Origin of the sequence: Methanosarcina sp. Kolksee (genome assembly GCF_000969945.1) — an archaeon.
GTDB classification, from domain to species: domain Archaea; phylum Halobacteriota; class Methanosarcinia; order Methanosarcinales; family Methanosarcinaceae; genus Methanosarcina; species Methanosarcina vacuolata.
Window position 1 is genome coordinate 2,191,516 of sequence record NZ_CP009524.1, and the last position, 57,671, is coordinate 2,249,186.

A 57,671-nucleotide genomic window follows, 5' to 3' on the forward strand; every position below is an offset into this window, starting at 1 on the left:
TTTCCCTGAACCCGGTGCAGAAAAATGCCTGGGATGGGAAGGAAACTGCGCTTGTTAGGGTGCATAAGTGCGAAGAGAAGCTGAAGGAATTTGAAAAAATCCTGGAAATAAATCCTGATGATGCAGGCATCTGGTTCGAGAAAGGCAAATTGCATTTAAAGCTTGGAGAAATTGAGGAATCCAGAAAAGCTTTTGGAAAAGCCCTTGAGGAGAAACTTGAGAATGCAGAGGCCTGGCACCTCAGAGGAAAAGTACTTTTTGAAACCGGCTCTGAAAAAGAAGCCCTGCACGCTTTTGAAATGGCAACCCGGAAGAAACCAGACTTTCCTGAAGCCTGGTATGAAAAAGGCAGGGTTTTCCTGAAGCTTGGAAACCCGAAAGGAGCAGAAAATGCTTTTAAAATCGCGGCTGATCTATGGAAAAGCAAGGGTCTCGAGGCAAATGCTGAAACTGCCCTTGCAAGGGTTAAAAGCCTGGTTCTGGAGAAAAATGAATTTTCAGGGAATTAAAAAACTGATGGCCCATCCTTATTTGATTGATGTTTTAAAACACCTGAATGTCAGCAGTTCCTTTAAAGTCCATATTGAGCCCACAATTCTTGCTTTTTTGCAGGTGTAGTGCCGTATGCGCCTGGAATATTTTTGTCCTCTTGAAACGGTTGAGTTTTATAGGTTTGCTACTTCTTTACAGGAATTTTAGTTCTAGAATTATTGTAACTACTTAGCCTAGGAAAAACAACATCATTAGCCTGATTTAACAGAATTCAATTGGCAAATTTCAGAAAATGTATTTTAGTTAATTGTTGGCTATTGATTGCGTTTTTTCAATCCTCACTGGTCAGAATTCAGACATACCGATTTCATCAAAATCGATAACGATAAATAGATTCTGGCCTGAATAGTTACACTTTTACTTTATGGGGCTGTAAAATGAAAAAAGATCTGGATTTAGGGTGGTTTGACTTAAAAAAGGCTCTACAAGACACAGATAAAAAAGAACTTATTAATATTATTCAGGATCTTTACAGGTATTCTGAGGAAAATAGAAGGTATCTGCTTGCCAGATCCATAGATACAAATGCTGAGCCCGGAATTCTGGAAGCTTACAGGGAAGTAATAAAAAATGAGTTTTTTCCGGAAAAATGGCATGGGACGCTCAGGTACTCGGTTGCAAAAAAAGCAATTCGCGATTATTCAAAGGCTTCAGGGGATTTTGCAGGGACGATGGAGTTGATGCTTTTTTACGTCGAAAATGGGGTGGAATTTACCAGTGAATACGGGGATATAGGCGAGGAGTTTTATCAAGAGATATACAGCGCCTTTGAAGAATTCTGCACCAGGTTAGAGACACCTGAAGGCAAAACCCTTTATGCCGGTTTCAGGGAAAGGCTTTTGAAGATCCGCAGGAAAACAAAAGGAATGGCATGGGGATTTGGAGACGGAATAAAACTGCGTGTGAAAGAAATTGAAATTTTTTTTGAAGACGCGCAAAGTGATTCATAACACAAAAAATGGAGGTGGGTTTTCATGGAAAAAGCAGATTCTGTAAAATGGGCACAGGTGAAGAAAATCCTGCAGAAAGCCGAAAAAACAGAACTCATCGATCTTATTCGTGAACTTTATGGACATTCGGTTGGAGACCGCATGCTCATAAATTCCAGATACCTTGGAGAGAGCGTAAAGAATAAAATGAATAAGATGCTGGAGCAGTATCGGGAAATCATTAAAGAAGAGTTTTCAACGGAGAATGTATCAGGAAAAATCCGTTACTCTACAGCAGAAAGAGCTATCAGTGATTATTCAAATTCTTCGGGAGACCTTATGGGGACTCTGGACCTGATGCTTACATACGTTGAAGGAGGGGTTCAATTTGCCCGTGTTTATGGAGTCATAGACGATGAATTCTATGACAACATTGAAGGGATGCTGGAGAGGTTTTGTGAACAATTAATAACTGAGGAAGGACAGAAATACTATCATTTTTTCAGGGAAAGACTGCTTAAGGTCGATGTGGGTCTAGAAAATGTTGGATGGGGTTTTGAGGAGGCAATTTACGACCTCGTATCAGATATTAAAGATTTCTTTGAGGAAGAGCAAAGTGACTCGTGAATCAAAAAACTCAGGTGAGTTTTAATGGCAGAAGAAGCAACTTTAAAATGGTCTGAATTGAAAAAATCGTTACAAGAATCAGACAAGAAAGAACTTATCAACCTGCTGCACGATTTGTACAAAAAATCCGCTGACAACCGCAGGTACATCACTGCCAGGTATGCAAAAACAGAAGACGAGAGCAAAATTCTTGAGGCATACCGGAAAAAGGTTATAAATGCATATTATACTCCACGGGGGGCAGCTAGTAGGCCCCAATATTTGGTAGCAAAGCAGGCTATCGACGACTATTCAAAGGCTTCCGGAAACATAAAAGGGACAATGGATCTGGCTCTTACACTTGTGGAAAACGTTATGAAGTATATTCATGAATTTTCAGGCATTGACGAAGCATCTCGCGTTGGTGGATCTGATATGATGGAAAAGTTTTGTGAGCTGGTCAGGACTGAAGAAGGGCAAAATTTTTACCCGTACTTCAGAGATAGGCTTCATAAACTATACCGGAAATCGGAAAATAGCCCTTACGTACTAGGGAACAATTTACAGTATTATATCTCTAATCTGGTTGATGATATCGCGGAACCGGATGACGATTTTTTTGAAGAAGACGTGCAGGACAACTGATGTTTAGTCCTTTCCGTTTTATTCTGATTTGTGAGAAGGGAAGTTTCCCTGTGGGAATTAATAATAAATGAATCAATTTTTAAACATGCAAAAAAATTTAAATAAGATAACTCGATTAAATAAGTACATGGAACTACAGTTAAAAAAAGATTTAATTTCAGCCATTGGTTGGCTTGTCCTCTGGATTATTATCAGAAGCTACATAAATGCCTGTACCTCTTAATTTTGGGACTCTAACAAAGAAACTTAAATAATTTTCAAAGGGAATTCAAAATTACTGAAAGCTGCATAAAATAATTTATGGTTTAACCTTCAGATTTGAAGGCACTGCAGGGAGATTACAAGAAACAATTTTTTATATTTAAAATCCAATTTATTCCCAATGGCTGCTTCCTGGTCTCGATCAAAAACCCTTGGGACAAAGCAGAAGGTCTTTTCCTGGCGGATAGACAGTCGAGGAAACCTTTTCATAAAAAGGAAGTTCAGAAAGAATCGTTTTCCCCGAATCGATAAGATTAGCTGCCGCCATCTTGACAAGCTCTGTGAATTCATGGAAGATAGGGAATGGAAGACCCTTGCAAACAATGCTGCAAAACTGTGCATGGGCACGGAAAAGGACGGCATCGGGAAATCCCTTTATAAACTCCGTCCCGAAGTCTCTTATGCTCAACTTTCAAGCCAGTTAGGAGCTATTTTTTACCAGGCTGGAGTGTGGGAATGGAACGAGCAAAAAAGAGGGATGAAGTTCTTGCTGCTTTCGGAAAACTGGCAGGAAAAAACAACAGAGTATTATAGAGATTCGCTAAGTCCAGAAGATGAAGTCGCTTTTTTTGATAACATTCTTGAGCCTGTTTTTGAGCCCGGACTTGAGCTTGGAGAAATAGTAAAATCTAAGAAACAACAAAATCAAGAAGGTCAAAGTAAATCAATCCAGAACATCGAGCAGATGAAACTTTCGGCTTTTTTCCGGGATTAAAAAAGAATAAAAATTCAGAAATTGGGGACTCATTGAATAATCTAAAAAAGAAAAACCGGAAAAAAAAGAGTTTAGAATAAAAGAATTTTTTTTGACGAGTTTCTCTATCATATCAGATAGTTTCAGTCTCTATTTCGATGCCTCCAACCTGTTTTGCAACAATATTATATATTGTGCCAATAAGAAATCCCGCTATTGCTCCCGCAATCCCATAAAAAACAATAAGGAATACAGCTATGAATATACCTTCAGTAAGACCTGTCCCATCCATACTTACCATGAAAAGAATAAGCGGCGAAAATACAATTGCAAAGCAGAGATACATAAGACTCAGGACTTTTGCCAGAGACATGCTATTTAAAGCTGTGATACGCATCATATTAAATCCCCTAAAAAATAAAAAGATTACTTAGTATAAAAATTTACTCTGTTTAACGGGGGAGAAGGTAACCTTTTGCTTGTGGGGATATTTTTCCACATATTTTAAACTCGAAACTCAGTTTTACAGCGAAAGTGCCTGAACATCAAAGTTTAAGACCAGCCTGGAACAAATACTGAGTTAAAATTATCTCAAGACTATGCCTTTTCTTAAACTATCTTTTTGCTTTCTGGGGGCTGGCTTTAACGGAATTATCGGGTGTTAATGTACTTGAGATCCTTACAGGAATAGATCAGTTAATCTGGGGACCACCACTTCTGGTTTTACTTGTAGGGACCGGGATTTTCCTTACCTTGAAACTCGGAATGATTCAGGTCTTCAGGCTGCCTCTTGCTCTCAGGTATGTGCTTAATTCTAGAAAAACCGAAACTGGAGTACAGGGAGACGTTTCGAGTTTTGGAGCTCTCACCACTGCACTGTCCTCAACTATCGGGACAGGGAATATAGTTGGGGTTGCAACTGCAATAAAAATGGGAGGTCCAGGCGCTCTTTTCTGGATGCTTCTTGCAGGCTTTTTTGGGATGGCAACCATGTATTCCGAGTCCCTGCTTGCAGTCAAATACAGGGTCGTGGACGCAAAAGGGCAGATGTCAGGAGGGCCCATGTATTATATCAAAAATGGGCTTGGGCAGATGAAGTACAGCCGCGTTCTTGCAGCCGTTTTTGCTTTTTTTGGGATGAATGTAGCCCTATGTGGAATAGGAACATTTCCGCAGATGAATGCCATTGTCGATTCGGCAAGGATTGCCTTTAATATCCCTGAAAACCTGAGCGCTTTTGTAATAAGCCTGCTTGTGGCGTTTGTAACGCTTGGCGGGATCAGGAGGATTGCAGCAGTAGCCCAGCTGCTTGTGCCTTTCATGGCAATAAGCTATGTATCGGGCTGCCTGATAATTCTTGGGTTAAACCTTGAGAAAATTCCTGAAATCCTTTCTTTGATAATAAACACTGCATTCACAGGAACTGCTGCACGGGGAGGTTTTCTTGGTGCAGGGGTGATGCTTGCTATCAGAATGGGAATTGCGCGTGGAATTTTCTCAAACGAGTCTGGCCTTGGAAGTGCTCCAATAGCCGCTGCGGCTGCAAAGGTAAAAGAACCGGCCAGGCAGGGGCTTATTTCCATGACAGGAACTTTCTTTGACACCATCATTATCTGTTTCATGACCGGAATCGTCCTGATCGCGACGGACTCCTGGACAGGCAACCTTGCAGGTGCCTATATGACAAGCTACGCTTTTTCCACCATACTTGCAGAGGCCGGAAATTACATCGTAACAGTCGGGCTCATTTTGTTCGCCTTTACAACTATTCTGGGTTGGAATTACTATGGTGAGCGATGTGCGGAATATCTCTTTGGCGTAAAAGGAATTCTCCCTTACAAAATAATTTACATCCTGATTGTTGCCTCAGGTGCTTTCCTGACTATAGATATTATCTGGGTACTTGCTGATATCGTAAACGGGCTCATGGCTATCCCAAACCTTATTGCCCTGCTGGCTCTGCGAAAAGTTGTTACGGCCGAGACCAGGCAGTATTTTGAGAAACTTAAGTCTGAAGCCTCAAAATCGGGAGAGATAGCGAAATGACCGCGCAGTTAAACGTTTTCGCTCAAGCCTTTTTTGAAAAGGCTTGGAATACAACATATTATAGGTTGCAAATAAAGTGCAACCGTTATAAACTAGGCACGAGGACTGTTATATATGAAGCCCACCTGTCCAGAAAAGCGTTCCTGCATCGGAAAAAATAAGCAGAAGTTAATAGATAGAATGTCTGCAGACCGAATATTGATGAATAAAATATCGGGAGATCGGAGTTCAGTAGACAATTCAGTAGACAAAACATTGGAAGATAAAAGAGCAGTAAGTAAAACATTTGTAAATCGAAAAGCAGTAAGTAAAACACTGGGAAATCGACAAGAAGTAAGTAAAATACAGGGAAATCGAAGAGTGGTAGATAAAATACCGGGAAATCAAAAATCGATAAACAGAACACTAACAGATAGAAGCTCGGTATTGTCTCTTCGTTTTGTACTTGCCTTATTGATGATAACTGTCTTTTTGACAGGCCCGGCTTCTGCAGTTGTAGTGTCAGGAAACACTCACCTTGGAGTCGAGGTCTCGGAAATCAACCCCAATCCTGCCAGGCCGGGTGAAGACCTACTCATAAAGATCAATATTCAGAATGCCGGAGACGAGCCTGCAGAGAACGTAATAGTAGGAATTGAGGAGATTCATCCTTTCATTTTTAAGTATAGCACGTCAGAACTTTACGGTTCCGGGACGAACACGGAGCGAACTTTCCGGATTGAACAGATACGGCAGCGTTCTAAGGTAGAACTGAACTTCTATTTGAGGGTAGATCCTGAGGCTGAGTCAGGGATCTATCAGATCGAGTTTACTATCAAAGACAAGAGCGGAACAAGTTTTTCTAAAAGAATTCCTGTTCGGGTGGAAGGAAATCCTGACCTTGTACTCAGCGGCACTGAAATTCTTCCTGTAAATGAGGGTAATTCCTCTTCAGGAGCCATAGTTCCTGGACAGGAGTTCTACCTGAGGACAACAGTTAAGAATGCAGGAAACGGGAACGCAAAAAATGTCAGGGTAATGCTTAACCTCAACAACTCGTCACCTTTAATCCCGCTGGAAGATAATGTTCGTTTCTTTGAGAATCTGAGTGCAGGCAGTTCCGAAAACCTTTCTTTCAAACTTCTCCTGGGCAGCAACGCCGATGTGAAGCCTTACAGGATTCCACTGCGGATAACAGCCTCGAATAATACGGAGACCTTCAAGATAGACAAGGTCCAGGAAATTGGAATTAACGTACTTAATCGGGCGCAAATTGATATTTCAAGCCTGAAATTTGACCCGGAGATTCCTGTGAAAGGACAGCAGGCATCCCTTACTTTAAGGCTCGAAAATGTTGGGGAAGGAGAAGCTCGCTCAGTTAAAGCCAGGCTTGAAGGACTTGAGGGCAGCGGGAGTACGGGTGCTTTTCTCGGGCGGCTGGATAAAGACGATGATGCTCCTGCAGTTTTTACATTCACTCCTAAAAAGACAGGTGATCAGAATGTGACCCTGCTGGTAGAGTATGAGGATGATTTTGGCGAGCACCAGATTAGCGAGCACCTCACTTTTAATGTGCAGAGGCAGGAGGGAAGCGTTCTTCCAATTGTGCTCGGAGCCGTTCTGGTTCTTGCAGCTGTCAGTTTCTATATGAAAAAGAAAGGCAAGATCTAATATCCGGAAACAAGAATTTTGGAAACAAGAATTTCGGAAACAAGAATTTCGGAAACAAAAATTTCGGAAACAAAAATTTCGGAAACAAGCCCGAAAATGGAATTAACCAGAAAGGATGGCCTATTATGCTCGAAAAAGCGAGAGTTTCCTTATTCCTTGCCAGCCGCTCCATAACCAGAGGTAATAAAGGGATTACAATCTTTACGGTTTTTGTCCTGACCCTTATCTTTATACAGCTTGTGCTTTTTTCAAGCATGCTGGCCGGGGTTACGCTCAAGTTCAATGAACTTATGGTGAACTTTCAGACCGGAAACGTCGTGGTCGAACCGAAGGAAGAAGAACGCTATATAGAGGACGCATCAGCTCTCCAGAAGAAGATAGAAAGTCTCCCGCAGGTAGTAGGGACTTCGGCTCGCTTGAAAACTACTGGAAACTTCCGCTATAAAGAGAAGGAAATAGGAGCTACGGTTTATGGGATAGATCCTGCGGATGAGATTTTTGTAACAGGCCTTGAAGACGCTATAATAAGTGGGGAATTTCTGAGCAGGCCTGATAAAGGAGAAATAATTCTGGGCAGGGAGGTCTCGGGAGGTTTCGGAGCCCTTATGGAATCAAGGTCTTTAGGTGGTGTGGAAGTAGGAGACATCGTTGAACTCACAATCGGAGGCGTAACCCGAGAGTTCAGGGTAAAAGGAATTTATACAACGCGCTATTTCATGGCTGATGCCTCGGCTTATCTTACCAGATCTGACCTTGAAGATATGCTGGGTATTGAGGGCAGGGACCTTGCTCAGGAAATAGCCGTTAAAACCGCAGATGGCACACCTGAGGACGATACCAGGACTGCGCTCCTTTCTCTTGGCATCAGTGAGAATATACGTACCTGGCATGAATTTGCAGGTATCCTCCGGCTGATCGAAAGCACACTTGGGCTGGTCCGGAATATTATGAATGCTATCGGCTTGCTAATTGCTTTTGTGATCATCTTTGTGGTTATTTACGTAAATATTGTGAACAAAAAAAGACAGATAGGGGTTCAGAAAGCAATAGGGATAGAACAAAACGTGATAGTTGCATCCTTTGTGCTCCAGGCCATGCTTTACGCAGGCGCAGGCGTTATACTTGGCTACTTGTTTATGCGCTTTGGGCTTGTGCCTTATACGGTTTCCCACCCTGTAGAAGTCCCGCTTGGAGACATGAGCCTCAAGCTGGACAATGCAGAAGCCTTAAACCGGGCAGTCCTACTGTTTCTTTCTTCTGTAGTTGGCTCGGTAATTCCTGCGTACAAACTGGCTCAGAAAGATCTTCTTGACCTGATATGGGGCAAATAAATGAGGTAAATAAATGGGGCAAATAAAAGGTGAAACTATGAAAATAATCCAAAAGCAGGCTGAGGAAGCAGTAATAAGTGTGGATAAAATCCGAAAGCAGAATGGGGATGCAGTAAAAAGGATAGATGAAATCCAAAAACCAATAGATAATACTATTGTAGATACTATTATAGAAGGTATCGATATCGTGCGAACCTTTAAGATGGGAGAAGTAGAGGTTCGGGCCCTGCGCAGCGTAAATGTGAGAATCCGGCGTGGGGAGTTTATTGCAATCATGGGCCCGAGCGGTTCAGGCAAGACCACGCTTTTGAACCAGCTCGGCCTGCTTGATACTCCAAACTCGGGAAAGATCATTATAGACGGTACGGATACCTCCAGACTGTCGGACAGCGAAAAAGGCAAATTCAGGCTTCATAACCTTGGTTATGTCTTTCAGGACTATGCTTTACTTCCAGAACTCAATGCTATGGAAAATGTCTATATCTCTCTTATGATGCAGGGCAAACGTAAAACCGAATGCGAATCCGCAGCCGCCGAAATTCTTTCTGCAGTTGGGCTTGGCGACCGCCTGCAGCAGCTCCCGTCCAAAATGAGTGGCGGCCAGCAGCAAAGAGTCTCAATAGCAAGAGCTCTTGCCCATTCCCCAGAAGTCCTTTTTGCAGACGAGCCTTGTGCCAACCTTGATTCCGAGACCTCAAAGGAAGTCCTTGACCTTTTCGAGAAATTCAATCAGGAAAAAGGGCAGACGATTGTAATGGTTACACATGAAGAATGGCATGCCGAATACGCAGACAGAGTAATAAGGTTGAAGGATGGAATCGTTCAGGAGTGAAACTTCTGTGCAGGATTCTATTTTTCAAAAATTACCTTAGCCAAAATCAATGCTTCTTTTCAAAAACTTAGCGAGTTCATCCCTAAATTCAACCTTGGTTCTCTGAATCTCGAATTTTAAAAGATCAATCGAGTTTCTTGTCGTGGAATATAGCTCTGAAATTTTTATTGGTTTAAAAATAAATTTAGTAAGATGAATTCAGTGAGGATGAACTCAGTGTTATCTGAACTGGATTTTCAGAGGTTCTCATATTGTCCCAGAAGCTTTGAACCCCATCATTAATGGCGCACATTATGTTAGGGTTACCCCAAATGGAAAGGGTGTATTAAAGCAATTCAGGACATGATTTTATTTAATAGCAAGATTTCAAAAATTATAAAAAATTAGTCTACGTTTTAGAGGAAAATAGTATTTTTGTTCAAATAGATATATCCAAAATTAAAATAAAAACTGTAATTTTATTTAATTACATAAATTAATTGGAACCTATTATAATTATTGTAAAACAAAATATATAAGAAAAGTCATACTGAATAATAAGAGTATAAAATACAGGAATTATTATGTGAAGAGAATTCTATGAAATCCTCTCTGGAGGACAGGAAAGTAAAATATTAAAATTTTATAAAGGGATGTAAAAATATATGATTTTTCGGATATCCTTACCCGATTAATTTTAATAGGTTTATAACCTTTACAAAGAAAGAGAGTGAAATATAAGAAAAAACCTAAAAATCAATAGCATTGGCCCTCTCAGATTCATCCAGGAGCGAATAATATGGAATACAGCTATGACCTTAAAGGAAATAATCTCTACATTGGGGATAACCAAATAAATGCTTATAGCCTGGAAGAAAATGAGATTGGTAACTGCACCAGATGCGACTCCATTCTTATGAGCCTTAGTTATCACACGGCAGGAGAAAGAAACGTAGTAGTAACAAAATGCATCTCTTGCGGGGCTTTTTATGCAAACATCTATGATTCTGAATGGAACTGGGTAGATGAGGTCCAGGTATCTTTGCTTCCTATTCCAGTTCCTATAAGCAGTCAGAGGATTGATGACTGGAAAGGGCTTGAGTCAATTCCCATAAAAAAGCTTGAAGCTGTATTCTCTAAAGGGGAAATAGAAGCTCTTTTTGCCAGGGCAAAAGATGAAACTCCCATCCGTCAGTACCTATACAGGGCCCGCAAAAAATACAAACTTTTTGAAGAAATATTTGACCTTGAGCTGGCATTATAATTTAATTATATATTTTTAGATTTCTCTTATTTTTTGAAGAGTACGGTGCTTTAATTTGTATTTTAAATTGTAATTATATAATAATACATAAAAATTTGTTAAATGATCTATATAATAATTATTAAATTTATCTATTATTTTATAAAAATATGTATGAAATCAATATATTATTAAAGTTAAATACTAATTTTTTAAACTATATTTTTTAATATATTTATATATTATCTTTAAATAGTATATTGATATTTATGTAATCTCTCAAAATTTAAAGAGTAAAACTAATTTTTATATGTTATTTAAGATCTCTATATATTTTAATCGATAAATCTTAAAGCACGTTCTTGGAGAAAATTGAGTGAATTGTTGGTATGTTTTTTTATTAATTTTTCGCATAGTAAGTCTACACCAATTGAGTTAAAAAGTATTATATAAATATAGGAGCATAATAAGTGAACGTTTATTTCTATATTGTGCGTAATATATATTTGCTATAAAAATAAAAGTTGGATTGAAAAAGCTTAAGAGAAATTTACAGAAATATACAAAAAAACTAACTTATTCAGACAGACTTCGAGGCTATCCCAAAACCAATTTTATTCTCAAATCGATAGGTTTTTTAGAATTGTTTTCGTGATCCGAAGTTCAATTAATTATTCCAAGTTTGATATTCAGAGATGTAATTTTGAGTTTTGGGATTAGCTCTTCGTCTATTTTTCCATGTATTCCTTATATTCCTTTATAATTATCTGGAAACTCTTACTGAAACTCTTACTGAGTGAACAAAGCTCGGTTTTTGTAATAAATTGTATATCTGTTTATATTGGATATGCATAACAAGAATATTATTTCATGCTGTTTGTTTTATGAAAATTTTCTGCAGGTTCAGACAGCTAAATAAAAGAATCTATTCCTATATATTATAAGCATGTGATTGAAAATTTTCATAAAATCGTTTTTAGACCCCAATTTTGTAAACTCATCTGTTACAAAGACTATAAGAATAGGGTGTATTTGGCCGACAACCGTATCAGTAAATGCATAAAATAATAAAAGAAAAAAGACAAAGAACTTAACAGAATTCATACTCATATACCATAAGAATGCTTACATTTTTTTCATGCAGAATATAAAAAGGTCTTTATGTTGAAATATCATTATACTTGTCCATCTGTCAACATACTAGATATATTATAAGATTATTTGTTCCTTTTATCAATATGTGTATTAGTCAAAATTTAAACTGATTAGTGTACACTAATTAGTTGAAAAAGCATATTATAAATATAGTGTTATATTAATAACGTTTTGTAAAAATAATTAAAAATCAAAAAATACATATATATATATTTCAAATGTTTCTTTGAATCAGATTAATATGTTGAGTATATATGTTTGTTTTAATGAGTAACTATATTTAATGATACATTCTAATATCGTTTTTATTTATCAATCAAAATAATGATTACTATTCGTAATAACTAGAAAGCAATGATACTAAAATATATAAAATACACTACATATCTTAAAATGATGTATCTAATTTACAAAGTCTTGTCAAAATGCATATTCAAAAATGTGTATATTAAGTGTATCATTCTATAGATATACATAGCAGATATAATAAAACATATATTCTAAAATATCTTTACTTATGCCAGATTAAAATGTTACAAAATAAAACAGTTTATTAATAATCTATATCATAGTGGATATTTTTAACTATGTGTATTATTTTATGTATTCTTATCATACAAATTACAGATCATTAAAAACATACTTTAAAATATATATATAGTTGTAAAATGTCATAATATAAATTTAAGTATGCTATATAATCTATATTGAACTGTATTGTTTTCTTGCATATTAATAGTTTATTAATCCTACATATAATTGACTGCTAACTATATTATTTATGGTGACTAAATATAAGATATATACTTAATACCTAATAATTATTAAGCTATATTTATAAAATGGTTTTTTGCCCTGTTTGTGTAGACTCTTATGGATAAATATTGAGCGAAACGAATACTTTGTTCCATAAGTAGGAATTTTCATTATTTTCTATAACATGGTCTAAATATTATCAATTTATGGAATCAGACAATTGATATATATGTTAATTGAAAATAAGTTAACATCTGCAAAAAGACGAAACTAAATTAAATGCAGGTTACGTATCATATTTATTCAGAAAGCTATTATATCCAATTAACCAAATCTTATAAACTTATATCAAAATATATTTATACTGAGATTAATTTTAATTCAAAGAAATAAGCAGGGCCATTTATGCTTGAAAAAATAGATATCTCCAAGACAATAACAACTGCCGAGTACAAAAAAAATCAAAAAGCATTTAAAGCCATCCTCGGAGAACTACAGCGCAAAGCCTGGGATTTGAAGATACCTGTTATCCTCGTTTTCGAAGGCTGGCACGTGTCCGGAATGGCAGAGGATATCAACCGTTTTATTCTTTCTCTTGACCCCCGAGGATACGATTTTCATACCATGACCAGGCCCTGCTATGAAGAACTCCTTAAACCTTTCATTGTACGCTACTGGTCTAGAGTTCCTGTGAAGGGAAAGATTGGAATTTTTGATAGAAGCTGGTACAGCAGGGCAATTATAGAGTGTCTGGAAAAGAACAAATCTGAAGAAGAACTGGGGAAATACCTGGAAGAAATAAACTATTTTGAGCGACAACTTGCCGATGATGGGTATCTTTTAATAAAAGTTTTCCTTCACATCAGTGAAAAAGAACATAAAGAACGTTTTAAAGATCTTAAAAAAATTGATATTCCAATATTTGACGAGTATGAGGATGAAGCAAGATCGGACCTTGATTTCATCCATAAATACAATGAGTATATGCCGCTTGTCGAGAAGATCTTAGAGAAGACCGATATGCCTTATGCCCCCTGGACAATAGTGGAAGCTAATGACCGAAACTTTGCAACTTTAAAAATTATGACGACGGTCATCCATGCGATTGAAGACTCTATTGAACAGGCAACTAGAACACCGGCTGAACAGACCCTCAAATATCTTGATACGGAAACCCCAGAGGTCCCCCAGCTTAACAATTCCATTCTAGAAAAGGTTGAGCTTTCCAAAAAGATGGATACCGATGAATATAAAAAATCAAAAAAGATATACCAGCAAAAACTTGCAGACCTCCAGTATGAGCTTTTTGAGAAAAAACGTCCCCTGATTCTGGTCTTTGAAGGCTGGGACGCGGCTGGCAAAGGAGGAAACATTTACCGCTTTGTAGAAAATCTAAATCCCAGGCTTTACAGGGTAGTTCCTGTGGGTTCGCCAAATGACATCGAAAAAGCCCATCATTACCTCTGGCGTTTCTGTGAAGGAATCCCTCGAGCCGGCCATATAACAATTTTTGATCGGAGCTGGTACGGTCGCGTCATGGTAGAAAGAATTGAAAGCTTTTGCAGCGAGGAAGAATGGAAAAGGGCTTACAGGGAGATCAATGAATTTGAAGAAATCCTGACACAGGCCGGATCAATTGTAGTTAAGTTCTGGCTTCACATTGATCAAGAAACTCAACTGGAACGTTTTAACAGTCGGCAACATGACCCTGAGAAAAAATGGAAAATTACAGACGAAGACTGGCGGAACAGAAGCAGATGGGAAGATTATAAAATCGCAGTCGATGAGATGCTTCAGAAAACAAGCACAACAAATGCCCAGTGGATTATTGTAGAATCAAACGACAAACGGTACTCCAGAATCAAAGTACTGAGAAGTGTTGTTGAAGCCATTGAAAAAGGGCTGAAAAAATAACATTATTCCAATAGATAATTTTAATAAAATTTTTTCAATAAATATTTTTAATAAAATTCTTTCAATAAATATTTTTAATAAAATTATATTTTTGTTTTATTCTGAAATAATTTCACTTTAAACTTTTTTCATTTTTCCATATTTCACAACCCAAACAATATCATTCCTGTTCTGAATTAAATTCAAAAATATTCTCCGAAACTCTTTTATATATTTTTAGATAATAAGAACTTATGATAAATTTTTATTCTGTACCATATTACAACTAATCACTATATAATTTCCTTTAATTTACTCTAATTTACTCTAATTTACTCTAATTTACTCTAATTTACTCTAATTTACTTTAATTTACTCTATGCTTGGTATCGTATCTTATTTGCCTGTAAATGTCGGGATTTCAGGAGCCTTAAAGATGATTGAAGTCAGAAATCTTTCTAAGTCCTATGGAAGTACAAAGGCAGTAAATGACATTTCCCTGTCGATTGGAAAAGGTGAGCTTTTCGGGCTTCTGGGTCCTAATGGGTCAGGAAAAACAACCATAATCAAAATGCTTACCGGTCAAATAAAGCCAACTTCAGGTTCAATCAGGGTACTGGGAGTAGATGTTCTCGAAGACCCTGTTCGGGTTCGGAAACTTGCAGGTATTGTTCCTGAACAGGAAACCCCCCCGAGTTTTTTGACGGCAGAAGAATACCTCTATTTTGTTGCAAATATCCGGAAAATGGAAAACTATGAGAAAGCCTGCGAAAAATGGTTCGAATTTCTGGATTTTGGTGACCAGAAAAATTCACTGTGCAAAGACCTCTCAAGAGGCACAAGGCAGAAACTGATGTTTGCCCAGGCTTTCCTGCACGAGCCGGAACTAGCAATTATTGATGAGCCTCTAATCAATCTGGACCCTGTAATGCAGAGAAAAGTAAAGGATTTTCTCGCAGGCTATGTGAAAAGCGGGGGAACAGTTTTTATTTCAACACATATCCTCGAAATTGCAAAACAGATCTGTACCAGCATTGGGATCATTTACAAAGGAAAACTGGTATATACAGGCCGCCTGGACGATCTTACCCTTCAGGAAAGAAACTTTGAAGAATTCTTTCTGGAACTGGTAGGCCAACAAAGGAATTCGGCATTGGTTTGATTATGTCTGCACAGTATGCATAAAAACATTTCAGGATGTAAGACTCTTTTATCACGCAGGAATTCGCAAATTAACACAAAAATAAGATCAAAAATCGCCTGAAATAAAGAAGAAATTGCCTGAAAATAAGATCAAAAATTGCCTGAAATAAAGAAGAAATTGCCTGAAAATAAAAGCAAAAATTGCCTGAAATAAGAGCAGATATCACAAAAACAAGCGTCAAATGGCGCGAAATCAAGACTGAAACTCGGACTATAGATAGAAGGGATTTTATGTTTGAGATTTTCAAAAGCATGCTCAAAGAAGAGTGGCGAATGCATTCAAATCTTTTCGGGAACAATGGGTTTTCCCTATTTCCGGTTTTTATTTTCCTGTTTACTTTCTGCGTAAGTCTGGTTCTGCCGGTTTTCAGCGAAATCTTTACGTATGCCCAGATCGCACTCGGAATGCATTATCTTTTCTTACTTCTGGGAGGCATGGTAGGCGCCTTCGGGCTTATGAGCAGAGAGTTTATGAACCGGCGTTTCGGGCAAGCAAGTCTGATAGCATATTCTGCAAGGACGCTTCCTGTTTCAGAGAGATTGATTTTTGCAAACTTTCTTATAAAAGATATCGTATACTATTTTGTCCTCTATGTGATGCCTTTCATTGTAGGTTTTGCGCTTGCTGTAGCCTTTATCCCGGCAGGAAACTTCCATTTTCCTGTTATCCTTCTCCTTCTCCTGACACTTTCTCTTTCTTTTATGATCGGACTTTCCCTAGTGTTTTTCTTATCTACTATCTATGCCTATTCCGGAAAACTGTTGACCTGGGGTTTACTGGCAGGCTGCATTTTCCTGCTTTTTATTTCCGGAAATCTGGATTCAAGAATCTTTTATAGCTTACCTGGCCTTTCTCTTTTCCTGCTTCCTTCAAAAAGCTGTTTTCTGCTTTCCTCTGGGCTTATAATCATTCCTTCAGCTTTATCCCTGCTTTTCCTGAAGGTGGATTTTCCCCAGGCAAGAAAGAACTTTTCAAACTCATTTTCCAGGCTCTGCAAAGAATTTGGTTCTTACAGGTATGCAGCTTTTGTCGCAAAGGATTTTCTTGACCTTAAAAGAAGTGAGGGAGGACTCGGAAAGTTAATTTTTTCATTCCTGCTGCCTGCAGCTCTTATCTGGATGCTTCTTTCAGCCCTGGAAAAGGTTCTCCCAGCTTTAAATATTTTAATCCTGTTTTCCCTTGTTCTGGGAGTACTTTCCTCTTCAATGTACAACTGGCTTACAGAATACGATATCTTTTCCTCATATGCTTTCTTTCCCCTGAAAGTTTCGGATATGATAAGGAGCAAACTCAACAGTTACCTTTTCTTGAATCTGGTTCCGCTTATACTTCTTATCCTGCTCATCCTTAAAAAAGACCCTGCATTTCTACTACCAGCCCTGCTGCTTTTTCTTTCAATGTCGTTTTACATGGTTTCGATACTTATTTACCTGACAGGGCTTTCCCCTTCGATAAACCTCTATAACGGCAGGACTTTCGCAGTATATACACTCTCAGTCATGCCTCTTTTGCTGGTTAACATCATCCTGTCAATGTTTGGCCCGTACTATGTGCTTGTAAACTTCCTGCTGGTGCCTCCTTCCCTCTATCTGCTTGGACAAAGCTTCAGAAAGTGGGACCGGATTGAAAGCCCGCGCTTCTAATAGTCGTATAATATCTCAGTCATCTCCCAGTTACGTCAGAATTTACAGCTTGAACATACCTTTTTTTAATCTCAGATTGAAAATATGTTTGGAGAGAAAGATAATGATTCCTTTTCTTTACACATTCTGGACATTTCTGAAAACACTAAAAACGCTGCTTAAAGATCCGAAGTTCAGGTCCCTCCTATATCTAACTGTGATAACTCTCGCAGGAGGCACTGTCTTTTATCATAAAGTCGAAGGCTGGAGGTGGCTCGACTCTTTCTATTTTTCGGTTATAACCCTGGTAACGGTGGGATATGGAGACTTTGCCCCTAAAACGGACCTGGGAAAAATTTTTACTGTAGTTTATATTTTTATAGGGCTCGGAATCCTGATTGGTTTTATCAATCCGATTGGAGAATATATTATAGATAAAAGGTTCGAAGTAGTGGAGAATAAAAACGAAGTCAAAAATTCTGAAAACAAATTTTATTTCTTAGGATACCTGGGAAAGATCAGGAAGAAAAAATAGCATTTATAACAGGAAAAAGCTATGCTGAGAAACTGAACTGTTCGACTTACTTATTATGATCACCTTCTCAGTACTGTAAATGTGCGCATGGCTATACATAACTTGTCCTTTAACCTGTTTCAATCTTATCTCGATAACTTTTCAGAGTATTGTCTCTGACTCATATGTCGTCTCTTACTCATGTATTATCTCTGACTCATATGTCGTTTCTGACTCATGTGTTATCTCTGACTCATGTATCGGAATATAATCATCTCAATTTCCATAAAATCTTTTTAGAGATGTGTTACCTTAATGCAGATGATTATCCCTAAGAGACTTACTGCCATTGCAATAGCAGTTATGAAAATAATCAACGCGAAACTGTCCTTCTCAATTAGATCATTGTTCTTATATTCCATATTATTATATATGTAATCTCTACATAAAAGCATTACAATTTTCATTTAATTATTGGGCAGAAACATATTGAACAATCCTTTAATTTATTTATGAAGGCTGCAAAACTCAGCCAGGAAGTCTTTTTATTTTTATTTATATCCGGAAACTCTTTTATTTCATTATATTTTTCGGAAGCTCAAATGCCTGAGCTCAAATGCCTGCTTTTTTCAGAGCTTTTTGGAATTTCTCAAGTCCAGAGTCGAGTTCTTCATCTGTAATAACCAGCGGTGGAGAAAAACGAATTACCGAATCCCCGCAGGGGAGGAGCAGAATTCCTTCTTTAAAGGCTTCCCTCAGAATCCTATCCCTTCGTATCGGGTCTATTGATTTATCAGGTTTTACAATCTCGACTCCGACCATCAGGCCGAGGCCGCGTACATCCCCCATGCATGGAAAGTTTTCCTGAAGCTCCCCCAGGCGTTGCTTCATCTGGGAACCAAGCTCCTTTACTCGGTCCTCAATATTTTCCTTTTCCAGAAACTCAAGAGATGCAAGAGATGCGGCTGAAGCCAGAAGATTTCCTCCAAAGGTGTTTGAATGAACGCCCTGTGGCCAGTCCATAAGCTCGCGGTCTGCAAGCATTGCTCCCAGTGGAAGCCCTCCTCCAAGAGCTTTTGCAAAGCATGAGATTTCAGCTCTGACCCCAAAATTTTCCATTGCAAGGAAAGGACCTGTCCTGAAGCAGCCTGCCTGGACTTCATCCGCTACAAGGAGGACATCATTATCAGTGCAGATTTGCCTTACTTCCCTATGAAACTCAGGAGGAGGGACGATATATCCACCTTCTCCCTGGACCGGTTCCACAAAAACTGCAGCAGTGTCCATTGGGCTCAATTCCCGCCTGAAAATCAGGTTTTCAAGCTCTTTTGCACACTCGATCCCGCAGGAAGGATATTCAAGTTTAAAGGGACAGCGGTAACAGTAAGCATAATGGGAATGAGCTGTGCGAAACGCAGGAAAATGTTCCTTTTGCCTGGCTTTTGAGCAGGTAAGAGAGAGGGAGCCCAGAGTCCGGCCGTGAAATGAGTTATAAAAAGAGATAAGACCCTGCCGTTTTGTATTCCAGAAGGCAAGTTTGATTGCAGCTTCCACGGCTTCAGTCCCGCTGTTACAGTAAAATACCTTTGAATAACCTGAAAGCTCTGATAACTTTTTTGCAAGCTTCACAGGAGGCTCGGCAAAGAAATCCCCGTATCCGCAGTGAGTCATTTTTTCAAGCTGGGCTGAGATTGCAGCTTTAACCTCAGGATTGGAGTAGCCTGCGTTCATAACAGCAATTCCTGCAACCAGGTCAATGTATTCTCTTCCGTCAATATCCCTGATTACGGAACCCTTTGCGCTGTCCACAACCAGAGGATAGGGACGGGCTGTACAGGCTGATATTATTTTACAGTCCTGTTCGATTATCTCCCTGGCTTTCGGGCCAATGGTATTGAACATTCCTGCTTCATGCTCAAAAAAATCAAAATACTGTCCTGTCTCCATTGCTTTATTTTTTCCCGGCTTTTTCACTCCCTGCACCTTTTCAAATTCTTCGGTTTTCTCCTGAGCCAAAATGCACTCCCCCCAGTTTTTCCACATTCTTGAACTTTGATCCTGTGAATTTTATTCCGTTGAATCAATCTGGGCTTTTTGCAGCCTGCCGCTGTAGTCTATATACACAGCTTTTACTTCGGAAAACTCCTTGACGGCCTCAGTGCCGGCTTCCCGAAAACCGTTTCCTGTCCCTTTCACGCCTCCAAAGGGGAGATGGACTTCAGCCCCTATTGTAGGAGCATTAACATATGTGATTCCGGCTTCGATTTTCTCGATTGCCCTGAAAGCGTTTCCTATATTCTCGGTGTAGATTGCCGAAGAAAGCCCGTATCTGGTATTATTGGCAAGCGTTATTGCCTCTTCAAGGTCTGAAACCGTAAAAACCCCGAGGACTGGCCCGAAGATCTCTTCCTGTGCAATCCGCATGTCTGGCCTGACATCCGTAAATATTGTGGGCTCGAAGAAATAGCCAGGAAGCCCGGGATCGATTCTGTTTCCCCCATAGAGAAGAGTTGCTCCTTCTTCTTTTCCTATTTTCACGTATCTCTCGATCTTCTCAAGCTGCGCTTTGTTGATTACAGGCCCGATGTCTGTCTCAGGAAAGAGTCCGCTACCTATCCTGAGAGCTTTTGCTTTTGCAAGCAGCCTTTTCATGAATTCGTCCTTTATTTTCTCATGCAGAATCAACCTGCTCGTAGCAGTACAGCGCTGCCCTGTAGTCCCAAAAGCTCCCCACAGCACGCCCTCAAGGGCCAGTTCAAGGTCGGCATCATCCATAACAATTACCGGGTTTTTGCCTCCGAGTTCCAGAGAGACTCTTTTCATGGTTTTTGAACACTCTTCCATTATCCATTTCCCGGTATCAAGGCTGCCTGTAAAGGAAATAGCCTTTATGTGAGGGTGCTGGACTACAGCTTTACCGACAGTTACTCCGGGTCCTGTTACCAGATTTATCACTCCGGGAGGCAAGCCTGCTTCACTAAGCACCTCTATCAGCTTGAAGGCAAGCAGAGGCGTGTCACTTGCAGGCTTGAAAACAATCGCGTTTCCAGCTACAAGGGCTGGCATAATCTTCCACGCGGGAATAGCAATAGGAAAGTTCCAGGGCGTTATTAAGCCAACTACCCCTATCGGCCTGAGCACGGTCATGCAGAATTTTTCCTTGAGTTCGGAAGTCGTCGTCTCTCCAAGCATCCGCCTTCCTTCCCCTGCGGCATAATTTGTGATATCAATGGCTTCCTGTACATCTCCCCTTGTCTCAGGCAGCACCTTTCCCATCTCTTCCGTCATGAGGACAGCAAGTTCTTCCTTCCTTTCCTGCAAAATCCGGGCTGCCCTGAAGAGTACCGCAGCTCTTTTTGCAGCCGGGATATCGCTCCAGAGCCTGAACCCTGTTTCAGCAGCTTCAACTGCCCTGTCCACGTCCTCTGCTCCAGCGACCTGTATTGCTGCCAGGCTTTCCAGAGTAGCCGGATTTATGTCCTCAAAAGTCTCTCCGGTTGAAGAGTCTTTAAATTCTCCCCCTATAAACAGCTTGTACTCCTGAACCATAAAATCCCCCCATAAAAGCATGAATATACAAGGAAATAAATATATTCCAGAAATCTTTTGTAGCAGATAAAAATAAAATTATTAAAGGTTAAATAGATCTTAAATAAGATAAAAAAGGCTAAATAATGATATTAAATGCCAAATAAAGTTATTAAATGCCAAATAAAGATCTTCAAGGCTAAATAACATATTGTATTTTACATTCCAACCCCTATCTAATTTTCTCACCTTAACTCTGCCATACATAGGGAGTAATTTGTCCCACGCCCAATGTATTTCTGTGTTAATTAGTTGTTATCTGGTATTCGCTGCAGATAGAAAGGTCATACCCTTTGATCTTGTTTTTTAACAAAAAGTTCAAAATATATTCCTTATGTTCCCTGTCAATTTCACGCGAGAGCCAAATCCCTGACCACTGATTTTTGATTAGTCCTCCACCAATTTCCCTGACCACTAATTTTTGATTAGTCATCTACCAATTCTGATTTACAGCAGATCTAAGTATTAAAAAATATTGATTTTTATAGTATCTTCTTAATATATTTGTATAAAGATCTATTATAGAAACCCTTATATTATCACAAAAACAAATATTATTTATGTTATGTTATAAAAAAGTAAGTTTAAGCTCCCATTTTTGCTTAATCGATTATGCACACCGATTTCAAATTTTTGCAGTTTTGTTAATTTTTCTTCTAATTTTATTTAAAAATAGCCCAATATAGACAAGGATACTGAGTTGAATCCCCTTGATAAAATAAAGGTTTTGATTTTGTATAAAACACCTATATTTTTATTCAGTTCAAAAGATAATGTATAGGGATATGTAAAAGTAACTGATTTGTGACTGAGCGCCTAGTTCACAACTGAGTGACAAATTAATTGATAAGTAATAACTGAACTGGTATTAGCAAATTCATGAACTTGAACTGATAAAAACCCTCTCAGTTTAAAAAAAGTCTTTGTTGATCAGCTGTACCAACCTGACTTTTCTGTATAATAAAATGCCATGGATACACGGTTCTGAATTATGGTCCAGAAACTCTCAGAAATTATAACTTTCAAGTTATATGTAAAACATATTAAAAACTGATTGACGTAATCATTAACATTCAACATAAAACACAGATATATGGAGTCACCAATTATGCGAATCGGAGTCTACATTTGCCACTGCGGGCTAAATATTGCTGGAGTAATAGATGTATTAGCTCTGCAGGAAATGGCGGCTAAACTGGAAGATGTGGTGCTCGCCCGGGAAGTACAGTTTCTATGTTCCGATTCCGGACAGGAAGGCATCATTAAGGATATAAAAGAAAATAAAATCGACAGGGTTGTAATAGCTGCCTGCTCCCCAAGGCTGCATGAAAAGACCTTCAGGCATGTAATGGAAAAAGCCGGGTTGAACCCTTACCTTATGGAAATGGTAAATATAAGGGAGCAGTGCTCCTGGGTACACGCCGATGACCCCCAGATGGCGACCCAGAAGGCTTTTGACCTTATAAGGATGGGAGTTGCGAAGGCAAAGTTCCTCAAGGAACTCAGTGCAACAAGTTCAAAAGCCAGCAGAAATGTCCTGATCATAGGAGGAGGGGTCGCCGGAATCGAAGCAGCCCTGAACCTTGCAGAAGCTGGTTTTCCAGTCACAATGGTAGAAAAGGAATCCACAATCGGGGGCAAAATGGCCCTGATGAATGAGGTCTTTCCTACAAATGACTGCTCCATCTGTGTGCTTGCCCCTAAAATGACGGAAGTTCAGAACCATCCGAATATTACACTTTACACCTACTCCGAAGTTACCGATATTTCCGGATCTGTCGGCAAGTTCCACGTAAAAGTCACACGCAAGCCCAGGTTCATACTTGAAGACAAGTGCAAAGGCTGTGTCGACCTCTGCTCTGCGGTCTGTCCTGTAGAAATCGATAACCCTATGAATTACGGGGTCGGAAAGTCCAGAGCCATATATATGCCAATTCCCCAGTCTGTCCCGCAGGTAGTGCTCATAGACCCTGACCACTGTGTAGGCTGCGGGCTGTGTTTACAGGCCTGCCCTGCCGATGCTGTGGATTACGAGCAAAAACCTGAAGAGATTGAGTTTGAAGCCGGAGCAGTTGTTGTTTCAACAGGTTACCAGCTCTTTGATGCATCACGGAAAAAGGAGTACGGATTTGGAAAGTATCCTGATGTTATAACAAATATGCAGCTTGAGCGCATGCTTAACTCTGCAGGACCTACAGGTGGAAGAGTCGTTGTGCCTTCAACGGGCAAACCACCAAAAAGCGTTTCGTTCATCCAGTGTGTCGGGTCAAGGGATAAAACCGTTGGCAATGAGTACTGCTCAAGAGTTTGCTGCATGGCTGCACTCAAGAATTCCCAGATGGTTAAGGAACGCTACCCTGATACCGAGATCACAATCCACTACATTGACATCCGGGCTGCAGGGGAGATGTATGAGGAATACTATGTAAGGACGCAGGAAATGGGCGTGGATTTCATCCGGGGAAAAGTTGCCGAAATTTACGCAGGCGAAGACGGCAGGCCTGTACTCCGTTATGAAAATACCCTTGAATCCCGGGTCGAAGAAGAAGCCTGCGACCTTGTTGTGCTTTCAACAGGTTACGAGCCCAGCAAAGCGGCAGAAGGCATAGGCCGGATGCTAAATCTTGCCCGGCGGCCTGACAGGTTCTTTGCAAGTGCCCACCCGAAAATGCGTCCTGTAGATGCCCCGGTCAGCGGGGTTTTCCTTGCAGGCTGCGCCTCAGGACCCAAAGAGATTCAGGTTTCGATTGCCCAGGGAAGTGCATGCGCATCCAAGGTTATGCAGCTCCTCGGGACAGGAGAACTTGAAGCCGATCCTATGGGAGCTCATGTTGACCCTGAAAAATGTATAGGATGCAGGACCTGTCTTGATGTCTGCAAGTTCGGGAAAATCAAGATAGAGAATAAAAAAGCTGTTGTAGACGAGGTTTCATGTTATGGCTGTGGAGACTGCAGTGCTGCATGTCCTGCAGGGGCAATCCAGATGCGAAACTTCGAAAACGAACAGATTCTTGCCCAGGTTCGGGCTGCAACTGCTCACAGGTCCCAGAGTCCTTTTGTTGTGGCTTTCCTCTGTAACTGGTGCAGTTACGCCTGTGCAGACCTTACCGGGATGTCAAGGCTCCATTACCCGACAAACATCAGAGTTATCCGTACTATGTGCTCGGCAAGGGTAAACCCGGAATTCGTGCTTGAAGCCTTAAAAGGCGGAGCCGACGGAGTGCTTGTTGCGGGCTGCAGGATGGACGAGTGTCACTATATCCACGGGAACTTTGACGCAAAACAGAGGATGGATGTCTTAAAGGAAGTTATAAAGGAAATCGGACTTGACCCCAGACGGCTGAGGACCCTCTGGATCTCGGCTGCCGAAGGAGAACGGTTCTCAAACACAATTAGCGAGTTTGTAAAGGAACTTGAAGAAGTCGGGCCCATAGGAACCGAACTCAAGCTTGGAGAACCCGAAGCTGAACCTGAGGAGGTGGCATAATGAGCGAGGAACACACCGAACAGGAAGTTCACATCTGCAGAGGCTGCTGCGGGGCCGGAGAAAACGAAGTTACGGAACCTGAAGCCACTGTTGAGACCGAGGATTTTGAAGCCGAGGACCTCGAAGCTGAAGCTCCGGAGACTGCTGAGGATGAAGCCCAGGAAAAGATCACAGTTACGACCGGTATGGACCTTCAGGGCTCCCATTTTATTTATACCCAGACAACCGAGAAATCCATCAAAACTCTGGATTATGATTACAAGCGCTGCAATGGTTGTGGAATCTGTGCAGAAATCTGCCCAACAAAAGCTCTTGAAATGGGGCCCCTTCATGAGATTGCAACCGGGCTTGATGCGCCTGCGGTGATGATGGACCTTGAGAAATGTACCTTCTGCAGGATGTGCTCAAACCTCTGCCCTGTGCATGCCATAACCTTTGAGGCTGTGGGGGAAATTCCTGATGAGAAACGGTATCCGAAGTACGATGCCTTTGTTAAGATCAACGAGAAATGCCTCCCCTGCGCTCTCTGTGAGGGAGCCTGCCCTCAGGATGCAATCGAAGTTGAATTCACCTTCCCGAAAAAAGAGGAGATTGCGCCTTTAAAGGAAGGGGCAGAAGGAGAGATCGAAATTGACACTGAAAAGTGCAATTTCTGCGGAATCTGCGCCCGGTTCTGTGATGCCTTCATCCTGCTCGAGCGTGAGCCCACACCTGATAATCCCGTGCCTTTCGAGCAGATCCTTGTGGACGAGGATAAATGCGATTATTGTGTACTCTGCCAGGACATCTGCCCTGAAGAAGCAATAAAGGTTAAAGGGGAACGCCCCTGCGAGGCTCCGAAAGTTGAGGGGAATGTTAAGGTAGACGAGCTGAAGTGTACACAGTGCGCCCGCTGCAAGACCGTCTGTCCGTATGAAGCCATAGACCTGCAAAAACCTATGGAAGGAGGACTGAACCTTATTGAGACAAACCTGAAGGAATGCGATCCCCAGGGCTGCCGCGGCTGTTTCAATGTCTGCCCTTCCAAACTCTGGTATGTGCCCACAGATCCTGAAGACCCGCGAAAAATTGCTTTTGCAGCGGATTTCTGTACCTATTGTGGAGCCTGTGTGAAAGCATGTCACATTGACGCTATTAAAGTGGAAAGGACCGATGTCCACCACACCGATATTCCTGATGCTCCCTGGGCTGCCCAGTGGAGGGATGCAATCGAGTCCCTGAAAACTGGAGTAAGGAAAGGAGTCGACCGTGCAATACCCAGGGAAACCGAGACCCTTAAAGCCCAGAAGTTCATGGGCATAACGCCCCCTGGAGTTGACGAGGAAATGCTTGCAGCCGTGCAGGCGAAGCTTGAGGCTTTAATGCCAGCTCTCAGGAGCGCGAAAGTCAGGAAACTCTGGGAAACTGACTCTCCGAAAAATGCAGCTGCAGCTGTGAAAAAGAAAATAGAAGGTTAAACGGTGAAAGTTGAAGAAAGTAAAAGTGAGAATTGAAGAAAGTAAAAGTTAATGGCTCTTCGTTATTCCCTGTGGATAAGACGATTTTCAATTCGAGACCGCATTGGTTTTTGTGAAGATATTATGAGGATATCCACACAAAACAAAGAAGAGCCGAAATTCTCACTTTACTATTAAACCATTTTTACTTATTGGAAAAGACCTTTACAGAAAAACCTAATATATTGACCCAACATATTATTTAAGGTCTGCCTATTTGGAATTCATAAACTTATAATTATGAAAACCGTACTTTCTTTTTAAAGTAAAACAGTTATGAGGATGAAATTGGTGAGAAATATGCCAGAGAACATGAACTTAAAAATCGGAGAAGCTGCAGGAGTGTTGTATCACAAGCTAGAAGAAGGTGAATGCAGTTTGAACCAGGTAAAGATTCACCTAAGTGCCAATGGTTTTGATTCTCAAATGGCTTTAATGTCTATTGGCTGGCTTGCTAGAGAAGATAAGATCAACATTGATAAAGAATCCAATCGTTGGTATGTCCGATTGAAATAACCCTTCTTGAATTTTTTGATAATATACTCTGTTTTACATCAAAATGATTCTCCATTATGTTTCTATTAGCTTGCTTTTTCTTCAGACTTGCTTTTTTCTCTTACAACCATAACAGGGACTTTTGAGTGCCGTACAACATTTACGGCAACGCTGCCTAAAAGCAACCGATCAATTCCTGTTCTGCCAAGAGTACCCATGACAATAATATCCATTTTCTCTTCTTCGGCGTATCGGATCAGCTCAGTGGCAGGGTGACCTTCAAGCAGGGCACACTTGACATTGACATTTTCCATTTCTCCTATTCCTTTTACATAATTAACGGCTTTGCATCCGTCTTTTCTCAAAGCCTCATGCATTCTCTCCCAGTTAAAATCCACAGCCATCGAAGAAAAATACTCCGTTGATATTACATAAACTGCGTAAACCGTCCCTCCACTTAACCTGGCAAGTTCTATTCCTCTATTGGCAGCAAGCCTTGAGCAAACCGAGCCGTCAGTTGCAATCATTATTTTGTTAAAAGTAACGTTCTCTATGCAAAATCCCCCAGTTATTCATTCACTTGCAAGAAATATAATAGCATCGGGTTTCATGAAGTGAGGCCAGGAAATCCATTCGAAAATTTTTGATCTTTCAGAAAAGATATAGTGGTGGAAGAATATTTTAAAATTATGAAATTTTCGACAAGAAATACAAGGCAATGCAAACCCCCAACTAATGCAAAGGAACCTGTTATTAATTTGTCGAATTTATCGATGGATTAACCAGATCTCTATTATTTTTGCTTTTCTTCTGTCTAATCAGTACATTTTATGTTATGCAAACTACGCTTACCTTTGTAATGACCAATTAAATAGCCTACACATAAGCCTTTAACAAAACCAATTAAACCAACGCCCACAACAACACCAAAAGCTATTTTTGCAGCTTTTTTGCACATTCTTTTAAACTCACCCATATATACACCTCTATTATTTTAATTTTTGATTAAGTTTTTCTTTATTTCATTGTACTGCTTTAGTTTTATACTACCAAGTGAATATACATTTTGCTATGCTTGGCTCATCGTTGAGATCTATGCGCCAACTAGCTTCATTTTTATGAGCTCGTCCCAAAACCAATTTTTTCTCAACCAGTAAAAGTTTCAGAACTATTTTCCAAGATAAGAAACTGATTGATCATTCCAAATCCGAGATTCTGAACATAATTTTGGGTTCTGGAATAGGCTCTATATATATTTTTGAATATGAGTTGGGGTGTATACTCAAATAAATTACTTGTGGCCAAATCATCCAACAATCAAGGATTCTGAAATAATTAATGATTGAGCTCATCCCAAAACCAATATTATTCCCACATCAATAAGAGTTTCAGAATTATTTTTCAGGATTAGAAGCTCTTATTGATAATCCAGAATACGATATTCAGAGAAGCAATTTTGCGTTTTGGGATCAGCTCATTCGAAAAAAAGTATGAAAAATGGATAGTTTAATGATCTGGTGAAAAAGTTTGTGGCTTATATATAATGTATTAATAATAGTTTATGGAGTTCAAAAGTACTTTCCAGGTAACCCAAACGCACATCTATTAAATGATGGATGAAGTGGTTGCTATTGATGACCAGACATATTATTATAGAACAAGCAGATCTGAAGGAGGGTTAGGGAAAACTGGTTCATTTGACGATGGGACTCCAATTTTTAGTCAACTTACCTCCAAAATAAAAAACAATAGACATGTAGTTAGTCTGATTCCAGGGCATGTTCAAGTCTGTAGAGGATACTCAGATTCTGGCGTTGGACTACACTATTTGAAGATTAATGCTCCACTACCCATTGGATCGGGGCACCAATTTCTAGAAACTTGGGGAGCTGAAACTTGTCATATATATGTGAAGTGAAGAGCTAAAACTCTTCACTTTTTTGGGGTAATTGGTATGAGTAGAATTAACAAGAAAGTTGCTTTTTTTATTGTTTTTCTGATTCTAGTAATAATTGCAGGGTTATTTGTAAAAACACCAGTAGATACGGAAACGCAAGTTAACGATGAGCTTAAGGTAGGTGATATGTATATTCAATTTGAAGATGGAATTTCCGATTCGGAAGTTCAAACCATTCTTGAAAGCTACAACCTTACTATGAACTATAGCATAAAGTACAATATTGATCACCCGGCGGACAAATACTACATAATGTTAGACAAAGACAATTGGGATATAAGACGTGAACTAAGTCAAAAAATGAAAGAGGAAAAAAAAGATTGGATTACATCTTCTCCTGCTCATGTAATCAGGAAAGGAGATGATTACGTATTTACGGTATCTGAACAAGCTGTTCAAGATGAAAATTTTCTTGAAATACTCGATAAATATGATATTCAAGTGAAAAAGTCTACCTGGTGTTATATTCGTTTTGAAGATGAGTCCAAGAATTGGATTCCGGAAAAAGATGCAATCAGAATAAAAAGTGAGCTCGAAAAGAACGAAAATATTTTCTCTATATATCTTGATTACCGTTATTAGCTGTATCCTCTTCAAACTGTATGGGTAAAAGTAAATTTCATATATTTACTGAAAATTTAAAAATATCTCCATTTACATTATAAATTTGTTCACATGAAAGAAATATAACGCTATCGGATAATGCCATCAGATTTCAGAAAGTGAAGATCTCCGGTGTTATTTCTTTTTATTTTGGGATTATTTTTTTTGGAACAGAGTCTTCGAACGAGAAAGTTTAAAAATTTAAATAACCAAAGTATTAACATTTTTTATATTAAATATAAAAGGAAGACATAGGAATAAGATAATGAAAATTAACAAAAAATTGCATTCAACAATGTTAGCATTAGCAGCTTTGATTTTTCTAATTTTCGTTATATCTACAGCATCGGCAGCAACCGCACAAAATAATTCACCACTGATCACTGAAACCCAGATCAGTACCAGCGGATCAGCACCTGCTATCTACGGGGATAGGATAGTCTGGCAGGATGACCGCAATGGAAACTGGGATATCTACATGTATGATCTTTCCACTAAAAAGGAAACCCGTATTACCACCAATAAATCAAATCAGATCAACCCCGCTATTTACGGAAACAGAATCGTCTGGGATGATGATCAAAATGGAAAACGGGATATCTACATGTACGATCTCTCCACTAAAAAGGAAAGTAAGATTACAACCAGTGGAAAAACATTGAGGCCCAGAATCTATGGCAACAGGATTGTTTGGATGGATGGCCGCAATGGAGGAAGCCTGGACGAAAGTAACTGGGCTGATGGAAACTGGGATATCTACATGTACGATCTTTCTACCTGCACCGAATACCAGATAACAACTAATGAATCAACACAGGAATATCCCGATATATACAGAGATAAAATTGTGTGGGAAGACAATCGCAATATAGATCATCATAGATTCGATATTTTCATGTACGATCTTTCCACTAAAAAGGAAACTTGCATTTTTAAAGAGGAATTCCAGAGTCATGATCCCAGGATTTACGGGGACAGGATCGTATGGATGTATGAAGATGGAATGGGAGAATACCTTATTAATATGTATAATATCTCCAATCCCACCGAACCAGGTCCCTCTTTCGAGTATATCGAAAATTTCTTACCTGCAGTCTATGGTAACAGGATAGTGTGGACTGATGGTCGTAACTCCTGGGCAGGAAATGATAACTATGATATTTACATGTATGACCTCTCTACTTCTACGGAAACCCAGATAACTACTGATGAATCATATCAGGGCAGGCCTGCCATCTACGGGGACAGAATAGTGTGGGAGGACGGTCGCAATCCAGGAGGTATTTACATGGCTACTCTCAGTTATGGCCCAAGCCTTCCAGTTGCTGATTTTTCTGCCTCTCCTACTTCAGGAAAAACACCATTAAACGTTAAATTTACTGACACAAGCACTGGATCCCCAACTTCCTGGTACTGGAACTTTGGAGATGGGTCAAAGTCATACCTCCAGAATCCCACGCATAAGTATTCCAAAGTAGGGAGTTATACTGTTAGCTTAACAGTAAAGAATGCTAAAGGCAGTAACAAGGTAACAAAAACAGATTATATAATAGTGATAACAAAACCTGTTGCTGCATTCTCTGCATCTCCTACCTCCGGAAAAGCACCATTAAAAGTTAAATTTACTGACAAGAGTACAGGAACACCAACTAAATGGAAATGGAGTTTTGGAGATGGAACAATTTCAAGAGAAAAGAATCCAACACATCAGTATACACAGAAAGGAAACTATAAGATTACGCTTACAGTGAGCAATGCCGCAGGCAGCAATACTATAACGAAGACAAATTTCATAAAAGTGACAACAGATACAAGACCTGGTATATATTCTGAAAACAAATAAAAGGTTAACATAAAAGGAGTGGGGAACTTTTTACAATGTTTGCCTATGTGAGACTAAATTGAAGATAGGTAGATGGTTAAACCAGTACCATCAGGCTTGAGATAAAACATATCTAATTCTACACCTTTTCTTGCGCGATCCGGCATAGAGTTAGAAAAACAGTAGAGAGGATGCATTAAACATTAGGTTTCTTCCATATCAATGTTAAAACTAAATATACAGGATTATGGTTTTCAGTAGACAATCCAAATCCAGTTCCAGATTTATCCTCTTCTCAGATCAACAGTCTTTCCCCTATTTTCTTCAAACCGCCTGCAGTATTCTTCAGGGCACTGTTTTCCAGGGCATCCGCAGATATACTCCATAATATCGCTAAATTTTGCGCTGGCAACTGATACCGAGGTATCGGCAGCTCCGTAATAAATGCGGAGTTCATCGTTTACTACTACCCATCCGCAGGGAAAAACAACGTCATTGACATCTCCACTGCGTTCGTATGGCTCACGAGGCCCGAAAATCCAGCCTTCCGACCTGCGGAGCACTTTCGTGGGATCTTCAAGGTCAAGGAGAGCCAGCCCGAGCCTGTAACTAATTTTTGAGGTAGTCTGGCGTACTCCATGGTACATAATTAACCAGCCTTCAGGTGTACGGAGCGGCTGCGGGCATAAACCGATTTTATAAGCATCCCACCATCCACCTTCTCTGGCATACAGGAGAACTTCGGGTTTTTCCCAGGATTTCATATCATACGAAAAGGAGATCCAGATATTAGCCTTCAAAGTGTGAGTAGTAGGCGCAGGCCTGTGTAACATAGCCCATTTGCCGTTAAACCTTACAGGAAAAACGGCAGCGTCTTTATTATCGGGAGGCATCAACGGTCCTGCTCGGTCAAAGTTACGAAAATCCTCGGTAAAGGCAAGAGCTGGCAAAGGGCCACTATCCGAAAAAGCCACATATACTATAGCCCACTTTCCCATCTCATCGATGTAAGTTATGCGCGGGTCTTCAATGCCATATATCTCTTCAGGATAATTTGCGGGGTCCGGAAAAAAGGTTGGTTCACTGTCAATTTCCCAGCCATCAATTCCGTTTTCACTCCTTGCAACTGTAAAATGAGAAAAACCCCTGTGGTCCTCAACCCTGACCAGCAACAGAATTTTACCATCGATTATGGCAGCTGCTGGGTTAAATACTGAATTGGCTCTATAAGGCCAGTCTTCAACCGTAAGTATTGGATTTTTTCTAGACCGTATAAATAGCTCCCCATGGTCTTTCCAGGTCATATTATTCCCCTTCAGCTTATGTTGTTTTCTCATTTATCTTCATAGATGAGAAGCTCATCATATCCATTTCCTGGGATATTGTGCTTAAGACTACCGGGGATATTGTGCTTAAAAGTGGCCTGACCTCAAGCACATCCTCTACATATGCTCTAAAAATTTCTGCAACGCTCCAGGCCTGAGCTATGCACCCGCCTGGAGAATGAGGATAATCACCATTAAAAACTTCGGAAATGGTACCAAAGCCTGCGGTTTCGAAATGCGTATCAAAGCCCTCAAGGAGAGCCCTCATATCTTCAAGACTCTTTTTGGAATAATTGTTAACTTTCCGGTAAGCTCTCACATAAGCGCCAAGGAGCCAGGGCCAGGCTGTCCCGTTATGATAAGCTGTATCTCGGGTGAATGCATCCCCGTGATACTGTCCTTTGTATAAAGGATGATCACTCGAAAGACTTCTAAGCCCAAAAGGCGTCAAAAGGTCTTTTTCAACTCTGTCCACAATCGCTTTTTCTTTATCAGGGGGGAGCATGGTATTAGGAAGAGCTACTGCGAAGATTTGATTGGGGCGAATTGCAGGGTCTTTAACCTCGTTTCCGGCTTCATCCTGACATACAAGGTCAAAGAGACAGTTAGTTTCCGGGTTCCAGAAAGTGCTTTCAAAATTTGAGGCAACACCATCTGCAAGCATCTCATATAAAAAGACCTCTTTTCCAAGAATAGTACCCAGGCTGGAAGCAATTTTCAAGGCGTTGTACCAGAGGGCATTGATTTCACAGGCTTTACCTGCTCTTGGAGTTACTGCCCGCTCTCCAATTTTAGCGTCCATCCAGGTTAATTGAGGCCCCTGTTGAATAAGATGATCAGAATCCATGCAGATTCCAAAGTTCGTACCTTTACGGTAGTTATCTATAATAGCCTCTATAGTGTCCCAGATATCTGCGAGGAAAAGAAAGTTGCCCGTATATGCAAAATAGCGGCTAACAGCATGGATAAACCAGAGAGAAGCGTCTACCGTATTATATACTGGCTCTCCTCCAAAAGACGGAAAAGTGTTGGGAATTAAGCCTTTCCTGCAATATTTAGCAAAATTCATGAGAACGGACCTGGCCTCTTCATGACGATAAGGAATTAGATACAGGCCAGTCAGAGAGATCATGGTATCCCTTCCCCAGTCAGAGTACCAGTGATATCCTGCAATTATAGTATTTTCACCTGAAAAAGGATTCTTCACTGTAAAAGTGTCCGTCGCCCTGAGAAGTTTAAGAGCAAAGGGATCTGTAAGCCTGGAATTGAGAATAAGGAGGTTCTGTCGGTTTACTGCCCTTTTATAGAGTTCATCAACTTTCCTGAGGTTAAGAGGAGGAATGTCGTCTGTTGAAGCAATGATAAAGAAACGAGAAGTTCCAGGTTTGAGTTTGCCTTCGAAATAGCCAGGACTGAAATTATCTTCCTGATAGTTAAGCCCTCTTTGCTTTTCAGCATCATACTCCAGGTTATAGTACCACCTGGGATCAGAATGATATTCAAGGTTGGATGAAAGAGAGAAGGTAAAACCATTAGAACTCTCCAGATCTACTCCCTCTGGATAAGCTTTCTGAGAAAAAGAAAGGTATCCTGAGCGAGCAGTGTAATGGAAGTCTCTTGAGTTTATCAACGGAAATATTTTCAGTAAAGCTTCTTCTGTTATGGATTCGATATCATAGAGAATACAGGTCGTGTTACTGTTATGGACCATGAAGACTTTTTTCTTCACTGTAAAATCGCCAGGCTGGTAAACCCAGAGCGGAAATGGGTTTTGAATGTATTCGGAAAGGCAATTGAAGCCCGTGGGAGAAACAGTATCTGTAAATTTATGGACGGCAAGTTTATAAATTTCTTCATCAGTAGAGATTTCCTCATCAAGAGAAGAAAGCAGTACAAACCTTCCTGGTGAGTTTTCTGGAGCAGCCACAAGCAGCCCGTGGTAAGTCCTTGTGCCTGCCCCGATAACGGTAGAGGAAGCATATCCTCCAAGTCCGTTTCCTATAATCCACTCTCTTTTTATTCCTTCTTCGTATGTTGAAAGACAATCTGCCCCAAGCCTGATCCCACTCATGTATATTTAATTAGGATTGATTTATTAAATAGCTATACGTTTGGAAAAAAACAAGTTTATCCGGATCTATTGGCTCTTTTTTGTATGTTTTTCAGCCATCTCGCTTGTATATATTTTAAAATTTATATATCTGGTTATATTTATATTTACAGTTACACTAATATTTATACTTGGATTTATATCTATATGAGTATTTTAAGTTTCATTTTGGTAATGTAGAATGATTCTATAAAATGAAACAACTTCGAAGTTGAAGCGAAATGGTGGTCACCTGTATATGACAGATCATTGTAATAAAAGAAATTAAAAAAGCGAAATGATTTCGGGATAAACACTTTACTCTCATAACTTTTGATCACGGCTTCAAAAATTATGTCACGGAGCAAAACTTTATTAGTTACCGGGAAAAATGATTTCCATTAATATTTTGAGTTTTCAATAAAAAATTCATAAAGATCTGTTTAGAGGTATCTAAAAAGAGTTATCAGGGGGAGTATAAATCATGACCGAAAACAGGACATATATCTATCTGAACCCAAAAGTAGCCCTGATGGGGGCTGGCTGCGTAAAAGAGATCGGCAAGCATGCAAAAGCCCTTGGAGCTACAAAAGCCCTTATAGTTTCCGGCAAAAGCAAGCATGGAGAGCAGCTTGCACAGAACATATACAAAATTCTTGAAGATTCCGGTCTGGAAGGCACAATCTTTCCAAGAGCAGACCCAAATCCGACCGATACTTCAGTTATGGAAGGAGCGGATATTTACAGAAAAGAGAACTGCAACATAATAATTGCTGTCGGAGGAGGAAGCCCTATGGACTGCGCAAAGGCAATTGGAATTGTGGTACATAACGGTGGATTGATCAATGATTATGAAGGCGTAGGAAAAGTTACAAAAGGAACTCCTCCACTTATCACAGTAAATACGACTGCTGGCACTGCGAGTGAGATGACAAGTTTCACAATTATTACGGATACGAAGCGACATATCAAAATGGCAATCGTCGACCCGCGCATTACTCCTGATATTGCAGTTAACGACCCTGAACTCATGGTAAGCATGCCGCCTGCACTTACGGCTGCAACCGGTATGGACGCTTTAACCCATGCAGTTGAAGCTTATGTTTCTACCATGGCAACGCCTACAACAGATGCAGCTGCTATCAAGTCCATAGAACTTATCTCAAAATATTTACGTGAAGCCGTTGCCCACGGAGAAGACGTGGGGACCAGGGATATGATGGCGCATGCCGAATATCTCGCAGGTATCGCTTTCAACAACGCAAGCCTTGGTTATGTACATTCCATGGCGCACCAGCTAGGGGGGCTTTATAACTTTCCTCATGGGGTTTGCAACGCGATTCTTCTTCCGTATGTGGAAGCATACAACAAGAAGGTCGTCCCGGAACGTTTTGCCGATATTGCTCGGGCAATGGGAGAAAAAGTGGAGGGATTAAGCCATGAAGAAGCTGCAGACCGAGCTATAGAAGCCATCAGGAAACTTGCATTGGATATAGGAATTCCTTCTGGCTTAAAAGAGCTTGGCGCAAAGGAAGAAGATCTCGAACTCCTGGCTGAACATGCAATGCAAGATGTCTGCCGCCTGACAAACCCTAGAGAACTTTCAAAGGAAGATATTATCGAAATATACAGAAAGGCCATGTGAAAAATGCCTGGAGAGAACAATTCTGGAGAGAACAATTCTGGAGAGAACAATTCTGGAGAGAACAATTCTGGAGAGAGTAACTCTAGAAAACTCAAACCTGGAAAGAGCATGCCTGGAAAGAACACCTGAAATTGAGATTTTAAATTGTTAACTATCTTGCTAATAAACGAACTATTATTATCCTTCTTTGTTTTTATTTTTCTTTGTTTTATGATAAGATCAGTAAATTGCGTCTTCAAGAGAAGGTTTTGAGATTGAATAAATAAGGAGAATGATTCTTGATGAAACTATTTGGCGGCCATGAAGGCCATGACGAAGAAAAAAAGCACATATACAGAATGCACGAAAAACTTGTTTCCATTGGAGATGATTACTGGATCGAGAATGAAGAAGGAAAACGAGAATTTTATGTTGACGGTAAGGCATTTCGTCTCCGAAACACCCTGATTTTAAAGGATGCACAGGGAAGAGATCTTTACAAAATTCAGGAGAGGTTACTAAAAATAAGGGATACAATGGATATCACGCGAGTGGATGACGGCCTGGCTGCAACAATTAAAAAATCGTTCATTAATATTTTGAGGGACAGCTGGACTGTTGAAATTTCGGATGGGCCGGAAATGAAATTAAAAGGCGATATTCTTGATCATGAGTATCGGATTGATGTTGAAGGAGAGAGAATTGCAGAAATCTCGAAAAAATGGTTCCACATCCGGGATACTTATGGAGTGGAAATCGAACCTGGACAGGACAATGCATTCATTCTGGCGATTACAGCTGCACTCGATCAAATGGCGCATGAGGACTGAGTTCTAGCCTGAGAAAAGCTAGAAGAAATAGCTGGTCTAAGGCAAGTAATATTGATAGATTTGACAAATGTTACTTCTATAGGAGGAAAAAGCAGGGCACAAATTTCTATGGATGACTGCGAAAGAATATAGGGGGGATGAAAATATAAATTCAAATGATCACTCAGTACCCGCTAAAATTTTACTTTACAGCACCGCTGCCGTTATTTTGACAATAGGGATGCGGGAAATTGCATCAATACTTACAGTAGTCTTTTTCTCTGTGTTTACTGCACTGATCTTTACTCCACTTGTCCGCTGGCTAAAACAACGAGGGATTCCAGGTACATTGAGTGTTATTCTGGTAATCTTACTATTTACTTTAATTATCCTGGTTCTTGGGGTAATAGTTGTTGAAGCAGCATTGCAGTTTGGAAATCAGATCCCGATTTATCAAGCTCAGTTGACTGAATTGGCGAATAACCTTACAAAATATATCCCTTCATATGAAGAATTTTCCATACAGTCGATTCTCCGTAGTATCGTGTCGATAACAATTTCTCTCATGGCAAATACCGTTAACGGAATTGTGAATGCCGGAGCAACAGTCGGAATTATTATTGTTACAGCAGCATTTCTGCTAATTGATGCCGCCAATACTTCTGAAAAAGTAGACTCGGAAATTGGAAAGCAGTCCGAACTCCGCTTGAGGATAAGTAAATTTAGCAAGAAGCTGGTAAAATTCATTGTCATAAGAGCAGAAATAAACCTTATAACTGGTATTACAATTGCTCTCCTCCTCTTCATCGGAGGCATTGACTATGCTATTCTCTGGGGAGTCCTCATATTTCTGTTAAGTTATATTCCCTATATTGGTCTGGTTATTGCTTCTGTTCCTCCAATAATGCTTGCGCTTTTCAAGTATGGGCCTCTAGGTGCTCTTGCAGTCATTCTAATTATTGTTGCTGTGGACGCGCTTGCAGAAAATGTTCTTTTTCCATCACTTATGGGAAAAGGCCTGCAACTATCTCCTGCTTTCCTGTTTCTTGCTCTTCTCTACTGGAATTTCGTGTTTGGACTTGCAGGTGTGCTGCTTTCAATACCGCTTACAATAGTTTTGAAGATTATACTTGAAAGCTTTGAGGAAACAAAATGGCTGGCCAGATTGATGGGCCCGATTGAAGAAACTGAAGAAAGTTGAGGAAATGGACTCTTCAAACCTAACTTCCGCCTTTTTAGGCGCATATATGCTTTTCGGTATCTCTGTAAGGTCAGATGATTGCGATTTAAAAATATTTGCCTTGTAGATAATGTGCTTAAGTTTAAGCACACGTATCGATATTAGGCGACATTTATGTGCTTAAAAATGCGGAACTAAGGTTCAAAAGTGAACTTTTGCGGAAATTTCCTTAAAATCGGGATCGATATCGAATCTGAAAATATGAACAAGAAATGACGAAAAGAAGAGTAAAAACAAGAAATTAGTGAAAAAATATGAAACTTTTTCTGTGAGGAATAAAATGTAGAGGTAAATCAAAATCCATGCTTGCCACCTTAAACAGGGATTTTCAATACCTTATATAGGGTAATTGATCGATCACCATGCTACCCTGTATCCAAAAACCGTGTCCTGACATCCCTGGCACAGTCCTGAAATCTTGAATTCCTTGACAAACGCTTCGCTTCGGAATTCGTCTTCGTCTACTCTCTCCTCACATAACGGACATGTACACTTTGCAACTATCTTAATTTCTCGCCTAAATCCTAGTGATTTTAGAAAGCTCTTTTTTTCCATTTCCATATCTATCAACTCTACAATTCCATGATACAATATGCTGTTTCCGAACAACCATCCAAAAAAAGAAGCAAATATAGATGGCTCAATTATTTCAGCTTAAATGACAGATGCTTTTCAGCATATGTATCGACAAACAATTCTGTCTGCAATTTGCAGTAATGTTTTTATTTATGTTTAGCATGAAAGTTCTTTCAAGTACTTTCATTTAGCACGAAAGTTCTTTCAAGTACCTGCATTTCTTTGTGCCTGTTATTCGAAGAATTTCATGTGTGTTTTGGTATTGCTCGCGAATTTTTATAATATAAAAGTAGTGTAGAATTTTCCTACCGTTTTAACACCTGTTCTAACAGATCTTATTCGCGTATATAATAATCTGCAGAAACCAATATAAATTTATTGGTTTTTTGGTTCTTATTCATTCCCTATGGATAACACTATTTTCAATTCGATATCCGCTGGACTTATAAGAATAGCTGGATTTATTTTCGGTTATTTCTTCTGCTTTTTCAGTTATTTCGGTCCTTCTCTACAATTTTTAAAACATCAACGTTTGAAGTAGTCTGAATCAAAAAGAACTGCTTGCTCACAGACGCGGTTTTCCTTGCTGCAGTTTCCATACAGAGAATGAGAATTTTGATGGCATCCTGAAAAGTGCTCTTCTTCGTCCAATTGTCTTTGAAGCATTTATTGGCTACCTGCTTTGTGAAATCGTTCCCGAGAACTATTAAATTACTTCCCTTTGTGTGTGAGGTTAAAGTTATCTCGGAATCCCTGATCTCGGCAATTGCGTGGTTCCCGGCTGAGGCATACAGCCTTCTTTTTTTGGTGACCCCGCCTTCAATTGAGGATACTTCCCCTATTAAAATGCCTTCTCTTTCCGATATCTTGCTTTTGCAGTCCGTAACAGTTATGCCGACCCCGAATTCTCGGGCTTTTTTTGCGAGTTCGTCATCCGTGACTATTGTCCCGTTGTAAAGATCTTTTTCAAGCTTTTCTCTGTTCTGCTTCTCTCCTTCAAAAGTTATTTCCCGCAGGTCTCCGGTCATTACTGCACCGTTCTTCCCGATAAAAGCGATAACAAGGGTCATTTTAATCTGCTCCAGAACCTGTATAAAAAATATTCTGCATTTTAAGGGATCTTCTGTCTTATAAGCCATTTGTGTTTTTGATCCACTTCATCTGTTTCTTATCTCACATCTACTGGAATATTCTTCTAGTTGTATCGAAATAAATGTCTTGCGGGCTTTCTATGACTCTGACCAGCACATAAAATATGCCTTGTATTATGCTTTGTAGCTTTGTCAGAATATTTGTCAGGATAGTCTGGTGTCGAGTCAATCATTAAGAATTCAATATTTATGAATAATTGCAATTGATTTTATACGACACTTTACTGTTGACTCGGCTAGCAGATCAAATGTGAGAAGGACATTTTCAGAAAAAGCAATAGATAAAAGAAAAAAGGAAAAAGAAGAAAGAAAGTTTGATTTTGACTCCGGGCTAAGATTTCTTTTTTGATAAACTTTAAATATGAATATATGTTATATGGATCTAACATATGTTAACTATATCTAACTAAATGTTAGAGATAATTAATTAAATGTTATTAATATCTAATAATATGTTGTAAATAAGGAAAAATACCTTTGTAGTGTTAAATAAAATAGACTCCACTAGGCTACGCTTATTGAAATCAAGATTATTCAAAGGGATAGCTATGAAAAATATAAAAAAGATATATATGTACAAGCTTGCTTTAGGAGTTATTATTCTGCTTGCTGGAATAGTATCAGCAACTTGTTATAAACATGAAGCTTCGGCTTCAAGTTTTCTAATCAGCATGGGGCTAATTCTCTTTATTCTAACAGCTTTCAGGTTCTTCAGGCAGGGTGACCTTCCAGATAGGGATGAAAGGACAAAAAAACTAGCAGCTTATGGGATAACTTATTCCTGGCTTCTGACACTGGTACTCATTTCAGTGTTCTATTTGGCGGACTACTTCAAAATGGTTGAGTTTACTGCTGGAAGCGTGCTTGGTATACTTCTTATCTTCATGACCATTTCAGCAAACGTTTTCAGGTGGTATTTCATGCGAAAAGGCGACATTGAGTAAGGCTTTCGGAGGGCAAACCGTGAAAACAAGAATCAAGGAATTCCGAGCCAGGCATGACCTTACTCAGGAAGCCCTTGCAAAAATGGTAGGTGTCAGGAGAGAAACCATTGTTTTTCTTGAGAAAGGAAAATACAACCCCTCACTAAAACTTGCATATAGGATCTCAAGGTGCCTGGACACCACAATCGACGAGTTGTTTCTTTTTGAAGATTCGGATTTCGAATGAGTCCTAAAAAATACCTTCGTCCTCACAGTATTTTTAGAACTTTTGTATTTTTTCATTAATTGAAGTTTATATTTTCTTTTATTTTTCTATAAATAGGTATGCCGTTTTAAAAAAAATCAAGATAAACTTTTAAATAATTTAATATTATAATAAGTTTGCTAAGTTTTGCAGGAGAAAACATGGAAAATATACTTATAGCCTTTCAGAATGTCTGGAAAATTTATCAAATGGGAGAAGTCCAGGTCAATGCCCTCAGAGATGTGAACGTGGAGTTCAAAAAAGGAGAGTTCGTTGCAATAATTGGGCCCTCTGGAAGTGGAAAGTCCACAATGATGAACCTTGTTGGCTGCCTTGACACCCCTACAAAAGGTAAGATTTTCCTGAAAGGCCGGAATATAGCTCGCCTTGAAGAATCGGATCTTGCAGCCCTGAGAGGCAGAACAATTGGGTTTGTTTTCCAGCAGTACAACTTGATTCCTGCCATGACAGCTCTTGAAAATGTGCTTTTGCCCCTGGAAATCCAGGAAATTGATGACAGGGTGGCAGAAAAACGAGCAAAGAAAATGCTTTCGCTTTTAGGGCTTTCGGATAAAATTCAACATAAGCCCTCTCAACTTTCAGGTGGCCAGCAACAAAGAGTCTCGATTGCAAGAGCTCTGGCCTGTAACCCTGAAATCATTCTTGCAGATGAGCCAACAGGAGCTCTGGACAGTGTTACCGGAAAAGAATTACTGGGAATTTTATACAGGCTCTGGAAAGAAGAAGGCAAAACAATTGTTATGGTTACTCATGACCTGCACCTTGCGAAATATGCAAGCAGGCACATCGAACTGAAGGATGGTAAAATCATCAGGGATGAAATGAATGAAGAAAAAATTGACCCAGAAACTCAACAAAGGATGCTGGAGACCGAGACCTGAGAGGAAAACTATGGAGCGGTTTTAGAATAGATCTAACTTATATTCAATCTAAGTTTGTATTGCAGACTAAACTAAAGGCTAAGACTAAATTACAACTACTAAGACTAATTAAAAACATCAGGTTTAGCTATGATTGTTTCAGATTATTTGGATTATTCAGATTATTTGGATTATTCAGATTATTTGGATTATTCAGATTATTTGGATTATTCAGATTATTTGGATTATTTCAGATTATTTGGATTATTTCAGTATTCAAATCATACCAAACTCTATTCGGACCATGTACGCCCGATAAAACCTTTTTGGACATTTTTAGAGTTATGAAAAAAGTAAAAAATGAGGAATTGAGATGGGTTTTAAACTTACAGGTTTTATTTGCTTGCTCTTGCTTTTTTTCTTTTGCGTTCCCCCTGCCCTGGCGGAAGATACTTCAGAAGATGAGAGCACCTCCAATATTAGTTCGGGACTTGATGAAGGCTTAACTCTGGATCTGCTTAACCAGGACCCTGACCCGGTAGAACCCGGAGATGTCCTTGAAATCAGGCTTTCGATTCAGAACACGGGATATGAGGATCTGGAGAACTGTGTTCTGGAAATCAAGCCAGAGTACCCTTTCAAGGCTCTTGCCGGCGAGACGCTTGTAAAGGATATAGGCACTCTGGGAAAACGCTATGCAGATAACCGTCAGAAGGTCGTAAAATTCAAGCTGGGGATTGAAAACAATGTCAATGAAGGCACATATCCTCTAAAAGTATACGTTTACGCAACTAAGGACGACAGCCGGCTTACTCTTACAAAAGATTTTGATATTGAAATTGATAGCGAATCAAATGCTGAAATAGAATATATCAGTGTCGAAAAAATGGTGCCAGGGCAGAAAACCAATCTTGTTTTCGGCATAAAAAATGTGGGAAATTCTCCTCTGAAGAATGCGATGTTTTCCTGGGACTGTACTAATGACGTGATCCTGCCTGTCGGAGCAAGCAATGTTAAGCACATTAACTTGATTGACATCGGAGACACTGAGAATGTCAGCTTTCAGGTCCTGACAAACGTCAATACAAAGCCGGGACTTTATAAGCTGGACATGGTGCTCACCTATGATGATGTCGAAGAACTTCAGACTATAACGGAAGCGGGCACTGTAGAAAACCAGAAGCGAAAAGAGATCACAAGCAAGGCAGGAGTCTATGTAGGAGGCACCACTGATTTCGATATCGCATTTATGGAAAGAAGTCCGACAGGAGCTTATACTTTTACGGTTTCGAACATCGGAAACAACGCGGCAAACTCAGTCAAGATTTCTGTCCCCTCACAGGCAAACTGGACTGTTACGGGTGGTAGCAGTAACTCAGTAGTTCTTGGGAACCTTCAAAAAGGAGACAATACAATTGCCGATTTCGACCTGAAGCCAGTAGCAATGAATAAAGAACTTCCCATTAAATTTGAAATTAGCTATACCTCAAATGACGGAATAAGGCAGACTTTGGAAAAAGAGCTCCCTCTTTATTCTTCGTCTTTTACCCCATCAGCCGAGTCTGATGAATCGGAAGGGGGTAATTCTAGCTCACTGATGTATATCGGATTACTTATACTCGTCTGTGTAGCGGGCGCTGTCATCTACAAAAAACGTCAAAAGAAGATCCAAATGAAGAACGCACAGGAAGATGAGCTTAACAAAATAAAGTTCGATGACCCGGACAAGTAAATCAAAAGAACGCGGAAAATGGAGTCTGTGTTCCATGAAACCGGGAAAAATTTTAAAAATTGCCTTTAGTATGGTCAAAGCCAATAAGCTGAGGAGCTGGCTGACTATAATAGGGATAATAATAGGCATTGCCTCGGTAATGGCGATTGTCACTACTGGGGAATATTTTGAGAAAGAGGTAACTGAAACTCTGGAAGGCTTCGGTGGTGATATCATCACAATCGTAGCCTCAACTCCCTTCCAGGTAAACGATGAAGAATCTGTAGTAGTTGACTCGGAAAATACGGAAGGAAGTTCAGAAGTTTCTGAAGATAGCCTGGAGACAACTGTAGAGACCGAAGAGAACGGAGAAAGTGAAGAGGAAACTCAGATCAATACATCTGATACTGTCGATTTTGAACAGATGACGGAACCTCAACTTACAAATATGGATATACTTACCCTGCGCCGCATTCCGGCTATCGAATATATCAACGTTAATGTTGAAAACAGCGCAGAAATGAAGATAGGAGCCGAGAGTACCGATGTCTGGGTGACAGGCGTGGACCCAGCTGTCTGGCCTAAAATCTCAAAAAAGGATGTAGAGAAGGGCCGAATGCTGGAAACCGGAGATAGGAACGTTGTGGTTCTTTCAAATGAGCTCGCAAAGAAAACTTTCGAGAGGGAAATCAGGATTAACGAGATAGTTCTATTGAATGGCAAATCGTACAGAGTAGTTGGGATTCTGGCAACAGGTAGTGGGATTCTTGGAGGTCTTTCAGGACTTTTCGGGAGTAGTATATATATGCCTTACCAGGATGCATATTCCCTTTCCAGCAACGAAGACCTTTCTGAGACCGAAACGGATGACTACAGCACAGATGACTACAGCACAGATGTTTACAGCACAATAGAAGTTAAACTCAAAAAAGATGCAGATTATGAAGTAGCTATTAAAGATATCGAGCGCAGCCTAAGGCTCTCGAGAAGAGTTACTGAAGATACCCAGGACTTCTATGTGAATTCTCAAAAAGAAGCAATTGATAGCACAAGAAAGATGATTAACGGCCTTACCGCCTTCCTGGCGTTCATTGCAGGCATTTCTCTCCTTGTAGGCTCTACAGGAATTGCGAATACAATGTTTACGTCTGTCCTTGAGAAAACTAAAGAGATCGGGATCATGAAAGCCATAGGAGCAAAAAACCAAGATATAATGCTGATCTTTCTTTGCAATTCTGCAATGATTAGCCTTGTAGGCGGAATCATAGGTATTCTCCTCGGCACAGTTGCAGTGCAGGCGGTCCTTTTCTTCATCTCTATAAAAATGAATGCTCCCTTCGAATTCGCCCTCAGCTTTAAAGCTACCTTTATTTCGACCTTAGTTTCCATAGTTGTGGGTCTGATTGCAGGTCTCGTGCCTGCAAAGAATGCATCGGAACTGAAACCAGTGGATGCACTGAGATATGAATGAACAGTTTGGAATGAACAGTTTGGAATGAACAGTTTGGAATGAACAGTTTAAAAGAAGAATGTCTTACTGGAGATTATTTCACCTGAAATAATCGTCTTAGAAAGTAACAGAGGAATAGAAAAAGGAATAGAAAAAGAGGTGATTATAAGTCAAAAACTATATTTCTTGAATAAATATGAAGAATTATATGAAAAACTATATATATGGCCTAAAATATGAGAAGCAGTGGATATAGGAGATAAAATGGATAGTATTAAACTATTTAAAAAGGTCACTGATAGTATCAGTATAATCTTTCTTTATATACTACTGCTGGCTTTAATTATGGGAATGGTAAAGACCTTGCTGGATATCCGTCTCATTATTTTTGAGTCTCTCGAAAGCGGATTCAGTCACATGGTAACAAGTGTATTGACGGTTTTTATTGTGATTGACCTTTTCAAAGCTTTTGTTGATTACCAGGAGAACGACAGGATCAGGCTTACGGATATCACAGATGCCACAATATTTATAGTCCTGCGTGAAATTGCAGTCGGACTCTATTCACAGGAATTCGGATATGAATTTATTTTAAGTCTGGCGGCTTTATTGTTTGTACTCAGTATAATGAGGGTGCTTGCTATCAAATATTCCCCCGCAAAATCCCGGGCTCCGGGAGCTGATACAACTACTGTACAGAGTGAAGGGCAAACTGCAAAACAGAGTGTTAGTGCCATCTTAGATAAATGCAAAGCTGCCTCTGAGAGCAATTAATTTCTTTTTTAAAGCGTTTGAGCAGTCTCGCCTCTGCTGTGTTATATTCTGCCTCTAGAAGACAGAATAAAATATTTTTTATTTTTGATCACACATGTAAGGATAAATTTAGAATAAATTTTGGCTACGAAGATTAAGTAAAATTAGTAAAGTTAGTAAAGCTGGAAAACTAGAAAGCTGGAAAACTAGAAAGCCAGAAGGTTAGAAAGGTAGTAAAGGCTAGTAAAGCTGGAAAGTTAGTAAAGCTGGAAAGTTAGAAAGGTAGTAAAGGCTAATCCTGAAATAAAAAGTTTTAAACTATTCTTGAGTATGAGATGTTTAAATGAAAGAGAGTGCTCAAAATCTCAATACCGAAAAAAAAGGGCTGAAGCCTGTTATCAGGAAAATATACGATTGTCTCCTTGGCTCCTATGGCCCTCAGGGTTGGTGGCCTTTAACCGAACTTCGTGAATCCGGTGGGAAAAATCCAACAAAAACCGGCTCTATCCAGGGGTATCACCCCGCAGATTACACCTATCCACAAACCAGAAACCAGCAGTTTGAGATTATCTGTGGAGCTCTGCTTACGCAGAACACGAGCTGGATACAGGTTGAAAAGGCTCTTCTGAACCTTAAAGATATCCTTAGCCTTAAGCAGACACACTCCTTTTCTCCAGAAGTAATTCTTTCCCTTGACCCGGAAGTCCTGAAAGAAGCTATCAGGCCGGCAGGTTATTACAACCAGAAAGCAGTGCGCCTGAAAGACCTTGCCTGCTGGTTTTCGGAACTTGAAGATCGAATTCCTGCGCGTAAAGAGCTTCTTTCCTTAAAAGGCGTGGGTCCTGAAACTGCAGATTCGATTCTGCTCTATGCCTTCAAACAGCCTTCTTTTGTTGTTGATGCTTATACTAAAAGAATAGTGACAAACCTGGGTCTTGTTGACGAAAAGGCGGGCTACAATGAAATCAAAGCCCTGTTTGAAGAAAATTTGCCTGAAGACCTGGCTGTTTACCAGGAATATCATGCACTGCTTGTGGAGCATGCAAAGAGATATTATCAGAAAAAAAGCATTTGGACTAATGATGAGATACTAAAGTGTATATTGTAACATTCAATATATTTTCATTTGTAATATTCAATATGTTTTCATATGGACTAATCAGAATTTAATGCGCGTTAGACGTTCTTGAAACAAAGAATATGCAGGTAATTGAAGCTCTAATCTGGACAGCAATATTTACACTAATCGTTAGCAGAAGAATTTTTTATCTAAGGCATTCATATTCTTCGAGTAATGATTTTGTGTAGATATGGCAAGGATGACTGAACACCTGATCAACAGTTCCGGATTCTACTATTTTCCCCATAAACATTACGATGACCCGATCACACATAACCCGGACTACATCCAGGTCATGCGAAATAAATAACATTGCAAAGCCCTGTTCTCTTTGCATTGACCTTAATAGAGTTAAAACTTGAGCTTGAACGGATACATCAAGCATGGATGTAGGTTCATCGGCAACTAACAACTCGGGCTTTAAAGCTAATACCCTGGACAACGCTACTCTCTGTATCTGACCACCGCTAAGCTCCCATGAGTATCTGTTCAAATGTTCCTGCTGTAGCCCCACCATGCTAATCAATTGGTTAATCAGTGCTTTTTCATCTTCACTTTTCCTGGATGCTAATTTGTTAATTCGGAGCACTTCGGCGATACAATTGTATATTTTCATGTGGGGATTAATCGACGATTCCGGGTTCTGAAAAATGATTTGAACCTTTTGCCTGTAGCTCTTCAGTTTATCTCCCCTGATACTTGAAACATCTTCACCATTAAGGTACATACTCCCCGAACTGCTTTTCAACAATTTGAGAACCATCTTGGCAAGGCTCGTCTTACCACAGCCGCTTTCACCGATTATTCCAACCGTTTCGCCTCTGTCAACAGAAAACGTCACATCGTCAACAGCCTTCAAAGATGCTTTATGTATGACACCGGAATTGTAAACCTTTGAGAGATTTCGGACTTCAAACATATTTTAGGCACCTCACTCTATGTTCTTTATTTAGAGTAAGAAGGTCTGGATGCTGATCTTGGCAGACACCAGTTGCATATGAACAGCGGTCAAAAAATCTACAATTAGAAGGTAAATCAATTAAACTGCATACTGTGCCATTTAGAACATTGAGTCCTTCACATGGCTGCGACTTTATTAAACCCATTAAATATGGATGTTTAGGGTCATTAAACAGTGTCTCCACATCTCCCGTTTCAACAATTTCACCGGCATACATCACAGCGATTGTATCACAAATAGCTGACGCAAATTTCAGATCATGTGTGATGATTAACACAGCGCTGCCTGTTGTTTCAGTGAACTTCCTGATCGTCGCAATAACCTGCCCGCGCTTAATAGCATCCAGGCCCTTCGTCGGTTCGTCAGCGATCAATAAAGAGGGATAACCGCTCATCCCCATTGCTGCAAGGACTCGTTGTTTCATACCACCACTCAGCTCATTGGGATATTGGTGCATAATGGCTTTGGGTTCTGAAAAACCGAGTACACTGAGTAAGTCTATCGAAGTTTCGCGACATTCTTTTTTTGATACTGCCTGATTTATTCTAACTGATTCCATGATCTGCGTTCCATTTTTCATCAAGGGGTTAAGCGCTTCAGCTGGGTTCTGGCAAATAAATGCAATCTTGTGACCTCTGACAGCTCTCAGCTCCTTATCAGACATTTTAAGGATATCTTTACCTTCGAATAATATCTTACCAGTAATACAGGCGTTCTTCGGAAGAAGTTTCAGGACAGACTGTCCCAGGACCGATTTACCGCAGCCTGTCTCACCGATCAGCCCAATAATTTGCCCGCGATGTATATCCATATTGACGTTACATACAGCATTGACGCAGCCGTTTCTACTGTCAAAATGTGTACATAAATTCTGAATTTCAAGCAGTTTTTCCATACTTAGACTTCCCTAAATGTGGAGATAATCTTTCTTGGGATTCAGCCATTCCTGCAGCTCGTCTCCGAGTACGTTGAAAAGCCATACGTATAAGCAAAGCAGCAATCCTGGGGCCAGGATCATCCAGGGCGCTCTTGTTATATAGGTTAATCCGTCCTTGATCATCAGACCGATTTCCGCAGTTGGCGGCTGCACGCCAAAACCCAAAAAACCAAGTCCTGATATTGCCAGAACAGTATGCCCGATCATAAGAGTAAAAAGAGGAATAAGCGGCCGCACAACATTTGGAAGGATATGCCTGAAGAGCACATAACCGCTTGATGCGCCAATAGCTCGTGCACCCTGTATATAATCCAGTTCCTTAAGGCTGACAACCTCACTGCGGATCAGGCGGGCATATGTCACCCAACCGGTACACGATAACGCGATAATAAGGGTATGTATTCCAGGCCCCAGCATGGCGATCAAGCATAACGACGCAATTAAGCTTGGAAATGACATCACAACATCTTGAATCATGGTATATACCTTATCGATAACGCCACCGTAATAACCAGAAATTGAACCAAAAATCGCACCCACAAATAAGCAAATGATCTGAATAACGAGTGCTAGTGCCAGAGAAAGCCTCAAACCGATAAATGAACGTCCAAATAAATCGCGGCCAAGATTGTCGCTACCGAACAAATGCACAGAACTTGGCGCTTGAAGCGCATTTTTTATATCAAGATCATAACTAGCCGAGAACAGATAAGGTGAGAAAATGACAAATAAAAGCAAAATAGCGGTTAATACCGTAAGGATAATAATGATATGTTTATTATTTTTCATTCATTGCCATCCTAACTCTGGGATCGATCAGAGTGTATGTAAGATCCACCAATAGGTTTATTAGCATAATGAAGAGAGCGAATATAAAAACAAACCCCAGTATAACCGGAAAATCTTTCACCATTATTGCCATGACTAGGTAGTTCCCCAAGCCGGGCAGCCCGTATATATTCTCGATAATGACACTTCCGCCCAGCAAGCTCGCCATATTAGTACCGCATAAGGTGATGATCGGAAGTGCGATATTTATCAGGACATGCCTGATCATAATAGAACTCTCGCTTAAGCCTTTTGCTCTTGCAGTAACAACATATACGCTCGAAAGGTTATCCATGAGGCATGATTTTGTTATTTTGATAATGGTACTTGAATAGCTCAACCCAAGAACCGCTACAGGCAGGATAAGGCTCGAAAATCCATTAAATCCGAATGAGGGCAGCAGATGGAGTCGAATTGAGAAAATCCATAGGAATAAGAGCGCCAGCCAGAAGCTCGGTACGGACATATTGAACACAGCAAAAAAACGAATGACTTTATCTAGAATTGTATTATGATATCGAGTTGACAGAATGCCTAATGATAATCCTACGACAAGCGCGAGAAGAGTAGAAAGTAACATCAGCGATATGGTACATCCTGCTCTAGTCGTAAATTCATGCAGAACCGGTAATCCGGTTTTAAATGATGTCCCGAAATCGCCTTTCAGAATCCCGGCCAACCAGGCCCCAAACTGTTCAAAAAAATTTCCATTAGTACCCAGCTTTTCCGCATACATCTCAACTGTTTTCGGGTTCAAGCCTCCTGTTGGGTCTTTATACCGCAATAGCTTCTCTGCAGGGTTACCCGGAGAGTAGAACATCACGCTAAAACACAATAATGCGACAAGCAAAGCTGTGACAAGTGTTCTACAGAGCTTTTTTATAATCACCTGAACTCTCATATCTGATCTACAATTTGAGACTTTAAGCATATTCAGGCCTTAAGCAAACCTTAAGGCCTGAATATGCTTTCTGTTTACTTTTATCTCGTAATCTTCACGCCGGACAAATCAATGACACACTCATTTGGGTTAAAAATAAACCCTGTAACATCCTTCGAGTGGATAAACACCCTGGGTGTTGTATACAACCCGGTTCCCGGATAAAACGCGTACTCTTCTGCCCACACCTTGTCAAAAGTATTCCACAGATCATCTTTTGAGCTCTTCACTAAGACTTCGTCTAAATACGTTGAGAAGTTGCTGCTAACGCCAAAGCCGATTCCAAAATCATCATAGGTGTTGACCGCGCCTCTCCAGGACATGTATGTTTGAGGCGTTGTAAGCCACGGATGTGTGTATGCAATATCAAAATCGCCATCTTTTTCTTTTTCTGCTCTGGCTGAATCATCCAGCGCCTCAAGTTTTGTATCTATGCCAACCTTCTTCAGGCAGTCTTGAACAAATACAGCGGTCGCTCTTGCGGTTTCATCGCTCTCAACCACAAACCGTAAAACAACAGGCTGCCCATCTTTTTCAACAATGCCATCACCGTTTGTATCCACATATCCGCCTGCTGTCAGCGCAGCCTTTGCTGCATCCAAGTCGTAAGTATATTCTTTTTCATTTCTCGGCGAAAAGTCATATTTTCTTCTCATGAAATCGCCGCTTTCAGCTCCCATACCGGACATTACGGTATCGGCAAGAGTCTTGCGGTCAATTGCATATGTAACGGCTTTTCTGAGGTTTATATCCGTCATAGGCCCTTCAGCATAGTTATAAACGTATGTTGCGATCAAGCCGCTATCAGGATTTAAGTCAACAACATAATTATCATCCTTCTTCAGCTCTGCAACAGCTGCGTAGGAAAGCGCGCAATAATGCTCAGCAACGCCGATGACATCAACCTGACCGCTTTGAAGCGCCATGATTCGCGCGTTTTCATCAGGAATAACAACCCACTTGACGCCGTCGATCGAAGGCATTTTGTCCTTGTTCCAGTAATCTTTGTTTGTTTTAAGTGTCGCGCTCTGATCAGTCTGATAATCATCGAGAATGAATGGTCCTGTTCCCACCCAGTTAACAACGTTGCCCTTGTCATCAAGGGAACCGGGAAGCGAGACATAAATTCTGGTCATCTCCGTCGGAAAGTTGCCATAGCTCTTGTTAAATTTTACATCCAGGGTAGTATCATTAACAACGTCCATTGATTCCAGTGAATAAATAAAACTGCCATCGCAATACGGAGCCCAGGCCTGCAGTGAATATTTGACAATATCGGCAGTTAAGGGTGTGCCATCGGTGAATTTGACATTCTGGCGAACTTTAAGTGTGTATTCTGTCAGATCCGCATTCGTTGTCCACGACTCAATAATATCAGGTTCGACGCCCATACTCTCCGACCGTTGTGTCATCAAATCAAACACCATTGACTGGCCTTCTTTGCCTGAACCTTGCTTAAAGTCGGCAAGCGCACCGATAACAAGCGTATTTTTACCCGACGCTACGCCACCGGATGTATTCGTGTTTTCCTGGGTACTTGTCTTGCTGACGCAGCCGGCCATAAGCGTGATAGCCATAACTGCCAAGAGGACAAACGCTGCGATTTTCTTAAATCTCATTCTATTTTCCTCCGTTTGTGCGGACTCTGGTCCAAAATCCAGTGATTTTTGCATTTTTTGATTGAAAATCTGAATTAGCAAGAAAAATTCGGTTTTCACTAAAATCAATATTCGGTATCTAAAGACGTCAATCCCTAAGTTGTATTACAAGGATTGTGACCAATTACAAAATCTAGTGATTTTGAATTTTACATTCATCACTAGATTTTGGTACTGAGTCTTTGTGCGGTATTCTAAATAAAAATTCATCTACCCCATTTTTGTATATTGGGTGCGGATAAGCCTTGAATACGTGCAGTCACGTAAAATCATCTCTTCATGCCTGCCGGTTTGCACAACTGTTCCTTTTTCAAGCACAACTATTTTATCCGCAGCCATAATCGTAGAAAGTCTATGAGCGATAACAAGTGTAATCCTGTTCTTGCTGAGTTCTTGTAAAGCTTCTCTGAGTTCTTCCTCATTTTTTGTGTCCAGGTTCGAGACCGCTTCATCCATCAGCAATATCGGTGCGTTTTTCAGCAAGGCTCTTGCAATTGCGATACGCTGTCTCTGACCTCCGGACAGCTGCACGCCGCGTTCACCAACCTCCGTATCGTAACCGTTCGGAAGGCTTATGATAAAATCATGTATTCTGGCTTTTCTTGCCGCTTCATAGATTTCCGTGTCTGTAGCGTTTTTCTTGCTCAACAGAAGGTTATCCTTAATAGAGCAGTTGAAAAGATAGACGTCCTGCGGCACGATGGATACAATGTCCCTTAAATCCTGCTGCTTTAGATCACGTACATCCTGACCGCCGACACGTACGCAGCCTTCAGTGACATCCCAGAATCGAAGCAGCAGATTCGCGCAGGTGGACTTTCCAGATCCGGAATGACCGACAAGCGCCACAGTCTCTCCGTGACTCACCCTAAAAGAAACATCCTTTAACACGAGCGGCAATTCTTCTTTATATCGAAAACTTACATGGTCGAATTCAACACTGAGCTTATCCTGCAATGGTTTGCTTACCTTTACCATGTCTTTTACTGTTTCCGGCATCTCGAGCACGGTAAAAACACGGTTGGTTGATGACTGCATAATACCAAAGCTTCTTGCCATCGTACCGATGGCGACGACTGGCGTAAAAACATATATGGATAGAATGATCGATACTGCATACCATTGTCGACCCATCATCCCGTTCTTTATCAGGTATACCGAGATGATTGTGACACTCAGCAATCCGGCGGACATGAAAAAATTAAGAAGTCCTGTTTCAATTCCCTGTCTGCTTCCATATTTACGCTGTACTGCCGACAGACACTTATTCGCGTTTCTGAGTTTTTTCAAATACCACGATTCATAACCGAAGGACAATATTTCACGAATTCCCTGGATACCGTCAACTACTTCCGAATTGACTTCGGCAAGCCCTTCGCGTATTTTACGTCCATCTATTTCCGCTCGGTTTTGGAAACAGAACGGGACTGTGGCAGTCAGGAAAAGCCACGGAATCAATACAAGCGCAAGATAGGGATGAATCAAGACTGCAATAACGGCAAGAACAATGACCGGAACGATCACGGCAATAAAAGCTGCTCCATATGTATGTGCATAAAACCATTCCAGGGTTTCAACATCAGACATCAGCGTTGATGAAAGGTCGCCCGTCCGTTTATTCATTAAATAACTCGGTGCAATTTTTTCAATAGCCCTGTACAGCTTTACTCGTAAATGAGCCAATATCCCATAGGCAGCTTTATGGGCATACCACATTTCCGCATAACTCATGACAGCTCGCAGAACAACTAAGCCAATGAGCACCCAAATCCCGATCAAAATTGCATGAGGTGTGGCCCCTAATATCGCCAGACTGACCAAATAAGCACCGTAAGCCGAACACGCGATTGCAGCGCCTTGATTCATAATTCCGGTGATAATTCCGAGAATTATGGAGCTTATGACGGGTTTCAGATGCGGCAGAAGCTTAATAAATATTTTCATCTGATTTTCACTCCATTTTATTCCCAGCATTTTGAGCTTTCATGAGTTCCATAAAAGCTCCATCCCTGGATATCAGCTCTTGCGCTGTCCCGTGTTCGCAAATATGCTCATTTCCCATCACATATATTTCATCAGCGTCTATTATTGTTGAGAGCCGGTGGGCAATTACCAATGTGGTTTTGTTTCTCGCAAGCCGATCAAGACTTTCCTGTATTGCACTTTCATTTGACGCGTCCACATTCGATGTTGCTTCATCAAGCACAAGTATCGGTGCATCCTTGAGCATCGCCCTGGCTATCGAAATTCTTTGCCGTTCGCCTCCCGAAAGCCTAATGCCTCTTTCTCCGACGATCGTTTGATATCCTTGTGGCAGCGCGGATATAAAGCCATGGGCGTTTGAATTACGGCAGCAATCTTCTATCTCCTTAAAGGAGGCCTCCGGTTTTGCGACGCGAATATTATCCTCAACAGTTCCGTAAAATAGATAGGTGTCCTGAAACACGGCAGCGATTTGACGGCGAAGATCCTGTATTGAATATTTACCAATCTCTTTTTTGCTGATTGTGATACTGCCCGTCTGCGGGTCGAAAAACCTGAGCAGCAAATTGACAACAGTAGATTTGCCGGCGCCTGACTGACCGACGAGTGCGATTTTCGCTCCCGAAGGAATTGACAGGTCGAGATTTCTGAGTGCCGGTCTCTTTCCGTCATTATAGGAGAATGTGACGGCATTAAAATCAATAGAAGGTCTCTTTCCCTCAGGAAGAACAAGCCTGTCGTTGCTTTTATTCAGAACAGTTACTGTTGTGTCAAGAAATTCAAACATTTTCTCAGCAGCCGAAAATCCCAAAAATGATTTGTGCCAATACGCATTTAAATCGTTAATTGGTCTGAAGCATTCGGTTGACAAAAACAGAATAACGGTCAGGCTTGACATCGCAAGCATACCCATGCTTAAGTGGAAAGCGCCGATTCCGACTGACAATGCCGTTCCGATAGCAGTCGCGAAGCCGACAAGTGCGGAGCTGATCAGCGACACATTGAGCTTTTTCATCGTGTGCTTATACAATTCGTTGGCATCTCGTTCGAGCTCGTTGCCTTTTTCATCACTCGCATTGAACGCTTTGAGTGTTGTCATTCCCTGCATCGCGTCCACAAACTGCGAATTGAGGTTCCCATAGGATTCCCAATGGCCGTGGCCGATTTTGTTCATCAGTTTGTCCCAGAACATCGGGCAGAGTACTGATATAAGAATTGATACAAAAACAATCACACCCACCAGTGGATCCAGGCTTGCCATATAAGGAAGAATGCATATAAGACCGACGGCAGTGACCAACACCTGAGGGATATAGTCAACTAGAAACACTTCCAAAGCCTCAACGCCATCAATGAATATTGACTGGAGCTTTCCTGTGCGACCGTCCTCCATATATGCCGGACCTAAATGAAAAAAATGCTTAAAAAGATTAATTCTCAAGGCCTCTTTGACTTTCTCAGCCGCATATTTCCCCAATATTTCTCTTATCCATAACAAATGAACTCTCAGCACGACCATAAGTACAATTCCGAGAATTATTGGAATGAAGAGACGCCAATTTAACTCAGCAAAAGCATAACTCACGCCTTTCGCCGATAAAAAGGCTTGAACAATATATGTCCCTGTAATTAGTACGCCTATCAGTGCTTTTGCAAGAAGCGAACCTCTCGCACCTTTTGTAACGCTTAGTAATCGTATAAGCACTTGAAACCTTCTCCAACGGACTAATTCAGTAGATAATGGCCTGCGGTGAAACTTGTTTGGTATGAAATTTATTTATTTTTGTAACACACATACCATACAAAAAATTACTATAAATAGTTATCTATTTGTATCCGGTTAAGATATGACATATAAGGTGTTATTTTCATTGCTTTTTCTGTTAACCTCTAAATATAAATCAAGGTGGATAGATGATTGCAGTAGTCATTTCAAAGTTAACAGATTCCTTAACCGAATACAAATGGAGAAAGATTTAGAGATGAATGGTTTGAATAAAAAATGAAAGAATTGGGTTAAAAAAGAGTAACAGAGAACGGACATGAATCCTTAACCGATGAACAATGAATTGGAATTTATTCAACATTTAACGTTTTGCGTCGCCTACTATTGTATTATGAATTAGACTTCCAAATGGTTTTGAGTCTGCGAAATCATTTCAGGATACAACATATACAGATAATATACAGATAAGAAATGTGTATAAAGGGGGTTTTAATTCGAATTCGGCCAATAAACCTTCAAGAAGTAATCAGCTAGAGGAAGGTTCAAGCGCAAGGCTATCAGTAGATAAAAAACCTGGGAAAGCCCTTCGTCCCGAGCCTTTGCCTCTGGAAGATCTCTACTACATTTATGAAATTGAACGTAGCCATGCCAATAACGTGGCCAGAAATGCCCTGGAACTCTTTGACATTCTTAATTCAATACACAGACTGAACCCCGAAATGAGGAACCTGGTAGAAATCGCTGCTCTCGTTCACGATGCCGGCGTGACAGCAGATCTTGAAAACCATCACAAAGCAGGAAGGAACATTTTACTCCTTCACCCGCCTTTAGAAGTGCCCGAAAGACTCAGGCCTGTTGTTGCCTGGACTGCTTTCCTGCATAAAAAGAGTGTAGGTAAAGAGAAAATTGAGAAACTTAAAGGGAAGGACTTCGGGAAAATGCCTGAGGATCTTCAGAACCTCACCCTTAAAGTAGCTGCCCTTGTCCGGCTTGCCGACGCCCTTGATTATAGCAGGATGGAAAGCAGGCTTGGAAAAGTTACCTTCGGGAAGCAAAGTATCAGATTCGAGATCGAAGGGCAAGGATCTGTAATTGATGCGGAAAGAATGGCAAAGAAAGGCGATCTATGGCATCTTCTCTACAATACCCGGCTTGAGTTCAGGCCTGTACCGAAGAAGTAATAAACCATAGTGTTTACTGGTTTCTGACTACATTTACTGGCTTCTAGCCTACTTACTGGCTTCTAGCCTACTTACTGGCTTCTAGCCTACTTACTGGCTTCTAGCCTACTTACTGGCTTCTAGCCTACTTACTGGCTTCTAGCCTACTTACTGGCTTCTAGCCTACTTACTGGCTCCTGG

48 protein-coding genes and 1 pseudogene (1 of these 49 running past the window's edge) are annotated in these 57,671 nt (G+C 40.3%); 31 read left to right on the forward strand and 18 right to left on the reverse strand.

The window, feature by feature from the left end; genetic code table 11:
- The 5 genes from MSKOL_RS09095 to MSKOL_RS09115 form a co-directional block, all read left to right on the forward strand.
- On the forward strand, positions 1 to 509 hold the 3' end of the coding sequence (locus MSKOL_RS09095; protein ID WP_048155478.1) for a tetratricopeptide repeat protein. The gene continues 685 nt to the left of window position 1, outside the view; only the last 509 of its 1,194 coding nucleotides appear in the window; its start codon lies beyond the left edge, outside the window; its stop codon occupies positions 507 to 509.
- Between the two features lie 420 nt (positions 510 to 929).
- Positions 930 to 1,502, forward strand: coding sequence for a DUF6155 family protein (locus MSKOL_RS09100; protein ID WP_048155481.1), 573 nt, complete (start codon positions 930 to 932; stop codon positions 1,500 to 1,502).
- 24 nt (positions 1,503 to 1,526) lie between these two features.
- Complete coding sequence (locus MSKOL_RS09105; RefSeq protein WP_048155487.1) at positions 1,527 to 2,108, forward strand: hypothetical protein; 582 nt, start codon at positions 1,527 to 1,529, stop codon at positions 2,106 to 2,108.
- A 24-nt stretch (positions 2,109 to 2,132) separates the two neighbouring features.
- Complete coding sequence (locus MSKOL_RS09110) at positions 2,133 to 2,732, forward strand: hypothetical protein (RefSeq protein WP_048155490.1); 600 nt, start codon at positions 2,133 to 2,135, stop codon at positions 2,730 to 2,732.
- A 382-nt stretch (positions 2,733 to 3,114) separates the two neighbouring features.
- The gene (locus MSKOL_RS09115) at positions 3,115 to 3,708 is read left to right on the forward strand and encodes a hypothetical protein (protein ID WP_048155493.1); all 594 of its coding nucleotides are present in this window, start codon (positions 3,115 to 3,117) and stop codon (positions 3,706 to 3,708) included.
- A 112-nt stretch (positions 3,709 to 3,820) separates the two neighbouring features.
- Here the strand turns inward: MSKOL_RS09115 and MSKOL_RS09120 are convergent, their stop codons facing one another.
- Positions 3,821 to 4,087, reverse strand: a complete 267-nt coding sequence (locus MSKOL_RS09120) for a hypothetical protein (RefSeq protein WP_048120409.1) — start codon at positions 4,085 to 4,087, stop codon at positions 3,821 to 3,823.
- 236 nt (positions 4,088 to 4,323) lie between these two features.
- On the opposite strand from MSKOL_RS09120, the gene MSKOL_RS09125 reads away from it, so the two are divergent.
- The 9 genes from MSKOL_RS09125 to MSKOL_RS09170 all read left to right on the forward strand — a co-directional run bounded on the left by MSKOL_RS09125 (position 4,324) and on the right by MSKOL_RS09170 (position 17,933).
- Positions 4,324 to 5,733 (forward strand): sodium:alanine symporter family protein, encoded by a 1,410-nt coding sequence (locus tag MSKOL_RS09125; protein WP_048155499.1) that lies wholly within the window; start codon positions 4,324 to 4,326, stop codon positions 5,731 to 5,733.
- A gap of 201 nt (positions 5,734 to 5,934) precedes the next feature.
- A complete protein-coding gene (locus MSKOL_RS09130) occupies positions 5,935 to 7,383 on the forward strand; it encodes a COG1361 S-layer family protein (RefSeq protein WP_231592578.1) in 1,449 nt (482 codons plus the stop codon).
- A gap of 125 nt (positions 7,384 to 7,508) precedes the next feature.
- Entirely contained in the window at positions 7,509 to 8,714 is a 1,206-nt protein-coding gene (locus MSKOL_RS09135) for an ABC transporter permease (protein ID WP_048155502.1), read from the forward strand.
- 202 nt (positions 8,715 to 8,916) lie between these two features.
- On the forward strand, positions 8,917 to 9,546 hold the full coding sequence (locus tag MSKOL_RS09140; protein ID WP_231592632.1) for an ABC transporter ATP-binding protein: 630 nt from the start codon (positions 8,917 to 8,919) through the stop codon (positions 9,544 to 9,546).
- Between the two features lie 778 nt (positions 9,547 to 10,324).
- Positions 10,325 to 10,789 (forward strand): hypothetical protein, encoded by a 465-nt coding sequence (locus MSKOL_RS09145; protein WP_048155505.1) that lies wholly within the window; start codon positions 10,325 to 10,327, stop codon positions 10,787 to 10,789.
- Positions 10,790 to 13,084: 2,295 nt separating this feature from the next.
- Positions 13,085 to 14,593, forward strand: coding sequence for a polyphosphate:AMP phosphotransferase (gene pap / locus MSKOL_RS09155; protein WP_048155511.1), 1,509 nt, complete (start codon positions 13,085 to 13,087; stop codon positions 14,591 to 14,593).
- A gap of 358 nt (positions 14,594 to 14,951) precedes the next feature.
- On the forward strand, positions 14,952 to 15,734 hold the full coding sequence (locus MSKOL_RS09160; protein ID WP_231592580.1) for an ABC transporter ATP-binding protein: 783 nt from the start codon (positions 14,952 to 14,954) through the stop codon (positions 15,732 to 15,734).
- 182 nt (positions 15,735 to 15,916) lie between these two features.
- Positions 15,917 to 17,419, forward strand: a complete 1,503-nt coding sequence (locus MSKOL_RS09165) for a hypothetical protein (protein WP_231592582.1) — start codon at positions 15,917 to 15,919, stop codon at positions 17,417 to 17,419.
- A 103-nt stretch (positions 17,420 to 17,522) separates the two neighbouring features.
- Complete coding sequence (locus tag MSKOL_RS09170; protein WP_048155516.1) at positions 17,523 to 17,933, forward strand: potassium channel family protein; 411 nt, start codon at positions 17,523 to 17,525, stop codon at positions 17,931 to 17,933.
- Between the two features lie 591 nt (positions 17,934 to 18,524).
- Here MSKOL_RS09170 and MSKOL_RS09175 read toward each other — a convergent pair.
- The 3 genes from MSKOL_RS09175 to MSKOL_RS09185 form a co-directional block, all read right to left on the reverse strand.
- The gene (locus tag MSKOL_RS09175; protein WP_156151024.1) at positions 18,525 to 19,928 is read right to left on the reverse strand and encodes an aspartate aminotransferase family protein; all 1,404 of its coding nucleotides are present in this window, start codon (positions 19,926 to 19,928) and stop codon (positions 18,525 to 18,527) included.
- Positions 19,929 to 19,979: 51 nt separating this feature from the next.
- Positions 19,980 to 21,461, reverse strand: a complete 1,482-nt coding sequence (locus tag MSKOL_RS09180) for an aldehyde dehydrogenase family protein (protein WP_048155522.1) — start codon at positions 21,459 to 21,461, stop codon at positions 19,980 to 19,982.
- A 283-nt stretch (positions 21,462 to 21,744) separates the two neighbouring features.
- On the reverse strand, positions 21,745 to 21,933 hold the full coding sequence (locus MSKOL_RS09185; protein WP_048155524.1) for a hypothetical protein: 189 nt from the start codon (positions 21,931 to 21,933) through the stop codon (positions 21,745 to 21,747).
- Between the two features lie 675 nt (positions 21,934 to 22,608).
- Between MSKOL_RS09185 and hdrA2 the strand changes: the two genes are divergently transcribed.
- The 3 genes from hdrA2 to MSKOL_RS09200 all read left to right on the forward strand — a co-directional run bounded on the left by hdrA2 (position 22,609) and on the right by MSKOL_RS09200 (position 26,999).
- Complete coding sequence (hdrA2, locus tag MSKOL_RS09190; RefSeq protein WP_048120438.1) at positions 22,609 to 24,987, forward strand: CoB-CoM heterodisulfide reductase HdrA2; 2,379 nt, start codon at positions 22,609 to 22,611, stop codon at positions 24,985 to 24,987.
- Positions 24,987 to 26,444 carry a 4Fe-4S binding protein gene (locus MSKOL_RS09195; protein WP_048155529.1) on the forward strand — a complete coding sequence of 486 codons (1,458 nt, stop codon included), beginning with the start codon at positions 24,987 to 24,989 and terminating at the stop codon, positions 26,442 to 26,444. The genes hdrA2 and MSKOL_RS09195 overlap by 1 nt, the downstream gene beginning before the upstream one ends.
- Positions 26,445 to 26,783: 339 nt before the next feature.
- Positions 26,784 to 26,999, forward strand: coding sequence for a winged helix-turn-helix domain-containing protein (locus tag MSKOL_RS09200; RefSeq protein WP_082091085.1), 216 nt, complete (start codon positions 26,784 to 26,786; stop codon positions 26,997 to 26,999).
- 65 nt (positions 27,000 to 27,064) lie between these two features.
- Here MSKOL_RS09200 and MSKOL_RS09205 read toward each other — a convergent pair whose 3' ends face one another.
- Positions 27,065 to 27,505, reverse strand: coding sequence for a universal stress protein (locus MSKOL_RS09205; RefSeq protein WP_048155532.1), 441 nt, complete (start codon positions 27,503 to 27,505; stop codon positions 27,065 to 27,067).
- A gap of 287 nt (positions 27,506 to 27,792) precedes the next feature.
- Positions 27,793 to 27,954: a hypothetical protein gene (locus MSKOL_RS20075; RefSeq protein ID WP_156151025.1), complete on the reverse strand. Its 162-nt coding sequence runs from the start codon at positions 27,952 to 27,954 to the stop codon at positions 27,793 to 27,795.
- Positions 27,955 to 28,932: 978 nt separating this feature from the next.
- On the opposite strand from MSKOL_RS20075, the gene MSKOL_RS09215 reads away from it, so the two are divergent.
- Positions 28,933 to 29,517: a UPF0228 family protein gene (locus MSKOL_RS09215; RefSeq protein WP_048155534.1), complete on the forward strand. Its 585-nt coding sequence runs from the start codon at positions 28,933 to 28,935 to the stop codon at positions 29,515 to 29,517.
- A gap of 316 nt (positions 29,518 to 29,833) precedes the next feature.
- On the forward strand, positions 29,834 to 31,381 hold the full coding sequence (locus MSKOL_RS09220) for a PKD domain-containing protein (RefSeq protein WP_231592583.1): 1,548 nt from the start codon (positions 29,834 to 29,836) through the stop codon (positions 31,379 to 31,381).
- A gap of 263 nt (positions 31,382 to 31,644) precedes the next feature.
- Here the strand turns inward: MSKOL_RS09220 and MSKOL_RS09225 are convergent, their stop codons facing one another.
- Together MSKOL_RS09225 and MSKOL_RS09230 are read right to left on the reverse strand one after the other, a co-directional pair.
- Positions 31,645 to 32,664: a glycosidase gene (locus MSKOL_RS09225; protein ID WP_048158262.1), complete on the reverse strand. Its 1,020-nt coding sequence runs from the start codon at positions 32,662 to 32,664 to the stop codon at positions 31,645 to 31,647.
- A 16-nt stretch (positions 32,665 to 32,680) separates the two neighbouring features.
- Positions 32,681 to 34,756, reverse strand: coding sequence for an amylo-alpha-1,6-glucosidase (locus tag MSKOL_RS09230; RefSeq protein WP_082091086.1), 2,076 nt, complete (start codon positions 34,754 to 34,756; stop codon positions 32,681 to 32,683).
- Positions 34,757 to 35,258: 502 nt separating this feature from the next.
- Here MSKOL_RS09230 and MSKOL_RS09235 point away from each other — a divergent pair.
- Positions 35,259 to 36,419 (forward strand): iron-containing alcohol dehydrogenase, encoded by a 1,161-nt coding sequence (locus MSKOL_RS09235; RefSeq protein WP_048155536.1) that lies wholly within the window; start codon positions 35,259 to 35,261, stop codon positions 36,417 to 36,419.
- On the opposite strand, the pseudogene MSKOL_RS21615 reads toward MSKOL_RS09235, so the two are convergent.
- Positions 36,391 to 36,465: pseudogene (locus tag MSKOL_RS21615) on the reverse strand (hypothetical protein); the annotation flags it as partial. The gene MSKOL_RS09235 and the pseudogene MSKOL_RS21615 sit on opposite strands and share 29 nt — an antisense overlap.
- Before the next feature lie 21 nt (positions 36,466 to 36,486).
- Between MSKOL_RS21615 and MSKOL_RS21620 the strand changes: the two are divergent.
- From MSKOL_RS21620 to MSKOL_RS09245, 3 genes are all read left to right on the forward strand, one after another.
- Positions 36,487 to 36,570: a hypothetical protein gene (locus MSKOL_RS21620; RefSeq protein WP_369799542.1), complete on the forward strand. Its 84-nt coding sequence runs from the start codon at positions 36,487 to 36,489 to the stop codon at positions 36,568 to 36,570.
- 130 nt (positions 36,571 to 36,700) lie between these two features.
- Complete coding sequence (locus tag MSKOL_RS09240; protein ID WP_048155539.1) at positions 36,701 to 37,228, forward strand: LURP-one-related/scramblase family protein; 528 nt, start codon at positions 36,701 to 36,703, stop codon at positions 37,226 to 37,228.
- A 112-nt stretch (positions 37,229 to 37,340) separates the two neighbouring features.
- Positions 37,341 to 38,408 (forward strand): AI-2E family transporter, encoded by a 1,068-nt coding sequence (locus MSKOL_RS09245; protein ID WP_048155542.1) that lies wholly within the window; start codon positions 37,341 to 37,343, stop codon positions 38,406 to 38,408.
- A 396-nt stretch (positions 38,409 to 38,804) separates the two neighbouring features.
- Here MSKOL_RS09245 and MSKOL_RS09250 read toward each other — a convergent pair whose 3' ends face one another.
- Positions 38,805 to 39,008, reverse strand: coding sequence for a hypothetical protein (locus MSKOL_RS09250; protein ID WP_156151026.1), 204 nt, complete (start codon positions 39,006 to 39,008; stop codon positions 38,805 to 38,807).
- Positions 39,009 to 39,511: 503 nt separating this feature from the next.
- Positions 39,512 to 40,093 carry a DUF2121 domain-containing protein gene (locus MSKOL_RS09255; protein ID WP_048158264.1) on the reverse strand — a complete coding sequence of 194 codons (582 nt, stop codon included), beginning with the start codon at positions 40,091 to 40,093 and terminating at the stop codon, positions 39,512 to 39,514.
- Positions 40,094 to 40,722: 629 nt separating this feature from the next.
- On the opposite strand from MSKOL_RS09255, the gene MSKOL_RS09260 reads away from it, so the two are divergent.
- The 7 genes from MSKOL_RS09260 (at position 40,723) to MSKOL_RS09290 (ending at position 47,265) form a co-directional block, all read left to right on the forward strand.
- Positions 40,723 to 41,118, forward strand: a complete 396-nt coding sequence (locus MSKOL_RS09260; RefSeq protein WP_048155544.1) for a hypothetical protein — start codon at positions 40,723 to 40,725, stop codon at positions 41,116 to 41,118.
- Between the two features lie 19 nt (positions 41,119 to 41,137).
- A complete protein-coding gene (locus tag MSKOL_RS09265) occupies positions 41,138 to 41,344 on the forward strand; it encodes a helix-turn-helix transcriptional regulator (protein WP_048123852.1) in 207 nt (68 codons plus the stop codon).
- A gap of 179 nt (positions 41,345 to 41,523) precedes the next feature.
- Positions 41,524 to 42,264 (forward strand): ABC transporter ATP-binding protein, encoded by a 741-nt coding sequence (locus MSKOL_RS09270; protein WP_048120455.1) that lies wholly within the window; start codon positions 41,524 to 41,526, stop codon positions 42,262 to 42,264.
- Positions 42,265 to 42,616: 352 nt separating this feature from the next.
- The gene (locus MSKOL_RS09275; RefSeq protein WP_048120459.1) at positions 42,617 to 43,975 is read left to right on the forward strand and encodes a COG1361 S-layer family protein; all 1,359 of its coding nucleotides are present in this window, start codon (positions 42,617 to 42,619) and stop codon (positions 43,973 to 43,975) included.
- A gap of 34 nt (positions 43,976 to 44,009) precedes the next feature.
- Positions 44,010 to 45,425 (forward strand): ABC transporter permease, encoded by a 1,416-nt coding sequence (locus MSKOL_RS09280; RefSeq protein WP_048155547.1) that lies wholly within the window; start codon positions 44,010 to 44,012, stop codon positions 45,423 to 45,425.
- A 243-nt stretch (positions 45,426 to 45,668) separates the two neighbouring features.
- The gene (locus MSKOL_RS09285; protein ID WP_048155549.1) at positions 45,669 to 46,178 is read left to right on the forward strand and encodes a phosphate-starvation-inducible PsiE family protein; all 510 of its coding nucleotides are present in this window, start codon (positions 45,669 to 45,671) and stop codon (positions 46,176 to 46,178) included.
- Positions 46,179 to 46,500: 322 nt separating this feature from the next.
- Entirely contained in the window at positions 46,501 to 47,265 is a 765-nt protein-coding gene (locus MSKOL_RS09290) for an endonuclease III domain-containing protein (RefSeq protein WP_048155552.1), read from the forward strand.
- Between the two features lie 157 nt (positions 47,266 to 47,422).
- Here MSKOL_RS09290 and MSKOL_RS09295 read toward each other — a convergent pair whose 3' ends face one another.
- The 7 genes from MSKOL_RS09295 to MSKOL_RS09325 all read right to left on the reverse strand — a co-directional run bounded on the left by MSKOL_RS09295 (position 47,423) and on the right by MSKOL_RS09325 (position 56,289).
- Positions 47,423 to 48,196 (reverse strand): ABC transporter ATP-binding protein, encoded by a 774-nt coding sequence (locus MSKOL_RS09295; protein ID WP_048155554.1) that lies wholly within the window; start codon positions 48,194 to 48,196, stop codon positions 47,423 to 47,425.
- Complete coding sequence (locus MSKOL_RS09300) at positions 48,189 to 49,049, reverse strand: ABC transporter ATP-binding protein (RefSeq protein WP_231592585.1); 861 nt, start codon at positions 49,047 to 49,049, stop codon at positions 48,189 to 48,191. The genes MSKOL_RS09295 and MSKOL_RS09300 overlap by 8 nt, the downstream gene beginning before the upstream one ends.
- A gap of 96 nt (positions 49,050 to 49,145) precedes the next feature.
- Positions 49,146 to 49,964, reverse strand: coding sequence for an ABC transporter permease (locus tag MSKOL_RS09305; RefSeq protein WP_048155560.1), 819 nt, complete (start codon positions 49,962 to 49,964; stop codon positions 49,146 to 49,148).
- A complete protein-coding gene (locus tag MSKOL_RS09310) occupies positions 49,954 to 50,904 on the reverse strand; it encodes an ABC transporter permease (protein WP_048155563.1) in 951 nt (316 codons plus the stop codon). Before MSKOL_RS09310 ends, MSKOL_RS09305 begins: the two co-directional genes overlap by 11 nt.
- 80 nt (positions 50,905 to 50,984) lie before the next feature.
- A complete protein-coding gene (locus MSKOL_RS09315) occupies positions 50,985 to 52,562 on the reverse strand; it encodes an ABC transporter substrate-binding protein (RefSeq protein ID WP_048155566.1) in 1,578 nt (525 codons plus the stop codon).
- A 249-nt stretch (positions 52,563 to 52,811) separates the two neighbouring features.
- A complete protein-coding gene (gene cydC / locus MSKOL_RS09320) occupies positions 52,812 to 54,575 on the reverse strand; it encodes a thiol reductant ABC exporter subunit CydC (RefSeq protein WP_048155569.1) in 1,764 nt (587 codons plus the stop codon).
- Positions 54,553 to 56,289 (reverse strand): ABC transporter ATP-binding protein/permease, encoded by a 1,737-nt coding sequence (locus MSKOL_RS09325; protein WP_048155573.1) that lies wholly within the window; start codon positions 56,287 to 56,289, stop codon positions 54,553 to 54,555. The genes cydC and MSKOL_RS09325 overlap by 23 nt, the downstream gene beginning before the upstream one ends.
- A 494-nt stretch (positions 56,290 to 56,783) precedes the next feature.
- Here MSKOL_RS09325 and MSKOL_RS09330 point away from each other — a divergent pair, with 494 nt between their 5' ends.
- On the forward strand, positions 56,784 to 57,491 hold the full coding sequence (locus MSKOL_RS09330) for an HD domain-containing protein (protein ID WP_231592587.1): 708 nt from the start codon (positions 56,784 to 56,786) through the stop codon (positions 57,489 to 57,491).
- Positions 57,492 to 57,671 lie beyond the last annotated feature (180 nt).

What these genes read in the sequence shown, in the direction of transcription:
- MSKOL_RS09160 (WP_231592580.1), top strand. Translation starts at nt 14,952, where the DNA reads ATGCTTGGTATCGTATCTTATTTGCCTGTAAATGTCGGGATTTCAGGA.
- MSKOL_RS09305 (WP_048155560.1), bottom strand. Translation starts at nt 49,964, where the DNA reads ATGAAAAATAATAAACATATCATTATTATCCTTACGGTATTAACCGCT.
- MSKOL_RS09195 (WP_048155529.1), top strand. Translation starts at nt 24,987, where the DNA reads ATGAGCGAGGAACACACCGAACAGGAAGTTCACATCTGCAGAGGCTGC.
- MSKOL_RS09115 (WP_048155493.1), top strand. Translation starts at nt 3,115, where the DNA reads ATGGCTGCTTCCTGGTCTCGATCAAAAACCCTTGGGACAAAGCAGAAG.
- MSKOL_RS09205 (WP_048155532.1), bottom strand. Translation starts at nt 27,505, where the DNA reads ATGATTGCAACTGACGGCTCGGTTTGCTCAAGGCTTGCTGCCAATAGA.
- pap (WP_048155511.1), top strand. Translation starts at nt 13,085, where the DNA reads ATGCTTGAAAAAATAGATATCTCCAAGACAATAACAACTGCCGAGTAC.
- MSKOL_RS09295 (WP_048155554.1), bottom strand. Translation starts at nt 48,196, where the DNA reads ATGTTTGAAGTCCGAAATCTCTCAAAGGTTTACAATTCCGGTGTCATA.
- MSKOL_RS09170 (WP_048155516.1), top strand. Translation starts at nt 17,523, where the DNA reads ATGATTCCTTTTCTTTACACATTCTGGACATTTCTGAAAACACTAAAA.
- cydC (WP_048155569.1), bottom strand. Translation starts at nt 54,575, where the DNA reads ATGCTGGGAATAAAATGGAGTGAAAATCAGATGAAAATATTTATTAAG.
- MSKOL_RS09250 (WP_156151026.1), bottom strand. Translation starts at nt 39,008, where the DNA reads ATGGAAATGGAAAAAAAGAGCTTTCTAAAATCACTAGGATTTAGGCGA.
- MSKOL_RS09130 (WP_231592578.1), top strand. Translation starts at nt 5,935, where the DNA reads ATGAATAAAATATCGGGAGATCGGAGTTCAGTAGACAATTCAGTAGAC.
- MSKOL_RS09235 (WP_048155536.1), top strand. Translation starts at nt 35,259, where the DNA reads ATGACCGAAAACAGGACATATATCTATCTGAACCCAAAAGTAGCCCTG.
- MSKOL_RS09245 (WP_048155542.1), top strand. Translation starts at nt 37,341, where the DNA reads ATGACTGCGAAAGAATATAGGGGGGATGAAAATATAAATTCAAATGAT.
- MSKOL_RS09220 (WP_231592583.1), top strand. Translation starts at nt 29,834, where the DNA reads ATGTTAGCATTAGCAGCTTTGATTTTTCTAATTTTCGTTATATCTACA.
- hdrA2 (WP_048120438.1), top strand. Translation starts at nt 22,609, where the DNA reads ATGCGAATCGGAGTCTACATTTGCCACTGCGGGCTAAATATTGCTGGA.
- MSKOL_RS09285 (WP_048155549.1), top strand. Translation starts at nt 45,669, where the DNA reads ATGGATAGTATTAAACTATTTAAAAAGGTCACTGATAGTATCAGTATA.
- MSKOL_RS09255 (WP_048158264.1), bottom strand. Translation starts at nt 40,093, where the DNA reads ATGACCCTTGTTATCGCTTTTATCGGGAAGAACGGTGCAGTAATGACC.
- MSKOL_RS09100 (WP_048155481.1), top strand. Translation starts at nt 930, where the DNA reads ATGAAAAAAGATCTGGATTTAGGGTGGTTTGACTTAAAAAAGGCTCTA.
- MSKOL_RS09120 (WP_048120409.1), bottom strand. Translation starts at nt 4,087, where the DNA reads ATGATGCGTATCACAGCTTTAAATAGCATGTCTCTGGCAAAAGTCCTG.
- MSKOL_RS09140 (WP_231592632.1), top strand. Translation starts at nt 8,917, where the DNA reads ATGGGAGAAGTAGAGGTTCGGGCCCTGCGCAGCGTAAATGTGAGAATC.
- MSKOL_RS09240 (WP_048155539.1), top strand. Translation starts at nt 36,701, where the DNA reads ATGAAACTATTTGGCGGCCATGAAGGCCATGACGAAGAAAAAAAGCAC.
- MSKOL_RS09225 (WP_048158262.1), bottom strand. Translation starts at nt 32,664, where the DNA reads ATGACCTGGAAAGACCATGGGGAGCTATTTATACGGTCTAGAAAAAAT.
- MSKOL_RS09105 (WP_048155487.1), top strand. Translation starts at nt 1,527, where the DNA reads ATGGAAAAAGCAGATTCTGTAAAATGGGCACAGGTGAAGAAAATCCTG.
- MSKOL_RS09200 (WP_082091085.1), top strand. Translation starts at nt 26,784, where the DNA reads ATGCCAGAGAACATGAACTTAAAAATCGGAGAAGCTGCAGGAGTGTTG.
- MSKOL_RS09300 (WP_231592585.1), bottom strand. Translation starts at nt 49,049, where the DNA reads ATGGATATACATCGCGGGCAAATTATTGGGCTGATCGGTGAGACAGGC.
- MSKOL_RS09270 (WP_048120455.1), top strand. Translation starts at nt 41,524, where the DNA reads ATGGAAAATATACTTATAGCCTTTCAGAATGTCTGGAAAATTTATCAA.
- MSKOL_RS09135 (WP_048155502.1), top strand. Translation starts at nt 7,509, where the DNA reads ATGCTCGAAAAAGCGAGAGTTTCCTTATTCCTTGCCAGCCGCTCCATA.
- MSKOL_RS09110 (WP_048155490.1), top strand. Translation starts at nt 2,133, where the DNA reads ATGGCAGAAGAAGCAACTTTAAAATGGTCTGAATTGAAAAAATCGTTA.
- MSKOL_RS09315 (WP_048155566.1), bottom strand. Translation starts at nt 52,562, where the DNA reads ATGAGATTTAAGAAAATCGCAGCGTTTGTCCTCTTGGCAGTTATGGCT.
- MSKOL_RS09180 (WP_048155522.1), bottom strand. Translation starts at nt 21,461, where the DNA reads ATGGTTCAGGAGTACAAGCTGTTTATAGGGGGAGAATTTAAAGACTCT.
- MSKOL_RS09215 (WP_048155534.1), top strand. Translation starts at nt 28,933, where the DNA reads ATGAGTAGAATTAACAAGAAAGTTGCTTTTTTTATTGTTTTTCTGATT.
- MSKOL_RS09230 (WP_082091086.1), bottom strand. Translation starts at nt 34,756, where the DNA reads ATGAGTGGGATCAGGCTTGGGGCAGATTGTCTTTCAACATACGAAGAA.
- MSKOL_RS20075 (WP_156151025.1), bottom strand. Translation starts at nt 27,954, where the DNA reads ATGGGTGAGTTTAAAAGAATGTGCAAAAAAGCTGCAAAAATAGCTTTT.
- MSKOL_RS09260 (WP_048155544.1), top strand. Translation starts at nt 40,723, where the DNA reads ATGAAAAATATAAAAAAGATATATATGTACAAGCTTGCTTTAGGAGTT.
- MSKOL_RS09275 (WP_048120459.1), top strand. Translation starts at nt 42,617, where the DNA reads ATGGGTTTTAAACTTACAGGTTTTATTTGCTTGCTCTTGCTTTTTTTC.
- MSKOL_RS09310 (WP_048155563.1), bottom strand. Translation starts at nt 50,904, where the DNA reads ATGAGAGTTCAGGTGATTATAAAAAAGCTCTGTAGAACACTTGTCACA.
- MSKOL_RS09280 (WP_048155547.1), top strand. Translation starts at nt 44,010, where the DNA reads ATGAAACCGGGAAAAATTTTAAAAATTGCCTTTAGTATGGTCAAAGCC.
- MSKOL_RS09185 (WP_048155524.1), bottom strand. Translation starts at nt 21,933, where the DNA reads ATGACTAATCAAAAATTAGTGGTCAGGGAAATTGGTGGAGGACTAATC.
- MSKOL_RS09290 (WP_048155552.1), top strand. Translation starts at nt 46,501, where the DNA reads ATGAAAGAGAGTGCTCAAAATCTCAATACCGAAAAAAAAGGGCTGAAG.
- MSKOL_RS09145 (WP_048155505.1), top strand. Translation starts at nt 10,325, where the DNA reads ATGGAATACAGCTATGACCTTAAAGGAAATAATCTCTACATTGGGGAT.